Origin of the sequence: Bradyrhizobium sp. B120 (assembly GCF_049075665.1) — a bacterium.
Classification (GTDB): Bacteria; Pseudomonadota; Alphaproteobacteria; order Rhizobiales; family Xanthobacteraceae; genus Bradyrhizobium.
Window position 1 is genome coordinate 8,076,587 of sequence record NZ_CP185242.1, and the last position, 57,671, is coordinate 8,134,257.

Here is a 57,671-nt window from a genome sequence, read left to right on the forward strand (position 1 = left end):
CGGCCGCCGCCGATCTCTACTATCGCGGCGCCATGCAGGGCGACCCTTTCGCACAAGCCATGCTCGGCCTGAGCTACGACAGGGGCCACGGCGTTCCGACCGATTTCTTGCTGGCCTACAAATGGCTCAATCTGGCGGCGGCTCGCACCGGCGGGCGACAGCGCGATGCCTATCTCCGCTTCCGCGATGCGGTCGCATCCAAGCTCTCGACCTATGAGATCATGGCCGGCCAGCGGTTTGCATTGGAATGGGTCCCCGACCGGCAGGCACCGGATGTGCATCTGACGGTCAAGTAGTCGCCTGCCGTATAAGCCTCATGGGGTGCGCGCAAGGCGCTGGCGATTCCGGGAAAGCGACCTTTGCATCGCGCGATCGCTTTCCCGAGCCACGGTCCTGCATCCTCGCGCATCACCTGCCTGACGAGCCCGTCGCATCGCCGAGCCCGATGACCTGGAAGGCGCTGTTCTCGTTGTAGCTCTGCTTTTCGCGCGGCTTGCGCTGCTGCTCCGGCTGCTCTTGGGGCGGAGATCCGTCACCGCCGCCATAGCCGAGCACTTCGACGATCACGACCGACGGCTGGTCATTGTTCTTTGGCGGTGGCGCCGCGGCCTGCTGGCTCGCAGCGGTGGTGTTTGACGCTGATGTCAGCGCCCCGACCGGCGGCCCCTGCACCGTCGGAATGCCGGTCGAGGTGCCCTGCACCTGGATGTTGGCGGCGTTGACCACCTGCAGCGCGGCGAGGTTGACGTTGCCCGAGACACGGATGCCGGCTTCGCCCGCATCGATGGTGCCAAGCGGCGCGATCAGGTCGACGTCGCTCGGCGGAGTGCCGGGGATGGTCGCGAGCGTCGCGATGCCGGCACCACTGGCCGGTGCCGCCGGCGACAGTGCGATATTGCCATAAGCGTCATAGGTGCGCAGCGGCGGCATATAGATCACCGTCGTCTTCGAGCCGCGGCCGGCGTTGATGTCGCCGGTCGCCGACCACACCAGCACATTGCCGCCGAACGTGGTCATGATGCGGCTCTGGCCGAGCAGCACGCTGCCGAGCGAATACACATCGATATTGCTGTTCTGGCCTTGCGTGATCAGGCCAGCACCGGGACCTGGCGTCACGCCCTCGACCCCGATGATGGTCTGCCCGCCCGGATTGAGGATCTGAATGTCACTGCCATACTGGGTGTTGATCCCGGCGTCGCTGACCACCGGGACGGTGACGCCGTTGACGGTGGTGGAGCCCGTGACGCTGCTGAACATCGTGATCTTGCCGGAATAGGTCAGCGGATTGCCTTGCGCATCCTGATCCGGGAACAGCGTGGCGATCGCATCGCGCCCACGTAGATAGCTGCCGTAGCGGCTGCTGGCCTTGTCGTTGTATTCGCGACCGCCGAGCGTGAGCTCCTTGTAGTAGATGTCGCGGACGAACACGCCCTGCTGCTCCACGGGCAGCGACAGGAAGAACGCCAACGCGTCGTCCTTCGTGCCGGTGAAGATGTAGGACTGGCCCTTGTAGATATAGTTCTGACCGGACGAGAAGCGCTTATGCAGCCAATTGTATAATTCGTCGGCGTAGGCCTTGGCGACCTTGCCGCTGCCGGCGAGTGGCGTGCCGTCGCCGGGAAGCTGGTTCGCGGCGTTGAAATACAGCTTGGCGAAATCGGCATAGTCAGGACCGCTGGCGCCGACACCGGCGATCGTGACGATGCCGGCCCCGCCCGTGGTGTTGGACTGATTGACGATATCGCGCACGCTGAGCAGAGAGCCGTAGTAGCCCTGGTACAGGTTGCGGCCAGCCTGTAGCTGAAGCAGGCCAGGACCGAGAACAGCGACGGATTGATAAAAGATGTCGCGGCCGGCCTGCATCAGCGAGATATCGTTCGGCCCATTGTTCAGGAACACACTGGGCACGGGACCGGTGCCGACGATATCGCGGCCGGCGATGACTTCGAACGGCTTGGCCGCGATATACCAGGTGCTGTGGGTCGGATAGAAATACGTGCCACCACTCGGGCTCTCCGGCTGAGCCTGGCCGAGGGTGAGATCGACAATGTCGACGCCGGCGTAGACCAGGGCCGGCCGGTTATCACCTGCATGCAGGTCGGAGATGGGCGTGTCCTCGCCGAAGGCGATTGGACTGATGGGATTGATGCGATTGGCGGCGTTCGCCCACGCATTGGAGCTGCCGGCGCCGCCGGTGCCAGTGGCAAAGACAGGATTGAACGGCGTCGCCAGCGTGCTCATGTCCGCGCCTGACATCGCCACGACCTGGCTCGTCCCGTAGACCGAGCCGGCCGCCAACAATTCGAGTTGGCCGAGCGGCGACGACGTCAGCTCGATTGTCGGCACTCCGCCGCCGGCCCCAGGCTCCGTAAAGCGGATATCACCGTTGGCGGCCGCGACGATCAGCGTTCCCGGAAAGAAAGCCGTGCCGCTGAAGGAAACTCCGCTCAATACGGCCGCATCACCACCCGCCGCGTAGAGATTGATCGCGGTCGCCGGCGTCCACAATGTGAAGTTCGATTGCCCGCGGCTGTGGAGTGTCGTGGTGCCGTCGGCATTACGCACCGTATACGCAATGCCGTTCAGATCGACCGGCGACGCCATGCCGGCGTCCCCCGCGCCGCCGAGCACGAGGTCGCCGCGCGTCGTGATGCTGACACTGCCGTCGCCCGGCATGACGAGCGGCCCCGGTGTCTTGAGCGAGCGCTTGAAGACGTTGGGATCAACGGCGCGCGGATCGTACGAAACCAGATAGGAGCCCCAGGTGTTCGGGGCCAGCGCGCCGACCGATCCGGCACTGACGATGGTGTCGCCACGCAAGTTGGTGAACGAGCCGAAATAGTCTGGCACCTGACCCTGACCGTAAGGCGTCGTCGGCACCACCGGATTGAGTCCACCGCCAATCTTCACAACCAGATTGCCGCCACCGGTCTCTACCAGCGTGCCATTCGGCAGAATACGGCCGGTCGAGGCGACCGCCAGGTCGAGGCCGGTCGAGCCGTTGCCCGTCACGCCGGCATTGCCGCCCGCGATCACGGTGAGATTGCCGCCGCCGAGCGTGCCAATCCCCTGAAAGCCGATCAGCTGTTGGCCGTTATTATAAGGGTTGGTCTTCGCAAGCGAGCCGAAATTGATCCACCAGGCAGCCGGATCGGCGGAGGCGCCACCGCCTTGCAGCCGGAGCCAGTTGGCGGTGAGATTGGAGTCGGCGAACCGGGGGTTGTTGTCCGCGATCTGTAGATTGCCGGTGACATCCCGTTGCGCGGTGAGCAGGAGGTCGCCGCCATGCTCGGGGTACCAGGCGTGCGAATTGCCGCTGCTGGTGACACCGACGAGGTCGTAGGGATTGCTGCCGTCGGCCGCCAGGATCGGCGCCGCCTGGGTGCCGGCCGTATAGACGCCATATGGCGTGGCCTCGCTGAAGCTGCCGCCGGCCAGCAGGTCGAGACTGCCGGTGCCGGTGCGCAGCACGCTGAAGAACGTGCCGTTGCGCGACGAATTGTAGGCCGGATCGCTCAGCGTCAGGTTACCGCTCCCGCTCAGCGCCTGTGTCGTTTGCAACGCGCGTTGGTCGGCGCCGGCAAGATCTGCACCGCTCACGAGCCGGATCGACGCGGACAGCGAACCCGGCGCCAGCATCTGGGCTCCGGCCGCGGTGCCCGCCGCCGAAGGAATTGCAGGGGTCGCCACAACCGCAACGGTCGGCATGCTGCCGGGCTCAAACGCGAACCCAGAGCTGTTGCTGGCACTCAGTATCGTACCGGCGGGAATCGTATCTCCGGGATTGTAGGAGTTGTTGTTGGTATCGACCAGCGGGCCCCAGAAGTTGGTGATCCACCAATTGTAGAAGTCGTCGTTCGGAACGGTCCAACTGCTCACGACGTAGACGTCGGTCTGACCGTCGTACCAGTAGGTGTAGCCGCTGAACGAGCGCTGGGTGAAGTACGGGCTGTTGGTGACGTCGAAGATCCTGATGCTCGCCGGCGCTCCCGGTGATGATTTGAATCCGTCCGAGATACTTCCCTTGACCGTCACATTGCCGCCGGCCCGGATCACGAGGGCCATCGGCTCGCCGGCGCCGTAGGTTGCCGAATTCGGATTGCGATCAGCGCCCGCGCCGTAGCGATATTGGGCAAGATCGATATCGCCCGAGGTCGAGAGGTCGCCGCTCGATGTGATCTGGACGCCCGGCCGCAGATGGTAGGTGCTGCCGTACGCGGACAGGCCCGCGACGCGCGCCGCCAAACCCGCATTGCCCAACGCGGCGTTGATGAACGTCGTGCTTGCGATGTCGTAACCGTCGAGCGTCGCCTGGCTGATGCTGCTGCCGCCCGGCAGGTCGTAGGTCCAGAACGCGTTGAGCGCGATGCTGTAGGCACCCTTGATGTTGAGCAGACCCGCTGCGTTGATGGCGATATCACCGGAGGTCTCGCCGGTGCGCTGTGCGTTCAGCACCACGTCGCCATAGGCGACGCCGTTCGGCGTGGTGAGATCCATGGTCGCGCCCGGTGACAGCGTGAGCGCGCCGCCCGCCGCGGTCAGCTCGATGTGGCCGCGGTTCCGCGCCTCGATCGGCTGGCCGTAGTTGTCGACCTGGAGCACCGTGCCGTGAACATCGAGCACGGCGCTCGGCGCCAGCGCGAGCCCATTGCCGGCCGAGAGCCGGATGGCGCCGGGTGCGGCACCGGACGCATCGATGGTGCCGACGACGGACAGGCTGCCGTTGTCGGTGGCGATTGTGACATTGCTGGCCCTCACACCGTCGCCGACGACCAGATCGCCGTTCCTGATATCGAAGGCACGCGCGTCGAAGAAGCCGCCCTGGGTTAAGAGCGCATTGAGCGCGGCGAAATCCGAGCTGGACAGCCGGCCGGCGGTGACGCTGAAATCGCCGCTCGCGTAGCCATTTGTTGCCGCCCCGTTGAGCGCACCGCCGAGCGTGACCGGCCCGTTCGCCGCCGCGATACTGATCGACCCGGCAACGGCGTTGGTCGCGGAGACATCGATCACGGAGCCGGCAAGCTGCGTCAGACCACCCTGCGCGCTGTTGAAGATCGCCGTGCCGCCGAAGCCGTAGACGGTCGCCCGCTGGATCGTGGACGGTTGACCACTGAGATCGATCCGGCTTGCACCGCCGAGCACGATATCGCCGGTCGCATTGACGACGAGCCTGCCGCTCGGCAGCAAGATCGTCGTGCCGATAGCAACGCTGCCACCGGTCAGGTCGATCTCGGCACCGGCCACGGTCGACTTGGCGAGGCTCGGCGCCGCGCCCGCAGGCGCAACGACATCGAGCGCACCGCCGGCGGAATAGGCCATGATCGACTTCTGCGCACCGGTGAGCAGCGGCGTCGTCAGCGTCAAATTGCCGCCGCTGCCGCTCTGGCCGAATACCGCGGCAGGATCCGAACTCGGTGACTGGTAGACGAACAGCTTGCTGTTGCCGGCCGAGATGATCCTTGAGTTGCCGGTGATGTTGACGTTGCTGAAGCCGTAAATCACGCGGCTCGCAGTCGAGGTGTCGAGCGAGGCGAACCGGCCGAAGTCGATCTCGTTGGCGACGAGGTTGAATGTACCGCTTCCGGTTCCGGGCCCGCCTGCGGCGATGGCCGGCGGCGTCGCACCGCTCAGGCCATTCCACGTAATCTTGTCGGCGGCGATGGTCGAGTTGTCGCTGGCCGCGCCGTAGCCATAGATCGCCGACGTGTTCAGCACCAGGTTGACACCGCTGCCGGTGGCGTCGAGGCCGGCGCTTCCGAACAGGTTGATCGAATTCGCCGCGGCAAGCGTGATGGTCTTCAACGCCGGCGCGTTGTGCAGGGGATCACCATTGACCAACGTATTGAACAGCGTCTGATCGAACATCAATCCGGCGGGTGCGCCGGCCGCGGCCACGGTCGCGGCGTCGCCGATGTTGATGGTGCCTACCGCGAGCGCGATGTTGCTCGACCCGAAATGGGCGGTCGGATCGATCGCGGAAGCGCCGTTGGTGACGAACGCCAAGGTCCCTTCGGAATAGAGCGACGAGCCGGCGCCGATAGTAATCGAACCGTTGCCGACATTCGATGGCAGGAAGTTGATGTCACCATTGGACAGCGCCAGCACGGTGAACTGGCTGACCGCATAGCTCATGCCGGTCGACACGGAATCGAACGGGACTGCGCCCTGTCCGACGGTGTTGAGCGTCACGTTGTTACCGACGCTGATATTGTTGCCGATAAAGAACATCTCCCCGGCGGAGAGGGAGACGCCATCGCGGATGAACAGATCATGACCGTAGGGTTGACTAAGGAACAGCGTGCCATTCGAGGTAATGACAGTTCCGTTGACCAGGAGGCGCGGCGCTTTGAGCGCATTGAGATCGGCGGCGCCGACCGAGGGACTGGAGAATCCTTGGGTCGGCGCGTCCGCATAAACCTCGCCGACATTCAGCAGCGCCACCTGACCGGCATTACCGCCCTGCGTACCTTGAAACAGCGCGGTGCCGTCGAATGTGAGCGCTGGTCCGATCGGGGTGGCGTTCGGCATCTCGAATATGATCTCGAGCGTCTTGCCGTCGCTCGGCAGCAGCGGACGCACGCCGCCGAATTGCGCCACGTTGGCAAGCAGGAAATCGCTGTAATTCTGCTCGTTGAATTGCGAATATTTGCGGACGGAGGTGCCCGCGGTGATCAGCGCGGTCACCGGCAGGCTACCCTTGATCGCGGTGTTGGCGATGCCGGTGGTGACTGTAGCTGCGTAGGTGCCGTTGCCGATTGTGATCGGGCTGCCGACCGGTGTCGTGGTGCTGCCGCCAAGCTCCACGCGGTACGCGCCGGGCAGCAGCGCGTAGTTGGACGGCAGTAGCGTATATGTTCCGGCCGGCAGTCCCGGGACGCCCGCCGGGACGGTGATCTGCTGACCAATCGCGGGATCGCCGGCGCCATTCTCGGGCGCGATCGGCGCGTAACCTGAACCATAACCAGGCAGGATGGCGTAGACCTTGTCGGTCGCCTTGCTGACAGGAGTCGCAGGGTTGGCGTTGACGAGCGGCGTGTTGATCACGTTGACCGAGCCGCCGCGTCCGGAGACGAAACCCGCACCGGCGAGCGTGCCGCCCCCCGACATATCCAGGATCGCGCCGCTCGCGACGTTGATCGACTGGCCATCGAGGATGATGCCGGATTGCGGCCCGTTGTTGTTGAAGTTGGTGAGGCCGATCGTACGGATGCTGGTGCCGTTATACGTGTAGGTGACGCCGTCGATCGTGCCGCCGTAGGGGATGGTCAGACCTGCCATCGAAACGGAAGTCAGGCTGCCGGGCAGCAGATCGACGTGCGGCGTGTACACTGGCCAGCTCAGGCCAAAGGTCAAAAGGCCGAGCGGTGCGCGGACGATGCCGCCCTGCTCGATCACCGGCGCCTGGAACGCGAGTTGGCCGAACACGGAGAGCGGCGCATCCGGAATGGTATCGGTGGTGCGTCCGATGGTCAGCGTCGTCGTGGGATCGGAATTTCCACTGCCTGCGATGACGGTGGCAACGGCATTGGTCGCGGGATAAATCTGCGCGGCAAGGAGATCGAGATTGCCGCTGGTGGACAGCTGGGTCGCGACAACCCCGGGCATCGACAGGAAGCGGATGTCGCCCTGGCTGACGAGCTTCGTCGTCAGGAAACCCGGCGCATACATGTTGTTCGGCGAACGCGCCGAGAAGCCGATGAGGCCCTGGATGTCGATCTGGTTCGCGTCGGCCTCGAACGTGGCCGTGGTCGGCAAGGCCGCGCCGCCGGGATTGCGGATGCTGCCGCTGATGGTCCCGTCGGGGACAACGGCCGTCGCTTCACGAAACAGGATGTAGGGAGCCGACACCCTCACGTTACCAGTCGTGGCCGGCATCGAAGGATCGACCGGTCCAGTCACCGGAGCTCCCGACGCGAACGCCGCCGCCGTCAGCGTCAGGCTACGCCCCAGCGCCAGCGACACATTGCCGGAGAACGCCATGTAGTCGCCGGACGTCAGCGTCAGGCTGTCGAACCCGCCGGCCTTGACCATGTCGGCGCTCACGGTGGCTTGGCCAAACGTCAGATGCGACGCGGCCGTGCCCGGGGCGATATCCTCCGGCAGAGAGGACGCCGGACGCGCCTGCACCACGGTCATCAGGCTCGGAACGATCACATTGACCGGTGCCACCCCTTTGGGGAAGGAATTCACGTCGAAGTTCGGCGTAGTGAGCGCGATCGACAGGCTGCCGCCGGAGGCGCCGGCTCCGCCGAAGAAGGCGTGGATATCGCCGTCGAGATAGAGACCGCTCTGCGATGACAGCGTAATGGAGCCGCCATTCGTTGTGACGATCTGTGGGCGGCTTGACAAAGCCGTACCGCCCGACGCGAGATCGATCGCGACCTGGGTGCCATCTGCATTGAGCTCGGCGCCCGGACGCACGATCACGAAGGCACCACCACCATTGATGGTGATGGAGCCGCCGTCCGTCGCCTTCCCGAATGGATGTCCTGATGTATCGGACGCCTGATAGGCCAGGCCCGAGACATCGAGTTTGGCAGCGGCATCGACCCAGATCGAAATGCCGCGGCCGTTGCCGCTCAGGTCGAAGTTGAAGCCTGTTCGCACCGGCGAACCGTAGGCATCATTGACCAAATTGATACTGCCGCCATGCGCGGTGAGGTTACCGAACACGCTGATCTGACCGAAGGCATCGAGCGTGATGCTCTGGCCCGGATCGACGCTGACCGAGGCGCCGTCGCCAACCACGATCGCGCCGCCAGTGCTGGGCTTGATGAGCGAACGCAGCGTGAGGCTCGCACCGCCGCGCTGGGTTACCGCGGCCTTGCGCGGATCCCCGGTGAACAGCGGCGGGGTCCACAGCTCCAACGCCGACGACGGATCGGTGCCGGCCGGTGCCGCATAACTGCTAGCTGTGAACCGGTAGACCGGCATCGCGGCCGCAAGCACAGTGTTGTTGGCCACCACAACACCCAGCCCGCCATTGATGTCGTAATTGGAGAAGCCGGCGGTGAAGAACGCAGGATTGAGCGATGGCGCGGGCTCGACGGCGACGGTTTGCGGTATCACCCCGCCGACCGGAATAGTGCTGCCGACCGGGTAAGTCATCGGCGTTGATTGAACCGACCCAGCTGCGTAGGTGATCTGGTAGGGCAGGACCGGAAGGCCGTTGGGAAAAACGCTTGAAGGAATGACCGTGCCGGCCGGAATGACGTCGCCGGTGGCTCCGCCGAGACTAAAGCCGGAGATGATCGACCCCGCTGGCAACACGGATCCGGTGCTCCAATACTGCGTGTTGCCGTTCACCCGTGTCTGCACCGTGATCCCGGTTGGAACGGGCCAGTCCGCGCCAGTTGGCACACTGGGCACACCCGCGTTCCGGATATCGACCGGGGTCGGCACGTCATAGACCAATGAGGTGAAGGTGAGCGTTAGCGGCACCGGCAACGGCTGCCCCGCCGGGATGGTGAGCGGTTGGGCGAACTTCAATGCGACCGGCGCAGGCGTGCCTGCGGGCAGCACACCTCCGGCAAGTTCAGCGCTGTCGCCGATCAGGATGTTGCCTGGCGTCGAGATCGTCAGCGTGCCGCCGCCGGTGACGCCCCAGGCGCGGATCGTACCATCGAGAACCAGATTTCCATCGCCCGGCGTTCCCGCATCCTGCTGGGTGTGCCCCGCGAGAATCGTGACGTTGCCGCCTTTGCCGCCTTGCGTCTTGCCGTTGATGAGGACGGTGCCGCCGGAGGACACGTCGACCGTGCTGCCGGCAGCGAGCTTAACGTCCTGAGTCGAATCGAAGGTGACGTTGCCGCCGTCGAGGAAACCGAGGCCCGACACGCTGTTCGGATTGGTCTGCGCGTTGACCCACAGGCCGCGCGTATCGATGACGGCGCCGGGCTCCAGCGTCAGCGCCGCGCCTCCAGCCGCATTCGTCAGCGAAAACGTGCCGGTTGCCGAGTTGAGAATGTTGCTGACGGTGACGGTGCCGGAGCGCGCGGTGATGCCGGCCGCGATATCGACGGTCGGAGCGATCAGCTTGACCTGCGCGCCAGATGACAATTGCAGCGGCGCATCGATGGAGATCTTGTTGGCCGTGTTGATGTTGAGGCCACCGAGGCCGAAGCTGTTGAGCGCCGGCGCATCGAACCAGGCCGTGTTGACGCGACCGGCCGGCAGCGCGGAAGTCAGGTCGAGACCGCCAGTGACCGGCGCAACGTTGCCGAACGACACATCGGTGTTGTAGGCGTTGGCGAGGCCATAGCCATTGTACTGCCCGAGCGCCAGCGTGCCGGCGAGCGGCACGGTGTTCTGCGTCAGCTTGTAGCCGTCGGTGACACCAGTCGGGCGTTTGGCGATCTGGTTTTCGCCGTCGATCACATTGGCGAGGATCGTGCCCTCGAACACCGAGGTCGGGGTCGCGAGAACGAGACTGCCGGCGTCGCGGCCCACCGTGTAGCCGCTCTCCCAGCGCGAGCTGCCTCTGCCGAACGGGCTGAGATAGACCTCGATAACGTTCCAGTGCGCGTGATTGACGATGAAGCCGTTCGCCACCGCGACATAGGTCAAATTGGCCGGGGCATCGTCGGCATCGTAGATGCGGCCGTCATTGCCGAGCAGCAGCGTCTGCCGCACATAGCCGCTCTGATACTGCACCGCTCCGCCGGAGATATTGAAGATCGCGCCGCGCTGCGCCACCACCTCCGGCGCTGACAGCGTGATGGTGCCGCCCACCGCAGTCCATTCGCCGATCTTGTGGCCGGTGTTGTTGAGATAGCCGGACACCTCGAGCAACCCGCCCGCGGTGTAGTAGCGGTCCGTCGCATAGCCGCCGGTGCCGGCCGGCACCAGGGTCAGATCGCGGGCGTCGATCCACATATTGCTGTTGATGAGCGTGCCGCTGTCGCGATTCTGCGGGCTGTCGCGCAGCTCGTTGCCCTGGACGTTGACCTTGATCGAATTGGCGGACACCGGCAGCACGGTGCCGGTGGTGCCGGAGACGTCGATCACCGATCCGCTTTCGGCGAACACGCGCTTGCCGGCGGAGGCCGTCACCTGGCCGCCCTGCGCCATGGTCAGCGAGCCATTCCTGAAATCGATCGTACCGCCGGTGACGATCTCGATGCGCGACTGATCGGGCCGATCGGACAGCGTCGAGAGGTTGTCGAACTGGCCGGTCGCCAGCAGGTTCGGCTTGGCCGAGGCGATCAGGGCATCGCGCTGCGAATTGAGCGCGGTCACGCTCGGATCGATGCCGGACACCAGCGCGGCCGCCGCATCGGTCTCCGGCAGGATCAGGCTGATGCCGTTATTGGTCAGCGTGACGCTGCCGGTCGCGTCGGACGCCGAATTGAGCAGATGGATGGTGCCGCGCTGATTGACCGAGGTGGTCGAGACCAGGATGCCATCCTGGGTGACGGCATGGCCGGCGAGCGTGATATCGCCCTGCTGGGCGAGGACGAGACCCGTGTTGCTGACGGTCCCGCTGCCGCTCCCGCGATACAGCACCGGCGCGATCTCGTTGCCGCGCGTGGTCGAGTTCTGGTTGGTGTTGGTGCCATAGCCGGCGCGCAGGATGAAATCGTCGCCGGCCGCGAACTGGGTCTGCCCCTTCGGCGTGGTGATGGCGCCGGCATTGTCGACCTCGGTGCCCATCAGCAGCACGAAGCCGCCGCCCGTCGTGACCGAGGACGGCGCATTGGTGGTGATCAGCGCGCCGCTCTCGACCACGATCTTGCCGCCGGCGCCGGTGAAGCTCGGCAGATAGTTGGTGCCGCTCTGGGTCGAATAGAGACCGTTGGCGCGGAATTGGCTGTCGGCGATATTGGCGGTTGATGCGATCAGCGAGCCGACATTGATCTGGCTCGCGCCGCCGAAGATGATGCCGTTCTGGTTGATCACCAGCACTTGCCCCGGCGCGGTGATGCGGCCGAGGATCTGGCTCGGTCCGGCATTGCCGACCACGCGATTAAGCGCGGTCCAGCTGCTGGCCTGCTGGTTGAAATTGAGCGTGGTCTGGCTGCCGACGTTGAAACTCTGCCAGTTGAGGATCGCCTGCGGGGCGGTCTGATTGACGGTGACCGTGGTCTGGCCACCGCTTGCGGTCTGGCTCGGCAGGGCCGCGCCTTGCCAAAGGCCCGAGCCGGGCACAGCGCCCGGCGCAACCTGAAGGCCGCCCTGCGCGAGGCCGTTCGGCACCGCCACCTGCGGCAGCGTGGCCGATCGCTGCGAGGCTGCAGCTGCGCTACGCGCAGCGGACTGCGCAGCCTGCAACGCCTGGATGGCCTGGGTCGCCCGCATCAGCGCGCCCTGGCTTTGCCTCGCGACATCAGTGGCCTGCTGGGCTGCGGCGGCTGCAGCGTCGCTGGCGATCGCCGGCGCCGAGTTCGTCGTCGCGAAATTGCCGAATGGACGCGCGGATGCGCCCTCAAGCCCGGTCAGCAGCAGCGCCAGCGTGCTTGTTCCCGCGAGCAGCATGGAGCGGGATGCCAATCCGATCCGCTGCCGCGAAGAAGGCGGCGCGACCCGACGCGGATCGAGGCGAGGACGGCGGACAACGCGCTGACGAGACGGCATAGGGTGTTCCCCGGGAACAACGGACGGAAAGATGCGCAGATCGGATCTGCGCAGATGCTCGTCACACGGCTTGACCGTATGCCAGGCTTCTCGTCTCCAAGGACGCCATTTGATCGGCCGGGACCGAACGACAAAATCGCGGGCTGCATCACAATTCCTGCGCAGACATGATGCGCGCTTTCACGGCCGCCCGACATCAGCTCAGCAGCACGATGCCGCCGGGCAGATGTCGCGCCTTCGCGCCGAAGATTTGCTGGAACATGGTCAGGATGCCATCGACGTTGTCGATCCGGAACCGGCCGTTGACGAGACGGCGTTCCAATTCCGCGTTCGTCACCATGACCTTGCCCGACCGGTAACGGTTGATCTCCGTTACGACGCTGCCGAGCGGAGCGTCATGAAAGATCAGCATTCCGTCGCGCCAGGCTGTCACCTCGGCAGGATCGACCGACATGGGCGCCGCGAGACCAAGCGCTGCATAGCTGACCTGTTGCCCCGCACGCAGCGCCGCGACGGAACTGTGACGGGTGACCCGGACCTCGCCGTCGAGGCACGTCACGCAGGTGCTGCGCGGCTCATGACGGACGTTGAACTGCGCCTGACGCGCACTCATCTCGCCGTCGCCGGCAACCACGCGCACCTCGCGGCTCGCCGAAGCAGCGGCGATCACGGCTTCCCCGGTCAGGATCTCGATGCGATCCTGGCTGTTGTCGCCCGACTGGACATTGACGCTGGTTCCGGTGTTCAGCGTCACCTTGACGCCGCCATCGATCGTGAGCTTGCGCTGCTCGCCGGCGGCGGTGCGATAATCCGCCATCACATCCTGCAGCGACGGCCACAGCTGCATCGGTGGCGACACCACGAGATACGCGGCGGCCGACGTCGCCAGCGCGCCTCCGAGCATCGCCCGCCGCGTCATGCGCGGCTGCCGCCGGACGTCCGTCAACAAGGAATCGCCACGTCGCTTCAACAGGTTGGCGCCGGCCGGGCCGAGCTGATCCCAGAGCAGGCTGGCCTGCGCCAGCGCCTCCGAATGGGCGCTGCTCTGGCTTCCCCAGTACCTGGTTTCCTCGATGTCCCGCCGGGTAGCCTGCCCCGAACCAAGCCGCTGGACGCGCGCAAGCGCCTCGCTCTCGATCGCGGTCAGCTCCTCCGACGGTTCGTCGTGACGTGTCATCGATCGGGCGTTTCTCTTGGCAGCACGTCCATCCAAATACGCAACACTCTGACGCTTTCCTATCAGGACGTTTCCCGCGGTGCCGGACCGAAACGCCTTGTGACCTTTTTATTAAATCGCTTGGCGCAATGCTCGAGCGCGGCTTTCAGCTCAAGCTCCACCAAGCGCTGCGAGACGCCGAGGCGCGCGGCGATTTCCCGGAGCGGCGTGCCCTCCAGGCGGGATGCGAGCAGGATCGTCCGGCGGCGCGGCGTGAGTTCCTCAAGCACCTGCTCCAGATGCGCAATCTGCTCCCGCGATTCGACCTCGCGTTCCGGGCCGGGCGCCGCGTCGGCGATCTCGAGCATCGGTTGCACCTCGAACCGCTTGATCCGGCGCGTCTCCTGGCGCTCCCGGCTGATCGCAAGATTGAGCGCACTGCGCAGCAGATACCCGATCGGGCTGTCCACCACGCCCGGGCCGTTCTTGTCGCGAAGGTGCAGCCACGTCTCGTGAAGGGTCTCGCGGGCTCTTTCGTCGCCGAGACGCCGCGCGAGGCGGCGGCGAAGCTCGTCGTAGCGCTCGACAAGCACCTGCCGAAGCGTGGTCGAAGTGGTTTCCGTCATCGCGCGACCAGTCCCGGGCGCCTCGGGTCGCGCGCGGCACAGTCGCCGGTCTCGGACGGCGGCCGCGGCGAAACCGCCATCACGACGGGCTGCGGCATGTCCGGCGGCGGCGGCCGGCCGATCACGACAGCACGCAACAGGGCGGCGATCGCCTGGTCACGCGCGCTGTCATCGGTCGAGCCGAGCAGCTGGGGCTGCAGCACCTCGCCGGCATGCCCGATCCAGAACCTGAACTTGATCCGATAGCCGCCCGGCGCGGTCAGCGCTGACCGGCAGAATGCTTCCTCAATGCTGCTCTGGACGGACGCAAGATATGGCATGAAGCCACGCATCGACGCCGTCTGCGGTGCCGCTGTTGCCGGTACGATCGTGAAGGCGTTCGCCGCTGCATAGACCGCGACCAAACCGGTTCCTTCGAGCAGGAGCTGCAACGCCACGTCGGGCGTCATCGATCCCTTGACGGCCTGCGCGCGGCGTCCCCCGGCCAGGGTGGCGTCGTAAACGACCTGAAGACCGGTGGCCGCGCTGTAAGCATCGAGCGCGGAGACCAGCGGCTGGCTGCCAATATCGAAATCGACCGTTGCCGGCGTCCGAACTGATTCAAGGCTTGCGGCCATCGTTACCGTCTGGATATTCCCGGCAACGAGAGTGCCTATGACCAGGCCAAGAAAGCGCTGCCACATCCGATCATGCTTCGCGCGCAGCCCGATCTTCCGACCCATTGAACAAAGTGCATGAGGCGCCGCCTTAATCCTCAAGCCCCAACCGAACGGCACGATCTATCGGTGATCGATAGAGCTGTTCGTCAAACCCCGCGGCAGGCGCAACATAGAAACAGATTGTGACAATCTGCTAACAAGGGCGGAGACCTCGCGCCGGCCGCACCTTACGCCGTCGCAGCCGGCGCCAGCCGATCACGATACCGCTGATCGAGACGATCGTGCCGACCGCCGACAGCAGCCAGACCACGACGTCGCGCGCCGGCCAGATGCGCAGCAGCAGCGGGAAGTCCAGACTGTGCAGCGCGTTGAACAGCCAACGGTAGGAGCGGCGGCTGTCGTCGCTGCGGTCGAGGATCTCGGCGGTGACGGGTGAGATGTGCAGCCAGGTGCGGGCGGGATCGTCGAAGCCGATCCGCAGCACCGGAAGTTCGCGCGTTTGGTGCAGCGTGTGCCAGTAGGCGTCCGGCTCATCGAGCCGCCGCGCCGATATCATCGCAGCTTTCGGCATCGCGCTCCGGGCGGCCGCGAGGATCTCGTCCTGCGAGAGCGTCACGGGCGCGCCGGTCGCGGGATCAGCGAGGCTGCGACGCCCGCCGCTAGCGTCGAGCACCATCAGGGGGTGTCCGCCGATCCAGACGAAGCGCGCCTCCACGGCTGATACCGGCGGCGGCGACGGCAAGCCGGCGACGATATCGGGCGTGTCGTGGCCGCTGTAAGCGACCGCGATCTCGCGCGTGAGGCCGCGGCCGGAGAACGCGCCGCCGGGATTGAGCGACAGCCAGCCGCTGAACATCCAGGTGAAGACGAAGACGCCGCCGACGAGGCCGGCGATATGATGCCAGGCCATCCAGCCGCGATAGGGCGAGACCGCGCCGTCAGCGTAACGGCGCGTCAGCCGCAGGCGCAGAATGCCGATCCAGAAGCCGGTGACCGCGACGACGAGGCAGATGCCGGAGATCCACAGCACCACGTCCCGCCACAGCGGACCATCCTTGCGCAGCACGGTCGGATAGATCCAGTGCGGGACCGAGCCGAGCCAGTTCCAGACGCGCTCCTGCCGTGTGGTGTCGAGCGCGATCTCGCCGCTGCGCGACGAGACGTAGAGCTCGGTGCCATCGGGATCGCCGAGGCCGATCAGATAGAGCGGCCGCAACGGATCGAACCGCACGGTGACCGACCATTGATCGCGCGTCACCGTATCGAGCAGTCGCGGCTGTACGGCACGCGGATGATGGCGTGCAATGGCCAGCGCCTGATCCGGCGTGACGCGATCGATCACCCGGCCATCGATCGCCGAGATGGTGACGGCGCCTCCGTTCCAGCCGTTCACGCGATAGACCGGAACATCGTCCAGCATCGAGAGCCGGAGATCGCGCGGATAATGCCCCGCGCCCGCGATCGCCATGGCGCGATCAGGTGCGACCTGCACCTTGCTCCAAACGATGCCAGGGAGCGCAGAGAGGCGCTCGTCGTCAGTGAGGCGCGGAAACGCCACGTACATCATGACGAGGCCGGAGATGAACCACATCGCGAAGAAGAGACACGTCGCAATGCCGATCCAGCGATGGACGACATAAAGCCATCGCCGCGCTCGCCGGATCAGAGCGTTGCGCATGGTCAGAACTTCACGTTGACGGACAATTCGGCGGTGCGCGGCATGCCGAGCAGCCACTGCCCCGTCCCGTTCGAGGTCACCGCGTAGACCTTGTCGAACAGATTGTAGACGCGGAACGCGACCGTGGTGCGGTCATCCGGCTTCCACCTGATGCCGCCATTGACCACATTGTAGCCCGGCCGCAGCTGGGTGTTGGCGAGATCGGAGTACATCGCGCCGACGATCTGCACGCCGCCATAGACCGACCAGTTGGGCGCGAAGTCCCAGGTCAGCCAGACGTTGGAGACCTGCTGCGGCACGTTGACCGGAACATTGCCGTTGTAGCTGACGACCTTGCCGCCGACCACCTGGCTGTTGTTGTCGTATCTCGCACGCAGCAGCGCAAGATTGGCGTCGACGCGCCAGCCATCGTTCAGCGCGAGCCCGATCGTTCCTTCGACCCCGCGGGATGATTGTTGGCCGATCTGCAGTGCCAGGCCGGCGGTGGGATTGCTGGGATCGGGAATGGTCAGGCCGGTCTTGACGATCTCATACCCTGCCAGCGTCCACTCGCCGCGGCCGCCCCAGAACGACTGCTTGACGCCGATCTCGGTCTGCTTGCCGGTCGCAAGCTGGAAGGTCTTCTGCGAGGTCGACAGCGAGATCAGGTTGCTGACCGGATCGACGCCGACCGCGTACTGACCATAGAACGCGAGGTTCTTGATCGGCTCGTACACCAACCCGGTTCGCCAGCTGGTGCCCGACAGCGTGGTTTCAAAACTGTTCGCCGGCGTCTTGTAATCGGTGCGATCGACCTCGGGACGATCGTACCGGACGCCGGTGACGAGCGACAATTGATCGGTCAGCGACAGCCGATCTTCGGCGAACAGCGCGTATTGATTGACGATCGCGTTGAAGCCCGGCGTCGTCGCCGTGGTCGTCGCGAAGAACGATCCGGGATCGAACACGTAAGGATTGACCGACGACGCGCCGCCATAGGGCGAATTGTTGGTGTGGGTGAAGTCGATCCGGTTGACGTCGAACCCGGCAACGAACTGGTTGGCAAGTCCGAAGACGTGACCGCTGAAGGTCGTATCCATCCGGTTGCCGAGTTGCTTCTGGTCGTGGAAGATCTCGATGTAGCTGGAGCGGTCGATCAGCTGGGTCTTCGGATTGAAGGTGTAGTTTTCGATATCGCGCCAGTGCCGCTCGCTGGTCAGATAGTACAGCGTGTTGTTGATCTTGACGCCGTCGGCGACGTCCCACTCGGTCTTGAACTGGGTCCAGCTGTCCTGATAGCGGATCGCGCTGTCCAACGCGTTGTAGTTCTTGAAGCGCAGCACGTCCTGGATCGAGCCGTTGATCAGCGGCGTGCCGAAATAGCGCGATGGGCTGCGGTCGCCATAATCCTCTGACAGCGTGAAGGCGAGATTGTCCGATGCCTGCACCCGCACGGCGGCGGAGACCACCGCATTCGAGGTCTTGTCGCGATCGACCCAGCCGTCCGACATGTTGCCGGTGGCGTTGATGCGGTAGGATACATTGGGATTGATCGGACCGGTGCTGTCGACCGAGAGCCGCCGCGTCATGTTGCTGTCGAGCGAGACTTCGGCCTCGTTGTAGGGCGTGCCCTGCGGCTTCTTCGGAATGACGTTGATGACGCCGCCGATCGCGCCTTCGCCGTACAGCACCGAGGCCGGACCGCGCAGCACCTCGATGCGTTGCGTCGACCAGGTGTCGTAGGGGAACGTCAGGGTGCCTGAGCCGATATAGAAGCGTGTGCCGTCATACAGCGTCATCACCGAGTTGCTGCCGGCAAAGCCGCGGGTGCTGAACGACAGGCCGCCATTGCCGGGCGCCGGCGTTGCGATGAACCCGGCCGCATTCTGGGTGACGGCATCGAGCACATTATGCTGGCCGCGTTCGGCGATGGTTTGCGACGTGAGGATCTCGACGCTGGCTGGCGTCTGCAGCGGCGTCAGGTTGAGACGACTGCCGGTACCTCCCTGCGCGGAGGCATTGAGCGTCGGCGATGCCGATCCCGATGCGCCCGACGCCGCGGCGCGCGGCGCGCCAGCGGTTGCCGCCGCCGTTGCAGCTCTGGCGCGCGGCCGCGATGCAGCGGCGGGATTGCTGCTTCGCGCCGCAGGCTTGGGCTTTGCGGATGTCGAGGGCGAGACCTCGACCGGATCGAGCGTCGTGGGTGGAGCTGTTTGTGCTGACCCCTCGGCCGGCAGCAGCAGCGATGACAGGGAGCAAACGAGACCGAGGCGCCAACGGCGCGCGGCGGGAGAAGACGGAGACATGAAAGGACTCGCGGTAACGTGGCACGTCACCGCGAACGCGGACTGGCGCATTGCCCCAAAGGCAGTGCTCCGATCCCACCAGGACGCCCCCGCCCGATGTGCTCGCGTGTGACCACGACTGACGGCAGGTCTCCTGGCTCACGGGTCATCGCCTGTCGACGCCTTCCCGGACCTGACAGCCCAGTGGCAAATTGACGAAAGGCTCGCCGTTTACAGTTGCGGGGACAGCTGCGGCATTGGGGTTACCCTCGCACCGCATTCCCTTTTGATCCCCGAAGGGAACCGTCGACAGAAACGATAGGTGGTGCGGGATGGGCTGTCAATTCGATGCGATTGTCGCACACATGCTTTGCGGGATGGTGCTGCGGCGATGACACAGCGACATCCGCGGCTGACGCGGAGAGGTAACCCGTCATCCTGAGGAGCGCGGCACGCGCGTCTCGAAGGATGCACGGCCACCAGCCGGGCCATCGACCCTTCGCGACGCGCTTCGCGCTCCTCAGGGTGACGGGAAACGCAAGCTCGCATCACTCAAGGTCGACGCATCCCTGCATCACCTCATCGATCTCGGCCCGCGACAGAGCGCCCATCTCGGCGATGAAAACGATTCGCGTGCGTGGCACTCCCGGTGCCGGCACACCGCCGGCAGCCAACGTCGCGCGGCCGCCGGCGAGTTGAAATACCGTCAGCCGTCCCGGCTGCTCGACCGTCTCGAACAATCCCTTCGCGCGCGCCAGCTTCGGCGCCAGTCTGCCGATCGCCTGCTGCAAGCGCGGCAGCGCTACCTTCCGCTCCGAGGTCCAGCTCAGCGTCTCGAACCGATCGGCTACCGGTCGTCGCGGCGCGGTCTCACGCGGCGCCGGCACCTGATCGAGGTCCGCGGGAAACAGCAGCGCGGCCGGCACCTCGCCATGCAGGGCATCGACGACCACGGCCGCCGGACGCACGGCCCGCACCGCATCGCGGATCGCCGCGCACGCGGTTGTATCGGCCAGATCGACCTTGCTCAGCGCCACCACATCGGCCGCGCGCAGCTGCGAGCGCAGCAGCGCATCGTCCAGCATCGCCGCGGGCTGCGTCGCGTCGACCACGCACAGCACCGTCTCCAGCGGTGCCTCCTTCCAGATCACGGGATCCATCAGGTTGCGCACGATGTCGGCGGGATCGGCGATCCCGCTGGTCTCGATCACGATGAATTCGGGACGCGGATCCCGCCGCAGCAGGCCAGCGAGCGTGCGCAGCAGATCGCCTTCCAGCGTGCAGCAGATGCAGCCATTGCTGAGGCTGACCACGCCGTCGCTGGCGCCGGCGATCAGCTCCGCGTCGATGTTGATCGCGCCGAAATCGTTGACCACGGCGGCGATGCGCCGGCCTTGCGCATGCGCCAGCAGATGGTTCACGACCGTGGTCTTTCCCGCCCCGAGAAAACCCGCGACCAGCAGGATCGGGACCGGCATCTTAGCCTCCGGCAACCGGCCGGCGCACCGGCCGGCCCGGCCGTGCCGCGACGTCGAGGACGCCATCATTGATCAGCGGCTGGCCGCTGACCACGAGATGCCGCACGCCTTCCGCCGGGCGGTTCATCGCGGAGAAGGTCGCGCGGTCGCTGAGCGTCTCGAAGTCGAACACCACGACGTCGGCGTCGGCGCCGACCTGCAGCCTGCCCTTGGCGCGCATCGCCGGCGTGCTCGCGGACAGAATCTCGGCCGGGATCAGCGCGCATTTGCGGATGCCCTCGAGCAGCGACACCTTCCGGCGCTCGCGCACCCATTCGCGGATGAAGCGGGTGAAGCAGCCGGCCGAACGCGGATGCGAGGTGGCATCATCAGGCAGCGGCCATGCGTCGCCGGTGTAGGGGCGGCCGTCCGACAGCGTCCACGGCATCGCGTCGGACGCGATCGCACCGCCTGGATACAGCACCGCCATGTCGAGCAGATCGCGATGATGCGCGTTGTTCTCGATATCGAGCACATGCCACAGCACCAGCGTCGAGGGTTCCGCGGCCTGCGCCGCCAGCAGCTCCTCGCGGCTACCGAAGCGGTGACCGTCGGTCACGCGCTGCACCGAATCATAGCCGAGGCCATTGCGCTCCTCGAATTTGGGATCGCTGAAGAAGGTCGCCGCCAGCACGGTCGAGCCGGTGCCGTAGGGATAGGCCTCCACCGTGATCGGCAGGCCCTGCGCCTGCGCTTTTGCGATCAGCGCGACACAGCGCTCGATGTCGGTCTTGCTCGACGAGTTGAAGTGGCAGATGTGCATATGCGCGCCGGTGGCGCCGGCATAGCCGATCAGGCGGATATAGGCTTCGGCCGCGCTCTCGGGATCGATCCGCGACATGTAGGCGACGTGGGTGAAGGTCGGCACCGCATGATCGGCCGCGAGCTGGCACACGGCAGTCAATTCCTGCACGCCGGCACCCGGCGCATAGGCGTTGAGAATGCCGATGCCGATGCCGCCCTCATTCAGTCCGTTGGCAAGGCGCGCGAGGATGCCGCCGACCTCGCTTTCGGTCGCCACGTTCTCGATCCAGCGGCGATCGCGCATCGCCGCGCCAAACGATTCCAGCGAGCTTTCCGCGTTCGAGCCGGTCATCGCGCCGATCCGCGCGAACGCCCAGTTGGCGGCCGCGCCGTAGTTCAGCACCCGCCCCTTCTCGGCCTGGCGCTTGTACCAGGACGCGACCGGCAGCACGCCGGCCTCGAGGTCGAGCGATGTCGTCACCCCGTCGAACGCCTGCATGCGATCGGCCGGAATGGTCTGGCCATGCGCGTGCAGGTCGATGAAGCCGGGCGCCACCACAAGTCTGGTGGCGTCGATCTGGCGCTCGGCGCCGCCGAGCCCGGTGCCGACCGCGGCGATCTTGCCGTCGACGACCGCGACGTCGCCGATCGCATCCATCCCGCTGGCCGGATCCACCACCCGGCCGCCGCTGATCACCAAACCACCCATCTCGCCACTCCCCGCATTGTCCGACACCGCGGTCCCGGCCGGCCGCCCTCATCAAAGGCTTACGACCGGACCCAAGCGGGGCCAAGAGACAAAAATGCATCGCATCTATCGCGACGACCGGATCGGGATCGTTGCGACGTGGTGTAACGCAGTCGTCCTTCGCGCGATGCGAGAAGGACAGGACCAGATTAACGTCGGCTCGGCTGATTCCCTGCTTTCCCCGTCATCCTGAGGAGCCGCGAAGCGGCGTCTCGAAGGATCGACGGCCACCGGCCGGGCCGTGCATCCTTCGAGACACGCGTGCCGCGCTCCTCCAGCGACAAAGGCGAAGCCTTTGCGCGGGGATGACGGGTTTGGCCTCGCAGTGAGTTCGTTACGTTCCGGTGGCGCGTCGCGGGGCGAGGCCTCTCCAGAGATCTTCGCTCGGCCTGGTCCGGCTTGTGACGATCTTCGGCGGGGTCTGGTCTCTCGCGATCGCAGCCTCGAAGGCCCGCCGCAATCGCGGATTGTCGATCTGCCACTCGAAGCGCCGTACGATAGACTCGGCATGCGCATCGTTACCGGTGATGGCGTGACAGAGCTCCGCAGTCGTCCTGCGGAAGAACTGGAACGCGCCCTCGGCCGCGCCGCTCAACCGATCAAGCTCACCGGCGACGGCGAGCACATGCATCCGCTCGGCATTGTCGAGCGTCACCGCGAAGCGCAGCACTGCGAGTTGCCAGGCGCAGAGCAGCTTGCCCTGCGGTTCGGTCACTCCGTCACTGCGCATCAACGAGACACTCCGCACGCCGATTTTGGCGCGGCGCGACTATCCTCGCGAGGCAATAGGTTTTCGAGGGGAACGCGCAAGCGATCTCATAGGAGCGGCATAAGTGCGTTCGGTCCGCTCAAATGCCCTCGAACTGCAGCCGTGCCAGCCGCGCATAGAGGCCGCCCGCGGCAACCAGCTCGGCGTGGGTGCCCTGCTCGACGATCCGGCCCTGGTCCATCACAAGGATCCGGTCGCAGGACAGCACGGTCGCGAGACGATGTGCGATCACAAGCGTGGTGCGATGGCGCATCAATTCCTCCAGCGCGGTCTGCACCAGCGTCTCGCTCTCGGCGTCGAGCGCCGAGGTCGCCTCGTCGAGCAGCAGCAGCGGCGCATCGCGCAGGATCGCGCGCGCGATCGCGATGCGCTGGCGCTGGCCGCCGGACAGCGTCACGCCGCGCTCGCCGAGCTGGGCGTCGAAGCCGCCGGGCAGCCGGCGCAGGAATTCGGTGGCATGCGCCAGATCGGCGGCGCGCTCGACCTCGGCGTCGGTGGCATCGGGCCGACCGAACCGGATGTTGTCGCGGGCGCTCGCGGCGAACACCACGGAATCCTGCGGCACCAGCGCGATCCGCGCACGCACGTCGGCCGGATCGGCCTGCCGGATCGGCACGCCATCGAGCGAGATGATGCCCGATTTCGGATCGTAGAAGCGCAGCAGCAGGTGGAACAGCGTGCTCTTGCCGGCGCCGGAGGGACCGACGATTGCGACCTTCTCGCCGGAGCGCACCTCCAGCGATACGCCGTCGACGGCAAGCGCGTTGGGCCTGGTCGGATAGGCGAAGCTGACATTGTCGAAGCCGACATCGCCACGCGCGGGCTGCGGCAGTGCGCGCGGCGACGCGGGAGCTGCGATCTGCGGCCTGACGCGCAAGATCTCGAACAGCCGCTCGGCGGCGCCCGATGCGGCCGAGACTTCGCCCCAGACCTCGCTGAGCTGGCCGAGGCCGCTCGCGGCGAAGGCCGTATACAGAATGAACTGGCCGAGCCGGCCGGGGCTGATGGCGCCGGTCAGCACGTCGTGCGAGCCGACCCAGAGGATTACGACGACGCTGGCGAACACGATGAAGATGACGATCAGCGTCAGCATCGCGCGCGCCTTGGTCGAGCTGCGCGCGGCGTCATAGGCCTGCTCGACCTCGCGGGCAAAGCGCGCCCTGGCGAGCCGTTCGCCGGTATAGGCCTGCACGGTGCGGATCGCATTGACCAGCTCGGAGGCATAGGCGCTGGCATCGGCCAGCGTGTCCTGGGCGTTGCGCGACAGCCGCCGCACCCAGCGGCCGAACGCGACCAGCGGAATCACGATCATCGGAATCGCGAGCAGCACGAAGCCCGAGAGCCGCGGGCTGGTGATCACCATCATCGCGGCGGCGCCGAAGAACAGCATCAGATTGCGCAGCGCGATCGACACCGAGGCGCCGACCGCGGACTTGATCTGCGTGGTGTCGGCGGTGAGCCGCGACACCAATTCGCCTGACCGTGCGGAATCGAAGAACGAGGGCGACAACGAGATCAGATGCGCGAACACGTCGCGCCGGAGATCGGCGACGATGCGCTCACCGATCGTCATGACGAGGTAGTAGCGCGAGGCGCTGGCACAGGCGAGCACTGCGACGACGGCGATCATCACGCTGAAATAGCTGTTGATCATCGCGATGCCTTCGGGCGTGAAGCCGAGGTCGATCATCCGCCGCACCGCGACCGGCACGATCAGCGTGGTGATCGCGGCGATCGTCAGCGAGATCAGCGCGAGGATCGCCCGTCCCTTGTAGCGCGCCACATAGGGCGCGAGCGCAAGCAGGGGCCGCAGGCGGGCACGGCTCTTCGCCGGCTCCATGATCTGGCTCTCGATGAAGGCCTCCTCATCGAGCAACGCGTCGCGCGGCGGTTCAGGGGTGCCGCGAGGGGTCTCAAGCTGTTCGGCTACACTCATTATCTAGACCGGTTCTATCGCCCCCCACATAGGCCCGCCGACCCCCGGCTGGCAAATCCGGTAAAGTCCCAATCCGGTGATGGGCTTAAGCCCGTTCTTGGCTTGTCTTGGCCGGCACCATGGGTTATAGAGCCGCCCAAATCCCGTACCTAGATGTCTTGAGACGGGCGCTGGCGCGCCGAAGGAACTGTCATGAAAGCCGATATTCATCCGAATTATCATACGATTAAGGTCGTCATGACCGACGGCACCGAGTACCTGACCCGCTCCACCTGGGGCAAGGAAGGCGACACGCTGAACCTCGACATCGACCCCAAGTCGCACCCGGCCTGGACCGGCGGTACCCAGCAGCTGATGGACCGCGGCGGCCGTGTGTCGCGCTTCCAGAAGAAGTTTTCGGGCTTCCTCAAGAAGGACTAAAGTCCGCTTCGGGATCGCCCTCGCGATCAAACGCAAAACGCCTCCGTCTCGGGGGCGTTTTTGTTTTGGGCTGGTGCGGATTGGCCGGCCGGATGAGCGCGCGGCTCTCTCCATGCGTCGTCCTGGCGAAAGCCAGGACGACACTGAACGTGTGGCACGGCCTGCATCTCAATCGTCGTCCCTGCGAAAGCAGGGACCCATAACCACAGGGGTATGTTGTTGAAGAGAGCTGTGGCCCCAGCGTCGCGCACCAACTGCCATTTGTGGTTATGGGTCCCGGGTCAAGCCCGGGACGACACTGAATATGTGGCTCGACTCTTGAGTCATACATCCACGCTCTCGCGGCGCGTTTTGCCCGAGTTCTGCATCTCGTTCCGCCCACACCGTTCGCAGAGGGCGCAGGGAAAGCCGGGTGCCGATCGCACCCATGGGCCCCGTGCAAAAGGTAGAAAGCTCGGGGGTAGGACCACAGGTGCAACCGGAGCAATCCGGCTTTCCCTGTGCGATGGGTTACGGCTTACTTCGTGCTCTCCCCGGCGAGACTGGGCTTGCTTGTCACCGTCTTCGCAACGCGCATCGCGCAATTCGAAAAGACACCTGCCGCTAGGGCGTCAGGACCACACGACTTCACCGTCCACCTCGCATGCTCTCGTCAGTCGCACGCTCGGCGTCCACCGCATCCCACACCGCGTTCGTGACGATCGCGAGCACGCCCCTCGTAGCCAGGCGAAGGCAAGACACGATCGCCCGAAGAGTTCGAGCGATCATGCCGGCCGGTCGCGGCTTGCGCTCCTTTAGCCAATAGTTTTCATACCAGGAACTATCAGCTTGAAAGACGCGCATCGCGAGGTCGAGATCTCCCGGAATGCGGTGCGAATAACGGGCTGGCATGGCACTCTCCCGAGCATTCAGACGAGGCCGATCATCAAGGCCCCAAGTGGCTCAAAGCGGAAGTGGGCACCGAGGAATGGTGCGTCCGGGCGTGTCCAATTCCAGTCATCCGTCGGCGCCCGATATCAGACATTCATCGGAGAGATGGATCACCGGCCGCGGGGGTCGATCGTGCGGTTCGAGGCGACATAGTCGATCTGGTCACGCGCGATGCCGATGTCGATCAATTCCCTGTCACTCAAATCGGCCAGGGAAGCGCGCAATTTCTGGCGTTCGCGGCGCTCCTGAAAGGCATCCCAATATTTCCAGACGAAGCTGGCGACATGCCGAGTCGGTCGAGATGTTCGGTCCAGCCAATTTGTGGCGTGCGTCGTGCTCATTGCGGTGTCTCCTGCGACGGTGCTTCTTCCGACACTGGCCCGCTGTACGGGATGATGTTGCCGATCTCGATCTCGCTGTCAGGTGTGCCCGTGTCGTATCTCTTCTGGGCATCGGGACCACGTATGCTGCCACCGCGGCTCCTCGCCATTGGTGGGCCATTGTGCCCAATCGCGGCACCGTGGCATCATTCATGTTGATGAGGCCCTCAGCAAAACTGGTGTTGACGTGCAATTTCGCGATCCGCCGCTGAATAGTGCCGACCAAAGAGCCAAACGCTCGAAAGATTTGAATGGGAGAGCCCCTCGGTTTGGGGATCAGAAATGCGAGAAGGCATTACTTCCGTAGGTGAGTTTCGTACGACCTAAAACGGTGGCCAGACGCCATTCGCGAAGGACGTCCGCGACAAGATCACGGTGACGGTGCACTTAACTCGCGGGTGGCGAATCAAGTGCACTGTCACCGTGACTTGCGACCGGTCACCACAGCTGGATTGTGAAAGTGGGTCGCGGCGATCAGAGATCGACGCCAACGGCAATGTTGCGGCCCGTCAATTCCGCAATGGTGCGCATATGCGCGGCGAGCTTTGCAAAGGCCGGGTCCTTCGACACCCCCTCCTGAACCTTGCCGTACACCTCCCAATTGGCGTAGCGCGTGACGGCCAGCCACTCCCCGGCCCACGCGCCCGTGTGGAATCGCGACAATCGGAGGAATTCGGCGCCATGTCTTTCGAAGATCGCCTTCGCTTCCTTGGCGGCCGCGATCATTTCCTCGGACTTGTCGCTCTTGAACCGGGTAAATTGTGCAATCGACATTGAAATATCCTCCTTGGTAAATTCGTTTGCCTTGCTCATTGCCAACCGTGCACTGATCATCACGACACGGGCGCCCAACTTCCTCTCACGTCAGGATTACTGTCTCATCTTCGCGCATGGCGACTGCGTATGCTGCCAGCGCGGCTCCCGCCGCCATGGGTGGGCCATTGTGCCTGGTCACGCCCCTGTGGCATCATTCATGTTGATGAGGCCTTCAGCAAAACTGGCGCAGACGTGCAATTTCGCGATCCGCCGCTGAATGGCGCCGAATAAAGAGCCGAACGCTCAAAAGATTTGAATGGGAGTGCCCCTCAGTTCGGGAGTCGCCCTTGCGAGAAGACATTGCTTCCGTCACCGAATTTTCGCACGTCGTCGGCGCCATTTACGATTGCGCGATCGATCCGAGACAATGGCCAAACGCCATTCGCGAAGTCTGCCAGGCAACCAATTGTGCCGCCGGGATCATTGGGGCTCATGATCTCAACACGCTTTCCTCGCTCATACGCGAACATTGGAACTACGAGCCTGAGTGGCTCGAGAAAATTCAAATCTGTGCCACAGAGCTGGCCGGACTTTGGGACGGCGTCGCCGACCTCCATGAACGGCCGATCGATGAACCACTGACCGCGCTTCGCGATATTCCGCAGCGGTTCGTCCAGTCTCGCTACTACCGCGAATGGGCTGAGCCGCTGGGCTTCATCGATACCATCCAGATGACCCCGCTGCGTCAGCCCAGCCGGATCGGCGCCTTCGGGGTGTGGCGTCACAAGAGCCTCGGCCACATAACGGAGCGCGATCTGGCGATCATGAGACTGCTGGCGCCGCACATCCGGCGCGCAGTGACGATCAGCGATGTGCTCAATATGCAGGCGATTGAAGCCGAAACGCTGCGGGCTTCACTTGATCTCTTCCAGGCAGGTATCGTTCTTCTCGATGGTGAAACAAAAATCGTCCATGCCAATCGTGCGGCGGAGACTATGCTCAAATCCGGATCTCCGATCAGTTCCCATCGGGGCGAGCTGCGAACCGGATCGCCTCAGACATCAGCCGCACTTCGGACCGCCGTCGCGACCGCGGCCGCGAATGAGGCTGCGGTCGGCAAGCTCGGAATCGGCCTGCCGGCGCCGCAGGCCGATGGCTCGCCCGCTCTGATTCATGTCCTGCCCCTTGCAGGCGGCAATCGAGGCAAACGCATAGCGCTACGCGCGAGTGCGGCCCTGTTTGTCACATCGGAAATGCGCACTGCCATCCCCGCGGAGTCCCTGGCATCACTTTTTGGTTTGACGTCCGCAGAGACGCGCGTCCTCGGCTCCCTGCTCGCCGGCCGGACGCCGGCGGAGACAGCAAGGACCATGGGGACAGCAATGACCACCGTTCGGACCCATATTGCCAAGGTGTTCGAGAAGACCGGGACCTCGCGCCAATCCGAATTGATGCGCCTCGCGGCTCAGTTCTTGCCGCCGGTCGTGCATTCTTCCGAAGGTGGACTGCCCGCGCCCAAAGCCCGACTTACGGATTAGTGCCGCCGATTCGACGAGACCATCGACGCGGGGCGATTCGAGCTTCCGGGATTTATGAGTCCACGCCCCGGATCTGCGGAAGCGGCTCCCAGCGCAGGTTAGCGAAGCGTTGATCTGCACCGTCGCCGCTGATGGACAATGACTGCCCCTAGCGATCCCCAAACGCCAGCCGCGCGCCGAGCGCGACCAGGATGCTGCCGCCGATCCGCTGCATGATGCGCTGCGACCTCCTGGAGCGCTGCAGCTTCGTCATCACCGCGCTGGCGAACAACACGCAGACGATATCGACCGCCGAGAACGTCAGGTTGACGATCGTGCCGAGCAGGAACAGCTGGGCCCAGACCGGCACGCTTGCCGACGCATCGACGAACTGCGGCAGGAACGCCAGGAAGAAGATCGCAGTCTTCGGATTGAGCACCTCGACGACGATGCTTTGCGCGAAGGCGCGCTCCGCGGAAAGCGGCGCCAACACGGGACGCTTTGCACTATTGCGATCGCGAAACAGCGACAGCCCGAGCCAGACCAGATAGGCCGCACCGGCAAGCTTCATCGCTGTGAATAGCGGCGGCACCGCATGAAACAGCAGCGCGAGGCCGGCGGCTGCGGCAATGACATGGACGTAGCCGCCGAGATGCAGGCCGAGCGAGGCCATCAACCCAGCGCGCCGGCCGCCCGCCAAAGTGCGGGCCGCGGCGTACAGCATGGCCGGCCCCGGAATCAGCGCGAAGGTCGCGGTCGTGATCGCAAAGGCAAGGTACAATTCCATCAGCGGCTTTCGTCAATTCGCCGGGATCATCGCCGCGACCTCGCGATCACCCGGATCGTCGCTGGCGCCAAGGCCCGCGATGACGCCGGCGCGATCCTCGAGCTTGCGGTTCTGACTCATCTTCTTCTTGGCGTCGATCCGGGTGATCGGCATCCGGAAGCCGACGATGCCGCGCAGCTGCGCCTTGATGAAATCATCGGGCGCATCGCTGACCTGCCAGACTTCCTGCCGCGAACTTTCGTGCAATCGGGTCAGTCGCGTCACGACATCGAGCAACCGGTCCGCATCCTCGAAGAACTCGGCCGCACCGTAGGCGTGCACGGCGAGGTAATTCCAGGTCGGCACCACCTTGCCGTGCTCGGCCTTGGTCACATACCAGGACGGCGTCACATAGGCGTCGGGTCCGGTGAAGATCGCCATCGCCTCGCCGACCGCAGGCAGTTTCCACTGCGGATTGGGCCGCGCGACATGACCGTACAGCGTGCCGTAATCGCCCTCGTTTTCATTGAGGATCAGCGGCAGCGGCGTTCCGATCAGCCCGTCCGCGGTCGCGGTGACCAGCGTCGCGAGCTTTGAGGCCCGCATCGCGGCGTGGATCGGGCCGAGCTCATCCATCTTGAAATGCGGCGGCAGGTACATGGCGGACCTCTTGGCAGACCTCATCGAATTGCTGCTCGCACCATAGCGCCGAAGTGGCCTATGATAAGAGCCACTTTCGACCATCATGACTGGTCCACTATGCCCCGCCTGCGCGCCACCATCAGCATCCCCTCACTCGGCGCGGTCGACCGCGCCGACGGACAGGTCGGGCGCCAGATCGCGCGGGCCCTGCGGGCCGCCATCGCCAACGGCGAGCTGAAGGCCGGAGAATATCTGCCCTCGACCCGCGCGCTGTCGGCCTCGCTCGGCGTGGCGCGCGGCACGGTGACGGAAGCCTTCGAGCAATTGCAGGCCGAGGGCTATCTGGAATCGCAGGTCGGCGCCGGCACCCGCGTCGCGCCGACGCTTGCGGAACAAGCACGGCCGGTCGTGGTCAATCGCAACCTGAACAAGCCCGCGCCGATCCAGCTGCCTGCGCGCGCTGCGAGACTTGCCAAGGTGGTGGCGGCCTTCACGCCGATGCCGGAAGTCCCGTTTGCGATCGCGGTCCCCGCAGGCGCCGTCGCGCCCGACGACAATTGGCGCCGTCTCGGCAACCGCGTGCGCGCATCGCGCGCGGCCGCGCCTTCGAGCTACGGCGATCCGCGCGGCCTGATGGAGCTGCGGCAGGCGATCGCCGACTATGTGCGCAAATCCCGCGCGGTGCATTGCGAGCCCCAGCAGGTCGTGATCACGGCCGGCACGCAGCAGGGCCTTTATCTCGCCGGCCGCGTGCTGCTGTCGGCGGGCGATCGGGTGTGGGCCGAGGATCCGGCCTATCCCGGCATGACGGCCGTGCTCGACGATCTCGATCTCGTCACCACGCGTGTCGCCGTCGATCCACAAGGCATCGACGTCGAGGCGGCGATTGCCGCGTGCCCGAATGCGCGCGCGGCTTTCGTGACGCCCTCGCATCAGTACCCGCTCGGCATGCCGATGAGCATGGCCCGCCGCAACGCGCTGGTGACGTGGGCGCAGCGAAGCAATGCGTGGATCGTCGAGGACGATTACGACAGCGAGCTGCGCTATGCCGGTCATCCTTTCCCGTCGATGCAGGGGCTCGCGCCGTCGCGGGTGATTTATCTGGGCACGCTGAGCAAGGTGCTGTTTCCCTCGCTGCGGCTCGGCTACGTCGTGGCGCCGCTGCCGCTGATCGACGCCTTTGCCGGCGCGCGGGCGCTGCTCGACCGGCATTCACCGACCGCCGACCAGCATGTGCTGGCGGCCTACATGCGCGAGGGGCTGTTCGAAGCACATATCCGGCGCATTCGCGGCGTCTACGCGGCACGGCGCGCGACACTGATCGCGGCGCTTGCGCGCCACATGCCTGATGATTTCACGCTGCAGCCAAGCGACCAGGGCATGCATCTGTTGCTGTGGATGCCGCAAGGCTTCGATGATGTGCAACTGGCGAAGGCCGCGCTCGCCGACGGCATCGTCGTGCGGCCGATTTCACCGATGTACGAGCGCGCGCCGCGGTCAGGCCTGATGCTCGGCTTCGGTGGCTTCGAACCGGAGGAGCTGGAAGCAGCCGCGATACGGCTGCGACGCGTGATCAATCAACGGCCGGCCAAGCCGCGCCGCACTGAGGCTTCACACTGAGCTGACGGTTCGAATCTTACTGCTCGAACGCAGCCTTGAGCCGGTTGAGTTGCGGCACCAGCGGGTTGCCGATCGACGAACGATCCGGCGCCGGCGCGTGGATCGTGGTGTCGAGGCGGCGGACGCGCGCCTGCAGATCCATCGAGCGGGCGATCAGCTGCTGCAATTGCTCCGGCAGCTTGGTCACCATGTCGACCGGGCCGGGATCGGCGGCCGACAGTTTCACCTTGGTCTTTTCGCGATTGGCCTGGGTCAGCGTCATCTCGCCTTCCTTGACCGCGCGATGCAGCAGCAGCCACGACGCGAGCTGCATCAGCCGCGTGGTCAGGCGCATGCTCTCGGTGGCGTAGGTCAGGCTGACGGAGCGTTCCAGCGCCTTGGCCTCGGCACGGCCGTCGCCGTCGAGATAGGCGGCGGTCTGCTCGACCAGGTCCATGCCTTCCCGGAACAGCACGCCAAATGCCGCAGAATTGGTCAGCCGTTCACTGAACAGCACAAGCCCGGCTTCGTTCTGGGAACGATCCGCCATGGTTAACGCCCTCACACCATCGTAACGCCCGCTGGCATCTGACGCGCCAGCTTATGATGAACAAATCATTGCGCGGGCGCGCCGCAGAGTCCAGCCGCAACCGGATTTATGGTTTCCAACGGATAGGACGCACAAAAAAGAGCCGCCGTTTCCGGCGGCTTTTGAAGTTGATAACAGGGAGGCGTCAAACAGAGTGGACAGGAGCCACTCGGTGTCCAAACGAGGACAATGCAGTCATAATCGAGAAAGCTTAACCGATCGTAAATGAACGGATTTCTTCAGGCTTTGTTTGCCATGTCGGCCATTGACCTAGTTTGGGACAGGTCCAAGTTGATTCCCATGAGTCGTCCCGGCCTGGTGCGCAATTGCGCACGGGGGCCGGGACCCATAACCACCAATGCCCGCGTTGCGCGCAGCTGTGGCCCCAGCCGTGCGCGACGAGAAACAGCGGTGGTTATGGGTCCCGGATCGCGCTCGCTTTGCTCGCTTGTCCGGGACGACGCTTGTGATGTCGCAGCGCTACGACTTGAAGAACGCGTTCGCGGCGTCCTTCGACGCGCGCTTCTTGGTCATCGCCTCTTTCAGGCGATCGACTTCGGCATTGAGCAGCGCGATGCGCTCGGTCAATTCCTCGACCGACAGCAGCGAGAGATCCTGTCCGATCTCGTGGGTGATCTTCTTCCGCGGCCGGTCCTCATCCTCAATCGGCATGTGTCCTCCCCGCGATGAATCTGGCGCCGTGCGTCCAGAGCTGGTAATGTCCTCGTGCAGGAGAATTTTGCAGTGACTTTCGTGTGCGCGCAACATCTGACGCGAATGCCCCGGCCCGACCGCAAGGAGTCTGACCGGACGGGATAGTGCGCCTGCGCGCCAGGCATGAGCCGACCCCAAGCCCTTCCGATCACGCGGGAGGGCTTTTTGATTTTTCCGATTTGATTTTTCCGGGGTCGGCATCACCGAACGCGAAAGGCCCTGACCCATGACCAAAATTCTCATCACCAGCGCCCTTCCCTACGTGAACGGCGTCAAGCATCTCGGCAATCTGATCGGCTCGCTGCTGCCCGCCGACGTCCATGCCCGCTTCCGGCGGCAGACCGGCTGCGACGTGCTCTTCATCTGCGCGACCGACGAGCACGGCACGCCGGCCGAGCTCGGCGCCATCGAGGCGGGACAAGATGTCCGGGCATTCTGCGATGCGCAGCACGACGTCCAGGCCGACATCTACCGGCGCTTCGGTCTGTCGTTCGATCATTTCGGCCGCACCAGCGCGCCGCACAATCATGCGCTGACGCAGCATTTCTATCGCCGGCTCGACGCAGCCGGACTGATCGAGGCGCGCACCTCGCGGCAGGTGTGGTCACCGGCGGACCGGCGTTTCCTGCCCGACCGCTACGTGCTCGGCACCTGCCCGCATTGCGGCGATGGATCGGCGCGCGGCGATCAATGCGACCATTGCGGCACGCTGCTCGACCCGCCGGACCTGATCGATCCGCGCTCGGCGCTGTCAGGCGACCGCGCGCTCGAGATCCGCGACAGCCGACATCTGTTTCTGCGCCAGTCGCAGCTTGTCGACAACATCGGCGCCTGGATCGACGGCCGCACCGGCTGGCCGCCGTTCGTGGTGTCGACCGCGAAGGGCTGGCTCAATGCCGAGCTGCGCGACCGCTGCATCACGCGCGATCTCGCCTGGGGCATCGCAGTCCCGCGCGAGGGCTTTGACGGCAAGGTGTTCTACGTCTGGTTCGATGCGCCGATCGGCTACATCGCGGCGACGCAGGAATGGGCCGACGCCGCGCCCGGCCGCGACTGGCGGCAATGGTGGTGGCAAGCTGACGACGTCAGCTACATCCAGTTCCTCGGCAAGGACAACATCCCGTTCCACACCGTGAGCTTTCCAGCGACCCTGATCGGCTCCGGCGAGCCGTGGAAAACCGCCGATGTGATCAAGGGATTCCACTGGCTCAATTACGAGGGCGGCAAGTTCTCGACGAGCAGGAAGCGCGGCATCTTCACCGACGCGGCGCTGGAGGAATTGCCGGCCGATCTCTGGCGCTGGTGGCTGATCGCCAACGCGCCCGAGAGTGCCGACACCGATTTCGGCGTTGCCAGATTCGTCGCCGATGTGAACAAGGATCTCGCCGATATCTTCGGCAATCTCGCCAACCGCATCATCAGCTTCGCGCATCGCGCCTTCGACGGCCGCATCCCGGATGGCGGCGCACCGGGGAACGCCGAACGTCAACTCGCGTCTGATCTGGAGCTGCGCATCGCAGCGCTGCACCGCCATCACACGGCGCTGGAGTTTCGCGCCGCGGCGGCTGCGACCCGCGCGATCTGGGATACGGCGAACGCTTACCTGCAACACACCGCGCCATGGACGGCGATCAAGTCCGATCCCGCACGTGCAGCGATCATCACCCGCACAGGCCTCAATCTTGTCGCGCTTTGCGCCACGCTGGCGTGGAGCATCGTGCCTGATCTCGCGGAGCGCGTGCTTGGCGCACTCAGTCGCGACGATGTGATCCCGTCCTGGCCCAATGGCCCACTGATCCCGCTGCTGGATTGCGGTGCGGGCACGCCGGTCGCAAGGCTCGGCCTGCCGGTCGAGAAGATCACCCCCGAAAAAGCCGACCATCTGACGAGGCGGTTCGGGGCTTAATGGCGTTTCGCTTCGTTCGAAAAGGCGGTATGCCACCAGCCAATCCACTTCACTGACCAGGGACGAACCATGCCAGACCTGCCCGCGCAAATGACCGTCGTTGCCATCAGCAAGCCCGGTGGCCCGGAGGTGCTGGTGCCGGAGACCCGCGCGCTGCCGGTGCCGGGTCCCGGCGAAATCCTGGTCAAGGTCGCGGCCGCCGGCGTCAACCGCCCTGACGTCGCGCAGCGCTCCGGCTCCTATCCGCCGCCGCCCGGCGCGAGCGACCTGCCCGGCCTCGAGATCGCGGGCGAAGTGGTCGCACTCGGTGAAGGCGCAAAGCACAAGATCGGTGACAAGGTGATGTCGCTGGTCGCCGGCGGCGGCTACGCGCAATATTGCATCGCGCAGGACGCGCAGGCGATGACCGTGCCGCCCTCGTTGTCGATGCAGGAAGCCGGCGCCATTCCGGAAACGTTGATGACCGTCTGGCACAACGTGTTCGAGCGCGGCGCGCTCAAGGCCGGCGAGACGCTGCTGATCCACGGCGGCTCGTCGGGCATCGGCACGATGGCGATCCAGCTCGCCAAGGCATTCGGCGCCAAGGTGATCGTCACCGTCGGCTCGCAGGACAAGGCCGACGCCTGCCTCAAGCTCGGCGCCGATCGCGCGGTCAATTACAAGTCCGAGGATTTCGTCGAGGCGGTGAAGCAGGCCACCGGCGGCAACGGCGCCGATGTCATCCTCGACATGGTGGGCGGCGACTATATCGACCGGAACTATGACGCCGCCGCGGTCGAGGGCCGCATCGTCCAGATCGCGTTCCTGTCGGGAACACCGAAGGCCACGGCCAATTTCGCCAAGCTGATGGTCAAGCGGCTGCACCACACCGGCTCGACCCTGCGCCCCCGTAGTAATGCGGACAAGGCGGCCATGGTCGCGGCGATCGAGGCAAAGGTGCTGCCCTTGTTGCGCGAAGGCCGCGTCAAACCGCTGATGGACAGCACATTCCCGCTGGAAAAGGCCGCCGATGCGCACCGCCGCATGGAGACCAGCGAACATATTGGCAAAATTGTGTTGGTGGTTTAACTCTCGCAGCGGAAGCAGGGGCGGAAACCCTTTGATTCCCTTCGCTTTCGTGTCATTTATCGCGCCACCTCCGGGCCGGTCGCCGGGCCCGGGCAGTTTGTCGATCGCGGAGTACTGACATTGCGTCTGATCAGGTGCCTTGCGCTGCTGGCGCTGGGCCTCATGATGTTTGCCGCTGCGCCTGACGCGTATGCGATCGACGCGGTCAGCGTGCGCAGCGATGCGCCGGCGATCGACCTCACCGCGGTTCTCGACCATCAGCGCAGCGAAACCGACCGCATCCAGGTCTCCACCGCACCCGGAACCGACGGCATCGTGCGCCGCATCGAAGTTCGCGCCCGCGAAGGCGGCCAGAACTGGGTGGTGTTCGCGCTCGCCAACAACACGGACGACCAGCTCGACCGCCTGATCGTCGCGCCGCACTATCGCATCGTGTCATCAGGCCTGTTGTGGCCCGACCTCGGCCTGTCGCGCATCGCCACCATCACGCCGTCGGTCGGCGATCGACCCGAGCGGCAGGAGAGCCCGACCGCCGACGTGTTCCGCATCACGCTCGATCCCGGCGCTGTCGTCACCTATGTCGCGGAACTGCGCACCGACAAGCTGCCGCAGCTCTATCTGTGGGAACCCGACGCCTACAAGGACAAGGTCAACTCGTTCACGCTGTACCAGGGCATCGTGATCGGCATCTCGGGCCTGCTCGCGCTCGTGCTCACGATTTTGTTTGTGGTCAAGGGCAGCATCATGTTCCCCGCCGCCGCGGCGCTGGCCTGGGCGGTGCTGGTCTATATCGGCGTCGACTTCGGCTTCTGGGGCAAGGTGCTCGACATGTCGAACAACGCCGAGCGCGTCTGGCGCGCGGCGGGCGAGGCGATCCTCGCGGCGACATTGCTGGTGTTCCTGTTCGCCTACCTCAATCTCAGTCGCTGGCACGTCCGCTATTCGCACATCACGATCGGCTGGCTCGTCTTCCTCGGCTCGCTGGTGGCGCTGGCGCTGTTCGATCCCGCGGTCGCCTCCGGCATCGCGCGGATGTCGCTGGTGATGATCGCCTTCGCCGGCTTCGCGCTGATCGTCTACCTTTCGACCCACGGCTTCGACCGCGCGGTGCTGTTGATCCCGACCTGGTTCCTGCTGGTGGTCTGGGTGGTCGCAGCCGGCATGACGGTCGCCGGTTCCGTCACCAACGACATCGTCGGCCCGGCGCTGCTCGGCGGCCTGGTGCTGATCGTGATGCTGATCGGCTTCACGGTCATGCAGCACGCCTTCGCCGGCGGCGGCGCCACCACCGGTGTCGTCTCCGACGTCGAGCGCCGCGCGCTGGCGCTGACCGGCTCCGGCGATCTGATCTGGGACTGGGACGTGTCTGCCGACAAGGTGTTCACCAGCCCGGAGACCGAGGCCCTGCTCGGCCTCAAGCGCGGCACGCTGGAAGGCCCGGCGGCGAAATGGCTCGAAGTGCTGCACCCGCTCGACCAGGACCGCTTCCGCGCCGCGCTCGACAGTGTGCTCGACCAACGCCGCGGCCGCCTGGTGCAGGATTTCCGGCTGCGTACGCCCGACGGCCACTTCATGTGGTTCGCGCTGAAGGCGCGGCCCGTGGTCGGCTCCGACGGCGAGGTCTCGCGTGTGGTCGGCACCCTGACCGATGTCACCGAGTTCAAGAACTCTGAAGAGCGGATGCTGCATGACTCCGTGCACGACAATCTGACCGGGCTGCCGAACCGCCGGCTGTTCATGGACCGTCTCGGCGCGGTGGCGAACCTCGCCAAGACCATGCCGAACCTGCGGCCGACCTTGATGGTGATCGACCTCGACCGCTTCAAGCAGGTCAACGATTCCGTCGGCATTGCGGTCGGCGACTCCATCCTGCTGACGCTGGCGCGACGGCTGACCCGCATCCTCAAGCCGCAGGACACGTTGGCGCGAATGGCCGGCGACCAGTTCGGCCTGATCCTGCTGTCGGAGCAGGACCCGGCGCGGATCACCAATTTCGCCGAGACCATCCGCAAGACCATCCGCGCCCCGATCGCGTTCAACGACCGTGAGATCTTCCTGACCGCGTCGATCGGCCTTGCGCTGTCCGATCCGGCGGCGCCGCTGACCGACGAGATCATCAAGGACGCCGAGCTTGCGATGTATCATTCGAAGCGGATCGGCGGCGACCGCATCGACGTCTACAAGCCGGCGATGCGGGCGCGGAAGACCGACCGCCTGACGCTCGAGAGCGACCTGCGCCGCGCCATCGAGCGCGAGGAGCTCACGATCCTGTACCAGCCGATCGTGCGGCTGGAAGATCGGGCGATCGCGGGCTTCGAGGCGCTGGTGCGCTGGGATCATCCCAAGCTCGGCCGGATGTCGCCGTCGGAGTTCATCAACGTCGCCGAGGAAACCGGTCTGATCGTCGATCTCGGCATGTTCGTGATGGACCAGACCGCGCGCCAGCTCGCGGTGTGGCAGCGCGCGATGCGCGCCCGCGAGCCGATCTTCGCGTCGGTCAACGTGTCGTCGCGGCAATTGCTGCGCCACGATTTGATCCACGATATCCGCACCGTGCTGTCGCGCTCCTCGGTGGCGCGCGGCACGCTGAAGCTGGAACTGACGGAATCGCTGGTCATGGAGAATCCGGAGCACGCCGCCCAAATGCTGGCGCGGATCCGCGAGCTCGGCACCGGGCTGTCGCTCGACGATTTCGGCACCGGCCATTCCTCGCTGTCCTATCTGCAGCGCTTCCCGTTCGACACCATCAAGATCGACCAGTCCTTCGTCCGCACCACCAGCCGCGGCACCCGCCCGGTGATCCTGAAATCGATCATCGCGCTGGCGCACGATCTCGGCATGGAAGTTGTGGCGGAAGGCGCAGAGACGGATTCGGACGCCGTCGAGCTCTACCAGCTCGGCTGCGAATACGCGCAGGGCTTCGCCTTCGGCGAGCCGATGGACGCCGACGCCGCCACGCGCCTCCTCACCGAGGAACGGCTGGAAGCCGCGAGCTAGATCTTGTCGTCGTCCCTGCGAAAGCAGGGACCCATACGCCGCGGCCCATCCATGATGCGCTGGGGCCAATTGCCTTCGTAACAACAACGCCCTGTGGTTATGGGTCCCGGCGTTCGCCGGGACGACGAATAGGCATTCGCTTGAACCTGACGCTCCTGCCGTCGGCCTGGCGGGTGGCGATGTAGCCGGCGTCGAGGCAGGCTTCGCGCTGCGGCATCTTCTCCTGCGGGCTGCGCAGGGTTTCCCACCACGACGCCCGGTGCGCAGCGCGCGGCAGCGCCGCATCGATGATCGCCTCGATCTCGTCGAAGGTCAGCACGAATTCGGGCAAATGCTGCTTCTTCAGATAGTCGCGCAGCGCGTCGTAGTCGTTCACAACATCCTCGATGACAATAAACCTGGGTCCGGCAACCACCCGTTAACCCATTCGGCGGCCGCTGTCGCCATTTAAGGCGACAACAAGATTTCCCGTTGCATGACGGCACTTTGGAGCGGGACATGCCATTTCGACGGGGAAACGACGCAAGGCGGCGCTGGCGGCTATCGGCAAAGCTGCTGATCGCTGCGTCGATTGCGACCGTCCTCGGCTTTTCCGCGATCTGCGCCGGCGTGATGTTCGACATGCGCCGCGGCGAGGAACAGCTGGCCCGCCGGACCCTGGAGAATTTGGCGTCAGGCATCGAGGCCGACATCAGCCGCAACATCGAGCTCTACGACCTGTCGCTGCGCGCGGTCGCCAGCAATCTGGAAATGCCGGAGATCCGCGGCGTCAGCAAGGAACTGCGCCAGCTAATCCTGTTCGATCACGCCGCGACCGCAAAGCATTTCGGCGCAATCCAGGTGTTCGACACCAAGGGCAATCTGACCATCGACGCGGCGAGCCTCGATCCGCAGCCGGAGAACCGCAGCGACGAGGAATACTTCGCCATCCAGCGCGACCATCCCGACACCGGGCTGTATGTCAGCCGGCCGATGCTGCATCGCGGCGCCTACGCCATCGTGCTGAGCCGGCGCATCACCGGCGAGGACGCCCGCTTCCTCGGCGTCGTGGTCGGCTCGATCCGCTTCAGCTATTTCCACGATCTGTTCGGGCGGCTGAATCTCACGCCGGGCGACACCATCACGGTGCTGCGCAACGACCGCACCATCATCATGCGGACGCCGTTCGATCTCGACGTGATCGGCAAGAACCTCGCCGAGCAGTTGGACTGGAAATCCGAGAGCCTGAAGGTGGGCGGCGCATTCTCCGGCAAGGGCCCGGTCGACGACACGCCGCGGCTCTATGTCAGGCGCAGCAGCAGCGGGCCGCTTTACGTCGTGGTCGGCAAGCCGCTCGAAGCCGTGTTCAATCTGTGGCGCACCGAGGCGATCCGGATCGGCACGATCATGGCCTTTCTGGTGCTGTTCGTACTCGGCGCGACGCTGGTGCTGGCCCGCGAGATCGTCCGCCGCGCCGACGCCGAGGACAAGCTCGAGGAGCTGGCGACCACCGACGCCCTCACCGGCCTGAAGAACCGGCGCAAGTTCGATGCCGAGATCGACCGCGAATGGCGCCGTGCCGGCCGCTACGGTCAGCCGGTCGCGCTGTTGATGATCGATGCCGACCACTTCAAGGCCTACAACGACACCTACGGGCATCAGGCCGGCGACCAGGTGCTGGTGGGAATCGCGATCTGCATTTCGGATGCGGTGCGCCGCGCCGGCGATTGCCCGGCGCGCTTCGGCGGCGAGGAATTCGCCGTGCTGCTGCCCAACATGACCGCGCTCGAGGCCTTCAACCTGGCCGAGACCATCCGCGGCAAGGTCCAGCAATGGTGCGAGGGTGAGCTGATCACGACGGTGAGCATCGGCGCCGCCAGCATGCGGCCGCTCGCGGGCCAGCAATGGTCCGACCTGATCGAAGCCGCCGACAGGGCGCTCTACGCCGCCAAGGCCAACGGCCGCAACCAGTCGGTGCTTGCCACCGTGCCGAAGATCGCGCTGGTGGCGTAGGGACGGAGTTGGCGGCGGCAAGGCGCCGAGCTGCACACGCAATCAAAGTTAGTCGCGCAAGTCTCTCCGCATCGTCGTCCCGGCGAAAGCCGGGACCCATAGCCACAGGCCTTCGTTGTTGAAGCGAGCTGCGGCCCGAGCACCATGCAACAACAAGCATCGGTGGTTATGGGTCCCGGGTCGCGCTGCGCTTGCCCGGGACGACACCGAATGTGTTGCAGCGCTCGAGACCAATACATCGGCTTTCTGAACGCGCAACGGCGCCACCGGCGCCAGCTCAGCCGCGGTGCTTCTTCTTCGGCTTCTTGCCGAACTTCGGTTTCGCCGCCGACACGTCCGGCCAGTGTCCGGCTTGGCCGGGCTTGCTCCGATTTTTCTTTTTCCCGAACCTTGGCTCATCGCCAGATTTCGGCTTCGCGCCCTTTCCGTCCCGGTCGGATCGGAACGCGGCTCTCGGTTCCTGTCTTGGCGCATAGTCTTCACGCGAACGGCCCGCGCCTTCTTTCGAAAACGCTCTCGCCTCGCGGTCCGGCTTGCCGTGTCGCTTTGCGGCCGCGTCGTCACGCGGCTCGTCGCGGCGCGGTGCGCTGTGCCCGCCGTCATCCTTGTCGCGCCAAGGCTCGTGCCTGGGCTTGCGCGCCGGCTTGTCCGAGGGTGCCTGGCGCTGCGGAGCGTCCGCCAGCGGCTCGATGCGGATGGTGTCTTCCTTGTCCGGACGCTTGATCTTGACGGCAAAGGAATCCGCGACCCGCGCGGCGATCTCGAACTCGGTGGTCGTATCCGAGATCTTGATGGCGCCGATGTCGTGCTTGTCGATGCCGCCGCGGCGGCAGATCATCGGCAACAGCCAGCGGGCTTCGGCATTCTTTCTGCGTCCGATCGAGGCGCGGAACCAGACGGTAGCCTCCTCCATGCCGTGACGCGGGGAAGCCTTGCCGGCCTTCGATCGCGGCCCGGCAGGACGGTCCTCGCGGCGCGAGGTACGCTCGCCGCGGCGCTCGTCGCGCTCGCGGCCGCGTCCCTCGCCGGGATCGAGAATGTCTTCAGGCGCAGGCAGCCGCGCGCGATAGAACCGGGCAAGCGCCGCGGCGATCGCCTCGGGCGACCGTTCGGCAAGCAAGGCTTGCGCGAGCGCCAGGTCGTCGGAGGTCGTCTCCTCGGAGAACACCGCATCCTGCATCAGGCGGTCATGGTCGAGCTTGCGGATCTCGTCCGCCTGCGGCGCAGAACCCCAGACCACATCGATGCCGGCCAGATTCAGCAGCAATTCGGCGCGGCGCCGCCGTGCCGGCGGCACCAGCAGGATGCTGACACCCTTGCGGCCGGCGCGGCCGGTGCGGCCCGAGCGATGCTGCATGACCTCCGGATCTTTCGGCAGATCGGCATGAATGACGAGGTCGAGGCTCGGCAGGTCGATGCCGCGCGCCGCCACGTCGGTCGCGACACAGACCCTGGATCGTCCGTCACGCAACGCCTGCAGCGCCTGGGTGCGCTCGTTCTGGGTCATTTCGCCTGACAGCGAGGCCACGGAGAACCCGCGCTCCAGCAGCGCCGCCTGCAAATGCCTGACGGCTTCTCGCGTGTTGCAGAACACCAGCGCGCTCGGCGCCTCATGGAAGCGCAGCACGTTGACGACCGCGTGCTCGACATCGTCGGCGGCCACCCGGATGGCGCGGTACTCGATATCGGCATGGCCGCCCTCGTCGCCCGCGACTTCGATCCGGAACGCCTGCTGCTGATACTGCTTGGCCAGCGCGACGATGCCGCGCGGAAACGTCGCCGAGAACAGCAGGGTTCGGCGCGTGTCCGGCGTGGTCTCGAGGATGAATTCCATGTCCTCGCGGAAGCCGAGATTGAGCATCTCATCGGCCTCATCGAGAACGACGACCCGCAAGCCCGAAATATCGAGACGGCCCCGCCGCAAATGGTCGCACAGCCGGCCGGGCGTGCCGACCACGATGTGGGCGCCTGCGGCAAGCTCGCGCTGCTCGCGGCGCGGGTCCATGCCGCCGACGCAGGAAACGACGCGACCGTCCGCATGCTCATAGAGCCAGGCGAGCTCGCGCTGAACCTGCAAGGCGAGCTCCCGCGTCGGCGCGACGATCAACGCCAGCGGTGCGGCCGCCGGCTCGAACCGCTCGGCGCCGTCGAGCAGGTCCTTCGCCATGGCCAATCCGTAGGCAACGGTCTTGCCCGAGCCGGTTTGGGCCGAAACGAGAAGATCACGGTCGACGGCGTCGTCCGCGAGCACGGCGAGCTGGACAGGGGTCGGCTGTTCGTAGTTGCGCTCAGCCAAAGCGCGGGCGAGCGGCGAACTTGTGGTCGGGAAGGGCACGGGATGGAAAACCTTGATTGGTCCGGGTGCAGAACGTCGAGCAGGACGACCTGAGGCTGCGTACCCGGCAGGCGGCACAGCCGCATGACGATTTGGGCTGCTTTACGCCAAGAACAACCAAACCGCCATGCCCCCAAGGCCCCCCAAGCCGGAAAAGGTGCCGGATCAGGCCGGCTGTCCGAGCGAGGCCTGGCTGCCAGCGATCCTGTCCACCAATCCGGACAACCGCGATGGCCGCGGGCTGGCTGCGGCAATCAGGCCGCCCGCCCCGCGCAACGTGCCCGGCACCAGTTCGCAGGCCAAAAGACGATCGCGCTGATACGGGCCTGGCATGCGGAACGCGCCGGTCTGCGTCGCCGAGAAGCCGAAGCGGTCATAATAGGCTGCATCCCCGACCAGGATGACGGCGCGGTGGCCGAGCCGCTGCGCCCGCTGCAAGGCCTGTCGCATCAGCGCGGCGCCGATGCCGAGACATCGCGCATCCTCCGCCACCGCGAGCGGGCCGAGCAGCAGGCAGGCGTGGCCGGTGCCGGTCACGACCGGCCACAGCCTTAATGTGCCTACCAGCCGGCCGCCGCGCCGCGCGACCAGGGCAAGGCCGCGCGCCGGCTTGCGCCCCTCGCGCAGCCGCTCCGAGGTCTTGGCGAACCGGCCCGGGCCGAACGCGGCATCGAGCAGGGCTTCGCGCGCCGCCACGTCGGAACGGCGCTCCCGACGGATCGCGATCGGTTCGCGGTTCGGGGAACCAAGCAGCGGCATCACGCGACCCTCGCCAGATAGATGAAGACCTCGTCGAGGTCCCGGCACTTGAAGCGCTCGGCGAGTTCGCCCGGACATCCCATCGCGACGACGCGGCCACGGCTCATGATGACGACGAAGTCGCAGAGCTGCTCGACCTCGGTCATGTTGTGCGAGGACAGCAGGATGGTGGCGCCGCGACGCTTTTGATAGGCGCGCAGCCGGCTGCGCACCCACTCGGCACGGTCGGGGTCGAGCGATGCCGTCGGCTCGTCGAGCAGCAGCACGTCCGGCTCGTTGATCAGCGCCTTCGCGACGGCGACGCGGGTCTTCTGCCCGGCCGAGAGCCGCCCGGTGACGCGGTCGAGCACGTCGCCGAGCTCGAAGTCCTCGATCAGCTCCTCGATCCGCGCCTTGAGATTGGCGACGCCATAGAGCCGGCCGAACACGGTCAGGTTCTGCCGCACGGTGAGCCGCCCCGGCAACGCGACATAGGGGCTTTCGAAATTCATCCGGCTGAGCACCTTGTGACGCTCGGTCGCCATGTCGTGGCCGAGCACCATGGCGCGGCCGAAGCTTGGCACCACCAGGCCCATGATCATGGCGATGGTGGTGGTCTTGCCGGCGCCGTTGCCGCCGAGCAGGCCGACGGTCCAGCCCTTCGGCACGTTGAAGTTCACGTCGTCGACCGCCCAATGGGTGCGGTACTTCTTGCAGAGGTCCTCGACCGCGATGGCCGGCGCCTCATCGATACCGAGGCTCACAGGCGCGTTGTCCTGCGCGGGCGTGGTGTTTGGCGACACCGGTGTCAGATGTCGGCGGGGCAAAAAACGTTCGATGCGGCTCATGGATGTCTCCCCTTACTCGCCCATGGTGAGCAGGCCGCCCTTGTGGCGGGCGCTCTGCAACAAGGCGACGAATGTGGCGAAGCCGATGCCGAGATAGACGGCATTGAGCGCGAGGCCTTCGATCATCAGGTCGGTGCGGAAGGTGCCGTCGAGCAGCACGGCGCGCATGCCCTCGAACACATAGGTCGGCGTCAGCGACCAGGCGACCGGATGCAGCCAGAGAGGCAGCGCCTCGACCGGATAGTAGACGCAGCACAGCGGCAGCAGCACGATCATGATCGAGTAAGCGAGGCTTTCGGCGCCGAGGCCCTGGCGGATCACGAGGCCGGCGACGACGAGCCCGATCGCCCAGCTGGTCAGCACGAGGTTGAAGAAGAACGCGATCAACCCCGGCCCCATCGCATAGACGTTGAAGCCGAACAGCAACAGCGTCAGCAATGTCACCGGCAACGTGCCGATTACGAGCCGGATCAGGCTCATCAGCATCAGCGAGGCCGCAAGCTCGAAAGGCTGCAGCGGACTCATCATCAGATTGGCGAGATTGCGCGACCAGATCTCCTCCAGGAACGTGAAGGTGAAGCCAAGCTGGCCGCGAAACAGCACGTCCCAGAGCAGGACGGCGCCGAGCAGCAGGCCGGCGGTCGAGGCCATCGCCGACTTGCTCTGATAGAGGTAGGTGTAGAGGAAACCCCACACCATCATCTGCATCGCCGGCCAGTAGATGATCTCGAGCAGCCGCAGCCACGACGAGCGCAGGATGTAGTAATAGCGCGCCGTCATAGCGGCGATGCGGTTCAGTGACTGTGTCATGGCATCCACCCGTGCGGCTGGCATTAGTCGATCTCGCGGCGGATCGGGCGGCGCTTGCCGACCTTGGGCGGAAACGCCAGCAGCGCGTTGGCCTGCACCCGGACCGGATGCTCGAGGCAGGCTGCGAGCAGATCCTCGAGATGCGCGACCGAGCCGTGCAGCCGTGACATCGGCGTATCCTGGCCGAGCACGACGCGCGCCTCGACGAGGTCGACGCCACGCTGCACGATCTCGAACTGCGCCAGATGCAGATTGCAGTCGAACATCCAGCGATAGGTCGCATCGAGGATACTGCCGGCCGGAACCTTGCGGCCGTCGCGGTTGACGAAGGCGTCGTTGAGCCGGCCGTCGATGCTGGCGATCTGCGACCAGTTGATGTCTGATGGCGCCGGATTGGCCGGCCGCGTGATGTAGTCGCCCTGCACGTAGCGGATGAACGGCATCGCCTCGTTGAGCAAATTGGTGATCACGGCGATGCCGGACTGGCCGTCGGCCTGCGGCTGCATCGTGACGGGATCGAGCACGTCGAGATGCACGGTGTCCTCGCAGACGTGATACTGGCCGTCGGGCATCTCGAGTGCGATCCGCGTCGCCTCCTCGGAGGAATATTCGTCGAGCACGGGCACGCCGAGCTGACGCGACCATTCCTGACGGGCAGTACGCGAGGAAAATTCCGAATGCGTCACCGCGAGATTGAGAGAGGCGCGGAACTCGTCGACATGCGGCATCAGCGCATCCAGGCTCGACGGATAGAGCGAGAGGATCTTCGGCCCGAGATAGCGCAGATGCTGGGCAACGCGCGCCGGCGGGATCAGGTTCGAGATGAAAGCGGTCGGATAATCGCCGCCGATCGAATCGAACCACCACGGCACGGTGTAGACATGGGCGAGCAAATCATCAGTGCGGTAATTGCCGCCGCTCTGCATCGCGAACTGGCGGACGCCCTGGATGGTGTCGGTGATGACGGCGTCATAGTCGACGCGGATCAGCAACGTCTGGCCGGACGAGCCCGATGAGCGCGTCGGAAACAGGTTTTCCGGCTTGTACTTCTTGTTGACGCACTGGTCCGGGAAGGCCGCGACCAGCTCCGGCTTGGTGATAACAGGGATCTTCTGGATGTCGTCATGGTCGCGCAGATGCTCCGGCTTGAAGCCGGCCGCATCATACTTGGCGCGGTAGACCGGAATGTCGCGATAGGCGAGCTCGACCAGCTCCTTGATGCGAGCGAACTGCCGCGCGCGGATTTCGGACACCGGCAGATAGGGATGCCGCATGCATTCGCCGAGATAGTTCGCGGTAGCCGCGACCAGCTCGGGTGCTGCCTCGTTGGAGGGCTGGAAGTCCGGGCGGGTGTGCTCGGTCTCCCAGAACTGGCGCTGCGGCGCGCCGGCCGCATCGGCGGGAACGAGGGACGCGGCGGCCTGATCGTGCTCCGGCACCAGAGCAAGGCCGTCATCGGAAACGCTGATCGCAAGGGAGGACGTCATCTTCAGCTCCATGATTGACGGGAGACCGCCCGTTCATGGCGCTATCAATGGCTCGCGGTGCGCGTGGCCGCCGTGACGCGCGTCACATGCGGTGCACCCCCGATCGCAGCAGCGACGTAGGGCGCGTTAGCGAAGCGTAACCCGCCCTACAGGACTACAGGACTGATTGCTTCAGGTGGCTATTTCCCCCACGTCGCCTTCCTGATCCGCCCCTTGCCGCCGCATTTCTTGCAGGGCTCGGGATAGATCTTGCGTCCCGGCTCGCCCGGCTGCTTCACCGCTGGAAAGCCGGTCCCGTTGCACGCGTCACACTTCTCTTCATCGGAAACAAGGTGCTTCACCATCCACCGCCTTGGACTGAAAAATCCGGAAGCCCGCGGGCGCGGACTTCTGCCACCCGTTGGTTACGAACGGCGGCGGGTTATGGTTTCACGCGCATGGCTGCTCTGCGCAGCAACGCAATTGAGAGGTCGCGGGAACGACAACGGCACGATCGCCGTTTTCAGCTCTTACTTGACGCGACCTCACTTCGCCTTGAGCGCCTTGTCGTGGCTCTCGAGTGCGGATGCCATCAGCTTCGGCAATTGCGCGGCATAGACCTCGATGAAGGTGGCATCGCCACAGGCCTCCGGATCGCGCGCGGCCTGCTCGGCGACGCGCGCGGCCTTGGCCTCGCATTTCGCGAACACGTGCCAGAACCAATCCGGACTCTTGCCGAGCGCCGGCTTGTGCTTCTTGATGACGGCGGCGCCGACCGCACTCATCGCGTTGACGACGCCGGCGCCCAGCGTGCTGATGGCCCGCGCGTTCAGGATATCCTCGCGCGATTGCGCGGTGGCATTGGTCGCGGTCGCTCGTCCTTTGGCCGGCATGCTCAAGCTCCTTGTCGATCCCTGGTCCGTCCTGTGCGGCGGGCGAAGCATCGGCCGGGGAAGTTGAGGAAGGCTCAAGGGGCATGGTTGAAAACCGCTATGGATTTCGTTCCGGTTTTACGCGCTTCCGAGCGATCGGGCCTGGAGGGGTTTCTGACCTCCCCTCCGCCGCGAAATCCGTCAGCGACCGTTACCCTTTGGCGCGGTAACGGTGGATCAGCTGGTCAGCGACGTCGTCGAGATTGCGGCCGACGACCTGCGGCTGCGGACCGACGCCAAGCACATCGTTGCCGGGCCGCTTGATCAGCGCGGCCTCCCAGCCGGCGGCAACTGCGCCGAGCGTATCCCAGGTGTGGCAGGCGATCAGGCAGAACTCCGACGGCTTGGCCCCGAGTTCCTGCTCGACATAGCCATAGGCCTGCCGCGACGGCTTGTGATGCTTGACGCCGTCGGCGGAAAAGCGCCGCTCGAACAGGTCGACGATGCCGCCGTTCGTCAGCTGCCTCGTCTGCACTTCCAGCAGATTGTCGGTCAGCGTGAACAGCCGAAAACCCGCCGCGCGCAGCTTGCGCAGCGCCGCCGGCACTTCCGCATGCGGCGGCATGGTGGAGAATTTCTCGGTCAGCTCCTTCTTGTCTGACTCATTGATCCTGATGCCGCGGGTGTCGGCCAGCATCTTCATGACGGCCGCGCCGATGTCGGTGAAGGGCACGTAGCAGCCCGCCACCGTGAGCGAAGCCGAGTACATGATGAAATTCGCGAACCACAGCCGCATCGCGCTCTTGTCATTGAAGATGCGCGCGAACACCGGCTCCATGGTCTCGAGGTCCAGCAGGGTCTCGTTGACGTCGAACACGATCAGAGGAAGCGCCATTTTTTTCTCCGTTTGGTTGGGTTGGTTCTCAGCCCCTGTCCTTGATCCGGCTGCGATGCGCGGCCTGCTTGGCGCGGTTGCCGCAGACCGCCATGCTGCACCAGCGGCGCGCACGCGCCCGCGTGTGATCGGCAAACATCAGCGTGCAGGCCGGGCCCTCGCACGCCTTGATGTCGGAAAAGCTTTCCTCGCAGACGACCTTGGCCATCGCCTCGCCGATCGGCAGCAGCAATGTTTCGGCCGAGCGCCAGCGTCGCGTCCGCTCCAGCGCGAAGCCGTCATGATCGTCGTGGCGATCCGGCACGATCCGGCTGAACGCTTGATCACTTTCGAGCAGCCGGTTCAGCGGCTCCATTTCCTTAAGCGCCCGCGGCGTCAGCGGCCGGCCCATATGCTTGCGGACGAAGCCGCGGAACCATTCGCGCAGATCGCGCGCCTGACCGGCGACGCGGTCGAGTTCGCCCGGCGCCGCGCGCGCCTTCAGCTCGTCGAGCACATCTGACTGCACCAGCTTCGCCTGTGCGAGCCAGCGCACCAGGCCGTCGCCATCGGCGATCCAGTCGACCGGCGTATCGACCGGGGTCGCGATCGAGTTGATGAAATCGAGGCCCAGGCTATCGGCGATGAACATCGCGGGCGGGTGGGACTGCACGGTGGCGCTCTCCTGGGCGGCTTTCTCTGAACTCGGTCGGAATAACCCGCTTAAACGCCGTTGACAAGTTACTAGTATTGGGCCATAAGCGAAGTAACCTGTCAATTGACATTTTACTGGTTACTACTGAAACAAGGGAGCTCAGGATGTCGAACAAGGATGTCAGCGTGGTGCTTGCCCATGGCGCATGGGCGGACGGGTCGAGCTGGGCGCGGGTGATCACGGCGCTCGATGCCGAGGGCATCACCGCCGTCGCAGCGCCGCTGCCCCTCACTTCGCTCGCCGACGACGTCGCCGCATTGAACCGCACGCTGGATCGCGTCGAGGGACCGGTCGTGCTGGCGGGCCATGCCTATGCCGGCGCTGTGATCGCCGAGACCCGCTCGCCGCGCATCAAGGCGCTGGTCTATGTCGCGGCGCTGGCGCCGGACGAGGGCGAGACGGTGGCCGATGTGTTCTATCGCGCACCGCCGCATCCGTTCGCACCAAAACTCGCGCCCGACACGAGCGGCCTGATCTGGCTGCCCGAGCCCGCCTTCGCATCGGCCTTCGCGCAGGGCGCGCGCGCCGAGGACCTGGCAGTGCTCGCGGCCGTGCAGCGGCCGATCTCACCCGCCTGCATCACGGTGCCGGTCGGCCGCCCGCTCTGGAAGGACGTCCCGAGCTGGTTCCTGGTTGCCGAGGAGGATCGGATGATCGCGCCCGAGACCCAGCGCGGCATGGCGGCGCGGATGAAGGCTGCCGTGCGTTCACACGCCGTCGATCACACCCCGATCGTGACGGCGCCAAAGCTCGTCGCCGACATCATCCGGGAAGCGATCGGCGCGCTTGCCTAGCAGACCAATCCTAACCTCCCCACGATCACGATCACAGGAGTGACAGATGTCCGAGATCAAGTATCGCACGGCCGATGTCGATGGCTTCAACGTGTTCTATCGCGAGGCCGGCTTGCCCGGCGCGCCAAAACTGCTGCTGCTGCACGGCTTCCCGAGCGCGGGACACATGTTCCGCGATCTGATCCCGCTGCTCGCGGACAGATTCCACATCGTGGCGCCTGATCTCCCCGGCTTCGGCCAGTCCGACATGCCGCCGCGCGACAAGTTCAACTACACCTTCGACAATATCGCCGGCGTGATCGACCGCTTCACCGAGGTGATCGGTTTCGACCGCTACGCGGTCTATGTGTTCGACTACGGCGCGCCGACCGGCTTCCGTCTGGCGGCGAAACATCCGGAACGGATCACCGCGATCATCTCGCAGAACGGCAATGCCTATGAGGAAGGTCTCAGCGATGGCTGGACCCCGATCAAGGCCTATTGGCAAGACCCGTCGCCGGCGAACCGCGACGCGCTGCGTGCCTTCCTGACGCCGGACACCACGCGCTGGCAGTACACCCACGGCACGCCAGATCCGCAGGCCGTGTCGCCTGACGGCCAGAACCTCGACAATTACTACATGACGCGACCGGGCGCCCATGACGTGCAGCTCGATCTGTTCGGCGACTACAAGAGCAACGTCGCGCTCTACCCGGCCTTCCAGACCTACTTCCGCACCCACCAGCCGCCGTTCCTCGCGGTGTGGGGCAGGAACGATCCGTTCTTCCTGCCGCCGGGCGCCGAAGCGTTCAAGCGCGACAATCCGAATGCGGTGGTGCGCTTCCTCGACACCGGCCACTTCGCGCTGGAAACCCATGCCGCCGAGATCGCGCAAGCCATCCGCGAGTTCCTCGGCCGCTGACGTCTGCGTGATCGTTGTGCTTGACGGCACCGATTCGGCGCGGAAGCTGGAGCCGATCGACATCCAAGCGAGGTCACGCCAATGCCAACCTATACCTGCACCAGTGCGCAAGGCCGCCTCAGCGCGGAACAGAAGGGCCGAATCGCGGGTGAGATCACCCGGATCCACGCCGAGGTGACGGGCGCGCCGAGCTATTTCGCACAGGTGATCTTCAGCGAGGTCACGTCCGGCAACTGGTTCATGGGCGGCGTCCCGGTCGCGCATGACCACATCTTCGTCTACGGCCATATCCGCTCCGGCCGCGCCGCCGTCGACAAGACGCGAATGATCAAACTGATGGCGGACGCGGTCGGAGCCGCCGCCAGTGTCGACAGCAAGCGCGCGGTCTGGGTCTACCTCAACGAGTTGCAACCGCGGCAGATGATCGAGTTCGGCCATGTGCTGCCCGAGCCCGGCGACGAGCCGGCGTGGACCGACGCGCTGCCGGAGGCGGATCGGGTTTTCATGCAGTCGATCACCGGGCGGCGCTGAGCCCGCGCACGCCCGCCGTCATCATTTCGGCCCCTGCGCGGCGCGCGCCGCGAACATCGCCAGCAGCCGCCCCCAATCGCCTTCGGTATCGAAGACGCGGCGCATCTCGGCAGCGCGGGCGCCGTAACGGTCGAGCTTGCGATGCTCCAGCTCGACGCGGGTGGCGTCCTTGCCGGCGGCGATGAAGCGCACCTCGATCTCGGTCTTCAGGTTCGGATCGTACTGCCAGTCCGCCGTGATGTCCCACGACAGCACGAGGCGGGACGGCGGCTCCCAGAGCAGCACGCTGCCCCAGTCACAGCTGCTGCCGTCGTCGCCGCGCTCGTACCAGCGGCCGCCGACGCGCGGCTCGATGATCGCATCGACCGCATTGGTCTTGCCGATCTTGTAATGCGCGAGCGGCCACCACGTGCCCATCTGCTCGGTGAAGACACGCCAGGCCACCGCCGGCGGCGCCTCGACGTTCATCACCTTGCGGACGCTGTAGGGATCGTAATTGTCGGAGGTCGCTTGCGTCGTCATCGGGATCTCCTCTGTTTTGCGGCTTCGCGTTCGGCCGCTTGCTTGAACGCAGTGAGCGTCTTGTCCCAGAATCCGTCGAGCCAGCCGCGCAGGCTCTCGAGCCCGCGGGTGTCGATGGCGTAGAGCCGCCGCGTGCCTTCGATCCGCACCACGGCAAGGCCAGCGTCCTTCAGCACCCGAAGATGCTGCGAGACCGCTGGACGGCTGACCTTGAGGCCGTCCGCGATCTCCTGCACCGATCGATTGCCCTCGCGCAGCCGCTTGAACACCAGGCGGCGGGTCGGGTCTCCCAGCGCGTCGAGCGCGCGTTCTGCGCTGATCATGATCGTATCGTCCGTTGTCGGAAATTATCGTAAGTCTATGCTTACGGTAAGTCAAGACTAACGGATTGCTGCAAATGAAACGGCGCGGCTCCGATCGAAGCCGCGCCATTCAAGGAGTCCTCGCGGGAAACGGGAGCGGCTTACGCCCCCGTGACGCGCCAGATCACGTTGCCGACATCGTCGGCCACCAGCAGCGAGCCGTCGGGGCCGAGCGCGACGCCGACCGGGCGGCCATACGACACCTTCTCGTCGGGCGCGAGGAAGCCGGACAGGATGTCGCGCGCCGGCCCCGAGGGACGGCCGTTCGTAAACGGCACGAACACCACCTTGTAGCCCGACAGCGTCGAGCGATTCCACGAGCCGTGTTGGCCGATCGCCATGCCATCGGGGAAACCCGGCAGCGTGCCCTGGGGCATCCAGCACAGGCCGAGCGATGCAGTGTGGCCACCGAGCGCGTAGTCCGGCTGGATCGCCTTGGCGACCATCGCCGGATCCTGCGGCACGCGATCGTCCACCGTCTTGCCCCAGTAGCAATAGGGCCAGCCATAGAAGCCGCCGTCGCGCACCGAGGTGAGATAATCCGGCGGCGTCTCGTCGCCGATGCCGTCGCGCTCGTTGACGACGGTCCACAGCACATTGGTGGTCGGCTCCCATGCGAGCCCGACCGGGTTGCGCAGGCCGCCGGCGAAGATGCGGCTAGTGCCGGCGGCGAGATCGAGCTCATAGATCGCGGCACGGCCTTCCTCGACCCTCATGCCGTTCTCGGCGATGTTGCTGAGCGAGCCGACGCCGGCATAAAGCTTCTTGCCGTCGGCGCTCGGCAGCAGGCTGCGCGTCCAGTGCCCGTCGGGCTTGAAGGTGACGAGCTTGCGTCCCTCCGCCGTGATGCGATCCGCACCCGCGGCGTACGGGAACGCAACCACGCCATCGGTGTTGCCGACATAGAACGTGTCGCCGATCAGCGCCATGCCGAACGGCTGGCGCAAGCCTTCCATGAAGGCACCGCGGCTTTCGGCGACGCCGTCGCCATCGCGGTCGCGCAGCAGCGTGATGCGGTTGGCGCTGACGCCGAGGGCGGCGGCGCGGCGCATTGTCGCCTGCATCGCATAGTGGAAGACGCTGCGCGGGGTGCCTGCGATTTGCGTCGCCTCCGCGATCAGCACGTCGCCGTTCGGCAGCACGTTGATCCAACGCGGATGATCGAGCCCGGCCGCGAAGGCGTTAACCTTGAGCCCTGGCGCAGCGGTCGGAAGCTGGCCCTTGTCCCAGCCCCGTGCGGTCGGCATCTTCAGCGTCGGGATCGCGCCCTGCGACTTCGCCGCCGGAATTTGCGGCGCGCTGCCCCAGGCCGGTGCGGGCTCGGCGCCCTGCATCCGCCGCCACGCCACGGCGCCGGCCCCGATCGCCGCGACGACGCGGGCAAAAACTCCAGACGTGCTCATGTACTTCCCCTGTTAGATTCGCGCCTTGCCCGCCGGCCTCGGGCCGCAGCAGCATTCGCATAATGCCGGCCCTGATGACAGTAGTTATACGATCTTCGCATCCGCCATCGAATCGGGGAGACTGGCCATACGCTCCCTTGTCAGAGCGTTTTCCTCCCTGAGACCTTGCCCGCCCCGGTCGGCGGGCTTCCTTTTACGAAGCGCCCGGCTTTTCGAAGCACCGCGGGCGCGGCCGGCTGCGGGGCGTTATAGCCGGAAACGCATAGCGGCCCGGCACCAGATGCATTGGACCGGGCACAGCGACAGCGCCGGCCGTTCAGGGTGCGAACAACTCTCACCAAAACATGATCACGAGGCGCGCGTGCACGCCACGGAGTTGATCGGAAAACCGGGAACGCTGCTCCACCAACGACCGTTGGGCTGGTCGGGACACAGCAAGGAGCAAGCGAATGCAACGGAAGATCAGGATCCTCGCCCTGGCCGCTTCTGCGCTGATCGCAACCACCGCCGGCGCGTTCGCGCAGGGCTTCTACGACGATCCGCATCGAAACGCTGACTATGCCTGGGATTACAACGGCCCGAACTTCGATCGCGTCCGGCCGCACGTGATGTACTATCCGGCGCAACCCGGCTGGTACGGGCCTCATCGCTCCCATCATGGCAGCAACCATCCGACGCCGAGTTCGACACAGGGCGACGTCGGCCCTGAAGGGAACAACAACGGCACGCTGACCGGCGTCTATCGGCAGTGGTAGCCCACGCAAATCTGAAGGCCCGTCGCTCGGCTTGAGCGATGGGCCTTTGCCATTCGTCAGCCGCTATGATTGACGCCGAAAGGACGCGGCTTACTTCACCATCGCGCCGTAGACGATGTCCTGCACGTTCTCACGATAATATTTGCGCAGCTCGCCGGGCGCTGCGGTTCCGACCACCACGACAAGGCGCTCCTTCGGATCGCAGAAGAACTGCGTGCCATAGGCGCCGTTCCAGGTGAACTCGCCGGGATTGCCAGGCACCGACGACAGCCCCTCGCTGGTCCGCACCGCGACCGCCAGCCCGAAGCCGAAGCCGCCGCGATGCGGCTCGACCGCGGCGACGTTGTTCTTGATCTCGGGCCCGAGATGGTTCGACGTCATGAGGCGCACCGTCTGGGGGCTGAGGATGCGCTTGCCGTCGAGCTCGCCGCCATTGAGCAGCATCTGTCCGAAGCGGACATAGTCGCCGACGGTGGCGAACGAGCAGGCGCCGCCACAGTCGAACCTGGTCGGCACATCGAGCAGCTTGATGGCTTGCGGCTTGCCGGTGAGCGGATCGTTGGGGAACGGATGCGCCAGACGCGCGCGCTGCGCATCGGTCGGGTGGAACGTTGCTTCCTTCATGCCGAGCGGCTTCCAGACGTTGGCCGAAAGGTAGTCGCCGAGCCGCTGGCCGGAAACCTTCTCGACGACGGCGCCGAGCACGTCGATCGAGAAGCCGTACTCGAACTCGGTGCCGGGCTGATGTACCAGAGGCAGCTTGGTGATGCGGTCGATGAAGGTCTGAGTGTCGCCCTCGACCGCCGGCGCCGTGCCGTCGGGATAGAGCCGCGCCAGCGCGCTCGAGCTGTCGGGCCGGCCGCCATACATCAGGCCCGAGGTGTGGCGATAGAGATCGTGGACGAAGATCGACCGGGCCTGCGGCTCCATCGTCAGCGAACCGTCGGCCTGCTGCACGCCGACTTTCATGTCGGCAAACGCCGGATAGAACTCGGCAACCTTCGCCTGCAGCGGCAGGCGGCCCTGCTCCATCAGCGTCAACCCGGCGACCGCCGCCATCGGTTTGGTCATCGAGGCCAGTGCGAACACGGCATCGATCGGCATCGGCGTGCCCTTCACCGGGTCGAGTTGGCCGTAGGCCTTGTGATGCACGAGCCAGCCGTCGCGCGCGATCGCCACCACGGCGCCGGGCACGCGCTTGGCCGCGATCTCGCGCGCGAAGAAGTCATCGAGCCGCGCCAGTCCCTGATCCGAGAAACCGGCCTGATGCGCCGAAGCTTCCGGCAGCGGCGGCGCGGCATGGGCGATGTTGACGGCAAAACATGTGGCGGCGACAGCCGCGGCAATGGCAATTTTTCTCATTGTTTCCTCACCGGGGACCGCAGGCAGTTGTTATGTGGTTCGCGGCCCGCGCCGGCAGGATTAGATCACGCCGGCAGAGGCGACAAGGCGGCGCGGCGCGCGGCCGCGTCGCCCTGGCGCATGCCTTCTTGTGCGAAGAACGGCTCGACCTCGTGCTCGAACGTCTTGAGCGCAGCGCCGATCGCCTGGTGCATGTCGAGATATTTGTAGGAGCCGAGCCGGCCTCCGAAGATGACGTTCGGATGCGACGCCGTCATGGCGTGATAGGACGCGAGCATGGCGCGGTCGGCTGCCGTGTTGATCGGATAATACGGCTCGTCGGTGCGGCCGGCGAAGCGGGAATATTCGCGGTAGATCGTCGTCCGCGCCCCGACATGCGCGCGCTCCGGATGCAGATGCCTGAACTCGTGGATGCGGGTGAACGGCACCTCGGCGTCGGCATAGTTGATGACGGCAGCCCCCTGGAAATCGGCGACGTCATGGACCTCGCGCGCGAAGTCGACGGTGCGCCAGCCGAGATGACCGCAGGCATAGTCGAAGAAGCGGTCGATCGGGCCGGTATAGATCACGAGCTGGCGCGGGTTGATGCGGTCGGCGACGTCGAAATAGTCGAGGCCGAGTTGCAGCGCGATCCGGGGATGACCGAGCATCCGGCGGAAGATCGCGGTGTAGCCGTCGAGCGGCATACCCTCGTAGCGGTCGGCGAAGTAGCGGTCATCAAAGGTGAAGCGAACCGGCAGGCGGCCGATGATATCGGCCGAGAGCTCGCGCGGATCGGTCTGCCACTGCTTCTGCGTATAGCCGCGGATCAGGAGATCGTAGAGCGTGCGGCCGACCGAGGCGATCGCCTTGTCCTCGAGATTGCCGATCCCGGAAGCGCCATGCGCCGCCGCTTCGGCCGCGATCACGGCGCGCGCCTCATCCGGCGACATGATGCGGCCGAACGCGGCGCACACCGTCGCAAGGTTGATCGGCATCGAATAGACGCGGCCGTTCGCCACCGTGAAGACGCGGTGACGGTAGTCGGTGAATTCGGTGAAGCGGTGCAGATAGCGCCAGACGGTCTCGGAATTGGTGTGGAAGATATGCGTGCCGTAGCGATGCACCTCGACACCGCTGTCGGAATCGATCTCCGAATAGGCGTTGCCGCCGATATGCGGACGGCGGTCGAGCACACAGACGGAGCGGCCGAGCCTGCTCGCCACCTGCTCCGCAATCACGGCGCCGAAGAAGCCCGCCCCCACCACGACGACATCGAAACTCTCAAGCTGCATGCGGCCCCCGGCCCCGCGCGGGCCTGGGCGACAGCCCGCCGCGACATCCCGTCGGAGCTTCAACGGCGCTGCGGCCGACTTCCGGCGAAGATTTTGGTTAAGACCGCGATAATTTCGTGCCCGGAACAGCGGGCTCGGCCGTTCAACTGACAGCATGCGAGGC

General features: G+C 65.4%; 43 protein-coding genes and 1 riboswitch (1 of these 44 cut by a window edge). Of the genes, 12 read left to right on the plus strand and 31 right to left on the minus strand.

Features of this window, described 5'->3' with window-relative positions; genetic code table 11:
* On the plus strand, positions 1 to 296 hold the 3' portion of the coding sequence (locus ACOIX3_RS37530) for a tetratricopeptide repeat protein (RefSeq protein ID WP_420967013.1). It extends 178 nt beyond the left edge of the window; the window shows 296 of its 474 coding nt (coding positions 179-474); its start codon lies beyond the left edge, outside the window; its stop codon occupies positions 294 to 296.
* 112 nt (positions 297 to 408) lie between these two features.
* On the opposite strand, the gene ACOIX3_RS37535 is transcribed toward ACOIX3_RS37530, so the two are convergent.
* The 10 genes from ACOIX3_RS37535 to ACOIX3_RS37580 form a co-directional block, all read right to left on the minus strand.
* A complete protein-coding gene (locus ACOIX3_RS37535) occupies positions 409 to 12,489 on the minus strand; it encodes a filamentous haemagglutinin family protein (protein WP_420967014.1) in 12,081 nt (4,026 codons plus the stop codon).
* Positions 12,490 to 12,769: 280 nt separating this feature from the next.
* The gene (locus ACOIX3_RS37540; RefSeq protein ID WP_420967015.1) at positions 12,770 to 13,750 is read right to left on the minus strand and encodes a FecR family protein; all 981 of its coding nucleotides are present in this window, start codon (positions 13,748 to 13,750) and stop codon (positions 12,770 to 12,772) included.
* Positions 13,751 to 13,812: 62 nt separating this feature from the next.
* The gene (locus tag ACOIX3_RS37545) at positions 13,813 to 14,355 is read right to left on the minus strand and encodes an RNA polymerase sigma factor (RefSeq protein ID WP_207833465.1); all 543 of its coding nucleotides are present in this window, start codon (positions 14,353 to 14,355) and stop codon (positions 13,813 to 13,815) included.
* The gene (locus ACOIX3_RS37550) at positions 14,352 to 14,972 is read right to left on the minus strand and encodes an STN domain-containing protein (RefSeq protein WP_420967016.1); all 621 of its coding nucleotides are present in this window, start codon (positions 14,970 to 14,972) and stop codon (positions 14,352 to 14,354) included. The genes ACOIX3_RS37545 and ACOIX3_RS37550 overlap by 4 nt, the downstream gene beginning before the upstream one ends.
* Before the next feature lie 235 nt (positions 14,973 to 15,207).
* Entirely contained in the window at positions 15,208 to 16,692 is a 1,485-nt protein-coding gene (locus tag ACOIX3_RS37555) for a PepSY domain-containing protein (protein WP_420967017.1), read from the minus strand.
* A 2-nt stretch (positions 16,693 to 16,694) separates the two neighbouring features.
* Positions 16,695 to 18,977 carry a TonB-dependent receptor gene (locus tag ACOIX3_RS37560; protein ID WP_420967018.1) on the minus strand — a complete coding sequence of 761 codons (2,283 nt, stop codon included), beginning with the start codon at positions 18,975 to 18,977 and terminating at the stop codon, positions 16,695 to 16,697.
* 105 nt (positions 18,978 to 19,082) lie between these two features.
* Positions 19,083 to 19,279: riboswitch (cobalamin riboswitch) on the minus strand.
* Between the two features lie 225 nt (positions 19,280 to 19,504).
* Entirely contained in the window at positions 19,505 to 20,434 is a 930-nt protein-coding gene (locus tag ACOIX3_RS37565) for a CobW family GTP-binding protein (protein WP_420967019.1), read from the minus strand.
* A gap of 1 nt (position 20,435) precedes the next feature.
* On the minus strand, positions 20,436 to 21,926 hold the full coding sequence (locus tag ACOIX3_RS37570) for an amidohydrolase family protein (RefSeq protein WP_420967020.1): 1,491 nt from the start codon (positions 21,924 to 21,926) through the stop codon (positions 20,436 to 20,438).
* A gap of 373 nt (positions 21,927 to 22,299) precedes the next feature.
* Positions 22,300 to 22,695 (minus strand): hypothetical protein, encoded by a 396-nt coding sequence (locus ACOIX3_RS37575; RefSeq protein ID WP_420967021.1) that lies wholly within the window; start codon positions 22,693 to 22,695, stop codon positions 22,300 to 22,302.
* A gap of 118 nt (positions 22,696 to 22,813) precedes the next feature.
* Complete coding sequence (locus ACOIX3_RS37580; protein ID WP_420967022.1) at positions 22,814 to 24,670, minus strand: ABC transporter ATP-binding protein/permease; 1,857 nt, start codon at positions 24,668 to 24,670, stop codon at positions 22,814 to 22,816.
* Positions 24,671 to 24,862: 192 nt separating this feature from the next.
* Between ACOIX3_RS37580 and rpmE the strand changes: the two genes are divergently transcribed.
* Entirely contained in the window at positions 24,863 to 25,090 is a 228-nt protein-coding gene (gene rpmE / locus ACOIX3_RS37585) for a 50S ribosomal protein L31 (protein WP_016845230.1), read from the plus strand.
* A gap of 627 nt (positions 25,091 to 25,717) precedes the next feature.
* On the opposite strand, the gene ACOIX3_RS37590 is transcribed toward rpmE, so the two are convergent.
* From ACOIX3_RS37590 to ACOIX3_RS37600, 3 genes are all read right to left on the minus strand, one after another.
* Positions 25,718 to 25,981: a hypothetical protein gene (locus ACOIX3_RS37590; RefSeq protein WP_420967024.1), complete on the minus strand. Its 264-nt coding sequence runs from the start codon at positions 25,979 to 25,981 to the stop codon at positions 25,718 to 25,720.
* Positions 25,982 to 26,130: 149 nt separating this feature from the next.
* Positions 26,131 to 26,361, minus strand: coding sequence for a DUF1127 domain-containing protein (locus ACOIX3_RS37595; RefSeq protein ID WP_420967025.1), 231 nt, complete (start codon positions 26,359 to 26,361; stop codon positions 26,131 to 26,133).
* Positions 26,362 to 26,874: 513 nt separating this feature from the next.
* Complete coding sequence (locus ACOIX3_RS37600; RefSeq protein WP_420967026.1) at positions 26,875 to 27,252, minus strand: hypothetical protein; 378 nt, start codon at positions 27,250 to 27,252, stop codon at positions 26,875 to 26,877.
* A gap of 251 nt (positions 27,253 to 27,503) precedes the next feature.
* Between ACOIX3_RS37600 and ACOIX3_RS37605 the strand changes: the two genes are divergently transcribed.
* Entirely contained in the window at positions 27,504 to 28,694 is a 1,191-nt protein-coding gene (locus ACOIX3_RS37605) for a helix-turn-helix transcriptional regulator (RefSeq protein ID WP_420967028.1), read from the plus strand.
* Positions 28,695 to 28,842: 148 nt separating this feature from the next.
* Here the strand turns inward: ACOIX3_RS37605 and ACOIX3_RS37610 are convergent, their stop codons facing one another.
* Both ACOIX3_RS37610 and ACOIX3_RS37615 read right to left on the minus strand, forming a co-directional pair.
* Positions 28,843 to 29,460 (minus strand): LysE family translocator, encoded by a 618-nt coding sequence (locus tag ACOIX3_RS37610; RefSeq protein WP_420967029.1) that lies wholly within the window; start codon positions 29,458 to 29,460, stop codon positions 28,843 to 28,845.
* Between the two features lie 12 nt (positions 29,461 to 29,472).
* The gene (locus ACOIX3_RS37615) at positions 29,473 to 30,099 is read right to left on the minus strand and encodes an FMN-binding negative transcriptional regulator (RefSeq protein ID WP_420967030.1); all 627 of its coding nucleotides are present in this window, start codon (positions 30,097 to 30,099) and stop codon (positions 29,473 to 29,475) included.
* A gap of 99 nt (positions 30,100 to 30,198) precedes the next feature.
* Between ACOIX3_RS37615 and ACOIX3_RS37620 the strand changes: the two genes are divergently transcribed.
* Entirely contained in the window at positions 30,199 to 31,701 is a 1,503-nt protein-coding gene (locus ACOIX3_RS37620; protein ID WP_420967031.1) for a PLP-dependent aminotransferase family protein, read from the plus strand.
* A gap of 16 nt (positions 31,702 to 31,717) precedes the next feature.
* Here ACOIX3_RS37620 and ACOIX3_RS37625 read toward each other — a convergent pair whose 3' ends face one another.
* Both ACOIX3_RS37625 and ACOIX3_RS37630 read right to left on the minus strand, forming a co-directional pair.
* Positions 31,718 to 32,230, minus strand: coding sequence for a DUF1465 family protein (locus ACOIX3_RS37625; protein WP_092123179.1), 513 nt, complete (start codon positions 32,228 to 32,230; stop codon positions 31,718 to 31,720).
* 519 nt (positions 32,231 to 32,749) lie between these two features.
* The gene (locus ACOIX3_RS37630) at positions 32,750 to 32,941 is read right to left on the minus strand and encodes a DUF1192 domain-containing protein (protein WP_139486805.1); all 192 of its coding nucleotides are present in this window, start codon (positions 32,939 to 32,941) and stop codon (positions 32,750 to 32,752) included.
* A 268-nt stretch (positions 32,942 to 33,209) separates the two neighbouring features.
* Here ACOIX3_RS37630 and metG point away from each other — a divergent pair, with 268 nt between their 5' ends.
* From metG to ACOIX3_RS37645, 3 genes are all read left to right on the plus strand, one after another.
* Positions 33,210 to 34,889 (plus strand): methionine--tRNA ligase, encoded by a 1,680-nt coding sequence (metG, locus tag ACOIX3_RS37635; protein WP_420967032.1) that lies wholly within the window; start codon positions 33,210 to 33,212, stop codon positions 34,887 to 34,889.
* 69 nt (positions 34,890 to 34,958) lie between these two features.
* The gene (locus ACOIX3_RS37640) at positions 34,959 to 35,957 is read left to right on the plus strand and encodes an NAD(P)H-quinone oxidoreductase (protein ID WP_420967034.1); all 999 of its coding nucleotides are present in this window, start codon (positions 34,959 to 34,961) and stop codon (positions 35,955 to 35,957) included.
* A gap of 120 nt (positions 35,958 to 36,077) precedes the next feature.
* Positions 36,078 to 38,954: an EAL domain-containing protein gene (locus ACOIX3_RS37645; protein WP_420967036.1), complete on the plus strand. Its 2,877-nt coding sequence runs from the start codon at positions 36,078 to 36,080 to the stop codon at positions 38,952 to 38,954.
* Positions 38,955 to 39,051: 97 nt separating this feature from the next.
* Here the strand turns inward: ACOIX3_RS37645 and ACOIX3_RS37650 are convergent, their stop codons facing one another.
* Positions 39,052 to 39,330, minus strand: coding sequence for a DUF7662 domain-containing protein (locus ACOIX3_RS37650; protein WP_420967037.1), 279 nt, complete (start codon positions 39,328 to 39,330; stop codon positions 39,052 to 39,054).
* Between the two features lie 122 nt (positions 39,331 to 39,452).
* Between ACOIX3_RS37650 and ACOIX3_RS37655 the strand changes: the two genes are divergently transcribed.
* The gene (locus ACOIX3_RS37655; protein WP_420967038.1) at positions 39,453 to 40,946 is read left to right on the plus strand and encodes a sensor domain-containing diguanylate cyclase; all 1,494 of its coding nucleotides are present in this window, start codon (positions 39,453 to 39,455) and stop codon (positions 40,944 to 40,946) included.
* 277 nt (positions 40,947 to 41,223) lie between these two features.
* On the opposite strand, the gene ACOIX3_RS37660 is transcribed toward ACOIX3_RS37655, so the two are convergent.
* The 8 genes from ACOIX3_RS37660 to ACOIX3_RS37695 all read right to left on the minus strand — a co-directional run bounded on the left by ACOIX3_RS37660 (position 41,224) and on the right by ACOIX3_RS37695 (position 49,541).
* The gene (locus tag ACOIX3_RS37660) at positions 41,224 to 43,281 is read right to left on the minus strand and encodes a DEAD/DEAH box helicase (protein ID WP_420967039.1); all 2,058 of its coding nucleotides are present in this window, start codon (positions 43,279 to 43,281) and stop codon (positions 41,224 to 41,226) included.
* Positions 43,282 to 43,446: 165 nt separating this feature from the next.
* A complete protein-coding gene (locus ACOIX3_RS37665; RefSeq protein ID WP_420967040.1) occupies positions 43,447 to 44,040 on the minus strand; it encodes a GNAT family N-acetyltransferase in 594 nt (197 codons plus the stop codon).
* Positions 44,040 to 44,867 carry an ABC transporter ATP-binding protein gene (locus ACOIX3_RS37670; protein ID WP_420967042.1) on the minus strand — a complete coding sequence of 276 codons (828 nt, stop codon included), beginning with the start codon at positions 44,865 to 44,867 and terminating at the stop codon, positions 44,040 to 44,042. Before ACOIX3_RS37670 ends, ACOIX3_RS37665 begins: the two co-directional genes overlap by 1 nt.
* Positions 44,868 to 44,879: 12 nt before the next feature.
* Positions 44,880 to 45,677, minus strand: coding sequence for an ABC transporter permease (locus ACOIX3_RS37675; RefSeq protein ID WP_420967043.1), 798 nt, complete (start codon positions 45,675 to 45,677; stop codon positions 44,880 to 44,882).
* 23 nt (positions 45,678 to 45,700) lie between these two features.
* Positions 45,701 to 47,164, minus strand: a complete 1,464-nt coding sequence (locus ACOIX3_RS37680; protein WP_420967044.1) for a phenylacetate--CoA ligase family protein — start codon at positions 47,162 to 47,164, stop codon at positions 45,701 to 45,703.
* A gap of 524 nt (positions 47,165 to 47,688) precedes the next feature.
* On the minus strand, positions 47,689 to 48,036 hold the full coding sequence (locus tag ACOIX3_RS37685; RefSeq protein ID WP_298368713.1) for a hypothetical protein: 348 nt from the start codon (positions 48,034 to 48,036) through the stop codon (positions 47,689 to 47,691).
* Between the two features lie 190 nt (positions 48,037 to 48,226).
* A complete protein-coding gene (locus ACOIX3_RS37690; RefSeq protein ID WP_420967046.1) occupies positions 48,227 to 48,910 on the minus strand; it encodes a haloacid dehalogenase type II in 684 nt (227 codons plus the stop codon).
* A gap of 28 nt (positions 48,911 to 48,938) precedes the next feature.
* On the minus strand, positions 48,939 to 49,541 hold the full coding sequence (locus ACOIX3_RS37695; protein ID WP_420971890.1) for a CGNR zinc finger domain-containing protein: 603 nt from the start codon (positions 49,539 to 49,541) through the stop codon (positions 48,939 to 48,941).
* A gap of 167 nt (positions 49,542 to 49,708) precedes the next feature.
* Here ACOIX3_RS37695 and ACOIX3_RS37700 point away from each other — a divergent pair, with 167 nt between their 5' ends.
* The 3 genes from ACOIX3_RS37700 to ACOIX3_RS37710 all read left to right on the plus strand — a co-directional run bounded on the left by ACOIX3_RS37700 (position 49,709) and on the right by ACOIX3_RS37710 (position 51,830).
* Positions 49,709 to 50,398 (plus strand): alpha/beta fold hydrolase, encoded by a 690-nt coding sequence (locus ACOIX3_RS37700; RefSeq protein ID WP_420967047.1) that lies wholly within the window; start codon positions 49,709 to 49,711, stop codon positions 50,396 to 50,398.
* Between the two features lie 46 nt (positions 50,399 to 50,444).
* Positions 50,445 to 51,299, plus strand: coding sequence for an alpha/beta fold hydrolase (locus ACOIX3_RS37705; protein WP_420967048.1), 855 nt, complete (start codon positions 50,445 to 50,447; stop codon positions 51,297 to 51,299).
* Between the two features lie 81 nt (positions 51,300 to 51,380).
* Positions 51,381 to 51,830: a tautomerase family protein gene (locus tag ACOIX3_RS37710; protein WP_420967050.1), complete on the plus strand. Its 450-nt coding sequence runs from the start codon at positions 51,381 to 51,383 to the stop codon at positions 51,828 to 51,830.
* A 21-nt stretch (positions 51,831 to 51,851) separates the two neighbouring features.
* Here ACOIX3_RS37710 and ACOIX3_RS37715 read toward each other — a convergent pair whose 3' ends face one another.
* The 3 genes from ACOIX3_RS37715 to ACOIX3_RS37725 form a co-directional block, all read right to left on the minus strand.
* Positions 51,852 to 52,352, minus strand: coding sequence for an SRPBCC family protein (locus ACOIX3_RS37715; protein ID WP_420967051.1), 501 nt, complete (start codon positions 52,350 to 52,352; stop codon positions 51,852 to 51,854).
* The gene (locus tag ACOIX3_RS37720; protein ID WP_420971891.1) at positions 52,349 to 52,678 is read right to left on the minus strand and encodes an ArsR/SmtB family transcription factor; all 330 of its coding nucleotides are present in this window, start codon (positions 52,676 to 52,678) and stop codon (positions 52,349 to 52,351) included. Before ACOIX3_RS37720 ends, ACOIX3_RS37715 begins: the two co-directional genes overlap by 4 nt.
* Positions 52,679 to 52,815: 137 nt before the next feature.
* Positions 52,816 to 54,117, minus strand: coding sequence for a PQQ-dependent sugar dehydrogenase (locus tag ACOIX3_RS37725; RefSeq protein WP_420967052.1), 1,302 nt, complete (start codon positions 54,115 to 54,117; stop codon positions 52,816 to 52,818).
* Positions 54,118 to 54,566: 449 nt separating this feature from the next.
* Between ACOIX3_RS37725 and ACOIX3_RS37730 the strand changes: the two genes are divergently transcribed.
* Entirely contained in the window at positions 54,567 to 54,872 is a 306-nt protein-coding gene (locus ACOIX3_RS37730; RefSeq protein ID WP_420967053.1) for a hypothetical protein, read from the plus strand.
* 90 nt (positions 54,873 to 54,962) lie between these two features.
* Here ACOIX3_RS37730 and ACOIX3_RS37735 read toward each other — a convergent pair whose 3' ends face one another.
* Both ACOIX3_RS37735 and glf read right to left on the minus strand, forming a co-directional pair.
* Complete coding sequence (locus ACOIX3_RS37735) at positions 54,963 to 56,234, minus strand: serine hydrolase domain-containing protein (RefSeq protein ID WP_420967054.1); 1,272 nt, start codon at positions 56,232 to 56,234, stop codon at positions 54,963 to 54,965.
* Positions 56,235 to 56,299: 65 nt separating this feature from the next.
* Positions 56,300 to 57,508 (minus strand): UDP-galactopyranose mutase, encoded by a 1,209-nt coding sequence (gene glf / locus ACOIX3_RS37740; protein WP_420967055.1) that lies wholly within the window; start codon positions 57,506 to 57,508, stop codon positions 56,300 to 56,302.
* Between the last annotated feature and the right edge of the window lie 163 nt (positions 57,509 to 57,671).

Excerpts from the sequence above, each read along its gene's own strand:
- ACOIX3_RS37540 (WP_420967015.1), bottom strand. The coding sequence starts at position 13,750 with ATGACACGTCACGACGAACCGTCGGAGGAGCTGACCGCGATCGAGAGC.
- ACOIX3_RS37545 (WP_207833465.1), bottom strand. The coding sequence starts at position 14,355 with ATGACGGAAACCACTTCGACCACGCTTCGGCAGGTGCTTGTCGAGCGC.
- ACOIX3_RS37550 (WP_420967016.1), bottom strand. The coding sequence starts at position 14,972 with ATGGCCGCAAGCCTTGAATCAGTTCGGACGCCGGCAACGGTCGATTTC.
- ACOIX3_RS37555 (WP_420967017.1), bottom strand. The coding sequence starts at position 16,692 with ATGCGCAACGCTCTGATCCGGCGAGCGCGGCGATGGCTTTATGTCGTC.
- ACOIX3_RS37560 (WP_420967018.1), bottom strand. The coding sequence starts at position 18,977 with ATGTCTCCGTCTTCTCCCGCCGCGCGCCGTTGGCGCCTCGGTCTCGTT.
- ACOIX3_RS37565 (WP_420967019.1), bottom strand. The coding sequence starts at position 20,434 with ATGCCGGTCCCGATCCTGCTGGTCGCGGGTTTTCTCGGGGCGGGAAAG.
- ACOIX3_RS37570 (WP_420967020.1), bottom strand. The coding sequence starts at position 21,926 with ATGGGTGGTTTGGTGATCAGCGGCGGCCGGGTGGTGGATCCGGCCAGC.
- ACOIX3_RS37575 (WP_420967021.1), bottom strand. The coding sequence starts at position 22,695 with ATGCGCAGTGACGGAGTGACCGAACCGCAGGGCAAGCTGCTCTGCGCC.
- ACOIX3_RS37580 (WP_420967022.1), bottom strand. The coding sequence starts at position 24,670 with ATGAGTGTAGCCGAACAGCTTGAGACCCCTCGCGGCACCCCTGAACCG.
- rpmE (WP_016845230.1), top strand. The coding sequence starts at position 24,863 with ATGAAAGCCGATATTCATCCGAATTATCATACGATTAAGGTCGTCATG.
- ACOIX3_RS37590 (WP_420967024.1), bottom strand. The coding sequence starts at position 25,981 with ATGCCAGCCCGTTATTCGCACCGCATTCCGGGAGATCTCGACCTCGCG.
- ACOIX3_RS37595 (WP_420967025.1), bottom strand. The coding sequence starts at position 26,361 with ATGAGCACGACGCACGCCACAAATTGGCTGGACCGAACATCTCGACCG.
- ACOIX3_RS37610 (WP_420967029.1), bottom strand. The coding sequence starts at position 29,460 with ATGGAATTGTACCTTGCCTTTGCGATCACGACCGCGACCTTCGCGCTG.
- ACOIX3_RS37615 (WP_420967030.1), bottom strand. The coding sequence starts at position 30,099 with ATGTACCTGCCGCCGCATTTCAAGATGGATGAGCTCGGCCCGATCCAC.
- ACOIX3_RS37620 (WP_420967031.1), top strand. The coding sequence starts at position 30,199 with ATGCCCCGCCTGCGCGCCACCATCAGCATCCCCTCACTCGGCGCGGTC.
- ACOIX3_RS37625 (WP_092123179.1), bottom strand. The coding sequence starts at position 32,230 with ATGGCGGATCGTTCCCAGAACGAAGCCGGGCTTGTGCTGTTCAGTGAA.
- ACOIX3_RS37630 (WP_139486805.1), bottom strand. The coding sequence starts at position 32,941 with ATGCCGATTGAGGATGAGGACCGGCCGCGGAAGAAGATCACCCACGAG.
- metG (WP_420967032.1), top strand. The coding sequence starts at position 33,210 with ATGACCAAAATTCTCATCACCAGCGCCCTTCCCTACGTGAACGGCGTC.
- ACOIX3_RS37640 (WP_420967034.1), top strand. The coding sequence starts at position 34,959 with ATGCCAGACCTGCCCGCGCAAATGACCGTCGTTGCCATCAGCAAGCCC.
- ACOIX3_RS37655 (WP_420967038.1), top strand. The coding sequence starts at position 39,453 with ATGCCATTTCGACGGGGAAACGACGCAAGGCGGCGCTGGCGGCTATCG.
- ACOIX3_RS37665 (WP_420967040.1), bottom strand. The coding sequence starts at position 44,040 with ATGCCGCTGCTTGGTTCCCCGAACCGCGAACCGATCGCGATCCGTCGG.
- ACOIX3_RS37670 (WP_420967042.1), bottom strand. The coding sequence starts at position 44,867 with ATGAGCCGCATCGAACGTTTTTTGCCCCGCCGACATCTGACACCGGTG.
- ACOIX3_RS37675 (WP_420967043.1), bottom strand. The coding sequence starts at position 45,677 with ATGACACAGTCACTGAACCGCATCGCCGCTATGACGGCGCGCTATTAC.
- ACOIX3_RS37680 (WP_420967044.1), bottom strand. The coding sequence starts at position 47,164 with ATGACGTCCTCCCTTGCGATCAGCGTTTCCGATGACGGCCTTGCTCTG.
- ACOIX3_RS37685 (WP_298368713.1), bottom strand. The coding sequence starts at position 48,036 with ATGCCGGCCAAAGGACGAGCGACCGCGACCAATGCCACCGCGCAATCG.
- ACOIX3_RS37690 (WP_420967046.1), bottom strand. The coding sequence starts at position 48,910 with ATGGCGCTTCCTCTGATCGTGTTCGACGTCAACGAGACCCTGCTGGAC.
- ACOIX3_RS37695 (WP_420971890.1), bottom strand. The coding sequence starts at position 49,541 with ATGTTCATCGCCGATAGCCTGGGCCTCGATTTCATCAACTCGATCGCG.
- ACOIX3_RS37700 (WP_420967047.1), top strand. The coding sequence starts at position 49,709 with ATGTCGAACAAGGATGTCAGCGTGGTGCTTGCCCATGGCGCATGGGCG.
- ACOIX3_RS37705 (WP_420967048.1), top strand. The coding sequence starts at position 50,445 with ATGTCCGAGATCAAGTATCGCACGGCCGATGTCGATGGCTTCAACGTG.
- ACOIX3_RS37710 (WP_420967050.1), top strand. The coding sequence starts at position 51,381 with ATGCCAACCTATACCTGCACCAGTGCGCAAGGCCGCCTCAGCGCGGAA.
- ACOIX3_RS37715 (WP_420967051.1), bottom strand. The coding sequence starts at position 52,352 with ATGACGACGCAAGCGACCTCCGACAATTACGATCCCTACAGCGTCCGC.
- ACOIX3_RS37725 (WP_420967052.1), bottom strand. The coding sequence starts at position 54,117 with ATGAGCACGTCTGGAGTTTTTGCCCGCGTCGTCGCGGCGATCGGGGCC.
- ACOIX3_RS37730 (WP_420967053.1), top strand. The coding sequence starts at position 54,567 with ATGCAACGGAAGATCAGGATCCTCGCCCTGGCCGCTTCTGCGCTGATC.
- ACOIX3_RS37735 (WP_420967054.1), bottom strand. The coding sequence starts at position 56,234 with ATGAGAAAAATTGCCATTGCCGCGGCTGTCGCCGCCACATGTTTTGCC.
- glf (WP_420967055.1), bottom strand. The coding sequence starts at position 57,508 with ATGCAGCTTGAGAGTTTCGATGTCGTCGTGGTGGGGGCGGGCTTCTTC.